This is a genomic window from Ectothiorhodospira mobilis (assembly GCF_900114895.1).
Taxonomy (GTDB): Bacteria; Pseudomonadota; Gammaproteobacteria; order Ectothiorhodospirales; family Ectothiorhodospiraceae; genus Ectothiorhodospira; species Ectothiorhodospira mobilis_A.
In genome coordinates, this window is the sequence record NZ_FOUO01000007.1 from 1 (window position 1) to 55,011 (window position 55,011).

Sequence of the window (55,011 nt, forward strand, 5' to 3'; positions counted from 1 at the left end):
TTCGGCACTTCGAGGTGACCGATGCCAGCGTCCACGACAGCCAGATGATCGACTTCCTCCTGGACGAGCACAACACCAGCGCGGACGTATGGGCCTACTCGGCCACTCCAGTGCATGGAATAGGGGGGGGCATGCGTTATACAATCAAGCGAGACCCAATATTAGGAAAGTAAATCTTCGACAAAAGCGTGGGGATCCCGCAGGTATAGGGTATTCATGGGGTGAGTCACGCTGGTGCAGCTTATTATGAACGGAATACTTGATAAAATATCCCTAGGTAATCTTTGGCTCTTTTCTCTTTTTGGATGGCTGGGCACATCTTTATCTACATTAGGTGGCATCATGCTGGTCTTGTTGACGGCTGTTCGCGCTCCGGTTTTTTGGAGGGATATGCGGCATCAACCACTTTTTTGGTATTCCATTGTGCTCATTTCTTTTTTTTTGGGGCACTATGTTATTTTACGATACCAGCAGCCGCTGGCTGTGCCTCCAGACCTTGATGTACTCGAAGGTTTTATTCTTCTTTGTTTTTTTTCAGTTATCGCTTGGGTCTTGAAAGGTAAATCCTTAAGCTTAGTCCGTTCGGTTTTGGTTTTGGCTGCGATAGGTCTTTTGGCTAGTTTTGTATTGCATATCGATTGGGCTGATATCGCAAGCTTTTTTGAAAAGCGGCAATCATTCGGGAAGGCAGCAATTGCCCAAGGTCTTTACGCTGGTTTGGTATTGTTTGGATTTTTTGTTTTTCTGGCATCATTGTTAGATCTTGTTGGAAATCGAAAATGGAAAAAAATAGTGGCGATCGCCTTTTGGTTGATTGGAGTTATCGTAGCGGCGACTGCGTTTCTAGCAACTCAGTCGAGGGGGGCTTGGGGCGCCTTTATCGTGGCCATCATCGTTGCATTCTTCGGGGCTATGGTTCATTGCCCTCACGCACTCTATACGAATGGTAAAAGGCTCGCTCTGCCACTAATATTGGGTGCTATCTTTATGGTCGGTTTGGTGGTATATTATCAGGAGGCTATTTTTGATCGTTTACTGCAAGATTCGAGTGTGTATGAGCAGCTGATTACTGTCGACCGGGAGAGCATTCCCTACAGCTCGGTTGGTCGTCGCGCGCATATGTGGATTTATGGAATTCAGTGCTGGATGGAACGGCCTATGCTGGGTTGGGGGGTTGGTAGTGCTCAACCACTCCTTAAGCAGGATCCGAATTTGGCAATACACCCGCATTTTCATAACACTTATATCCAGATCTTGGTTGAAACTGGCCTAGTTGGTCTGTTGCTTTTTTGCGGTCTTGTGCTGCTCCTGCTTTTTTCTTTGTGCAACTCTTTTAAAAAAGGAAATATCCCGTTAGATATTTTCATATTTTTGATTGGGGCTTGGGTGATGGTGTTGACTTGGAGCTTAATAGATACGCGCCTTATACATTATGACGGGCGCTTCCTTTGGTTATTGCTGATGGGTGTAACAATGGTTGTCTCGCAGGGTTGGCTGCGCCGTAAAAGCAAAAGCGCCTAGAAGCCGGTGGCATGAAAATTATAGTCATCCGTCTTTCCGCTATCGGTGACATCGTGATGGCATCACCGCTGGTGGCGGCGTTACGTCGGCGTTATCCGCGGGCGCATATCGCCTGGTTGGTGCAACCTGAGTCCCGCGATCTGCTGGTGGATCACCCACAGCTCGACGAGGTGATTGTCTGGCCTCGCAACGAGTGGCGCCAGCTCTTGGCTGAACGACGTTATCGCGAATTGGCGGGGCGCCTGCGGGCTTTTCGGCGCGAGCTGCGCGAGCACGGGTTTGATCTCGCCATCGACCTGCAGGGCCTGATGAAGAGCGGCTGGCTGGCCTGGCTTTCCGGGGCGCCCGAGCGCGTGGGACTGGGTTCGCGCGAGGGTAGTCGCTGGTTGATGACGCAAGTGGTCGAGCGTGGAGGACAGGCCGAGTGGATCGGTTCGGAGTACCGGTACCTGGCCGAGGCGCTGGCGCTGCCGGTGGCGGATTTCCGCATGGAGGTTGGCATCGGAGCGGAGGCGGAACGGTCAGCGGGGGCACTGTTGGAGGCGCATGTGGGACAGCGATCCTACGCCGTAGGCTGCCCCTTCACCACCCGGCCGCAGAAGCACTGGGTGGAGACCGCGTGGGCCGATCTGGCCCGGGCGCTCTATGCCCGTCATGGCCTGCCCCTGGTGCTGCTGGGGGGGCCGGGGGACCGGGCGGCGGCGCAGCGCATCGCCGCCCGGGCGGGGGAGGCGGTGGAGGATCTGGTGGGCCGGACCTCGCTCACCCAGGCGGCGGCGGTGATCCGCGGGGCGCGCCTGCTGGTGGGGGTGGATACGGGGTTGACCCATATGGGCCCCGCCTTCGATGTGCCCACCGTGGCCCTGTTCGGCTCCACCTGTCCCTATCTGGAGACGGGCCGGGAGAATACTACGGTGATCTATCACGATCTGCCCTGCGCCCCGTGCCGGCGCAATCCGGTCTGCCATGGGCGCTTCGATTGCATGACCGGCATCACCCCGGAGGAGGTGCTGCAGCGGGTGGCGCAGGTCATGCCCCATGGGGAGGAGAGCACCTGATGCGCGTGCTGCATGTGGAGACGGGGCGGCACCTGTACGGCGGGGCCCTGCAGGTGCGCTATCTCATGGAGGGCCTGGCCCGGCGCGGGATCGCCAACGTCCTGGTCTGCCCCCAGGGGGCCGCCATCGCCGAGGGGGCCGGGGCTTACTGCGAGCGGGTGTTGCCCCTGCCCATGGGCGGGGACCTGGATCTGAAGTTCATCCTGCGTCTGCTGCGGGTGATGCGTCAGGTACAGCCGGATGTGGTGCATCTGCACAGCCGCCGCGGCGCGGATGTCCTGGGGGGGCTGGCCGCCCGCTGGGCGGGGGTGCCGGCCGTGCTGTCGCGCCGGGTGGACAACCCCGAGCCGGCCCCCTGGGCGCGGGTGAAGTACCGGCTGTTCCATCGCGTGATCACCATCTCGGAGGCCATCCGGGCGGTGCTGATCCACGAGGGGGTGACGCCGCGGCGGGTGGTCTGTGTCCCCAGTGCCGTGGATACGGAGCGCTACCGTCCGGTGTGTGAGCGGGCCTGGTTCCAGGAGGCCTTTGGCCTGGAGGAATACGAGAAGACCGTGGGGGTGGTGGCCCAGCTCATCCCCCGCAAGGGGCACCGCCACCTGCTGGCGGCCATCCCCGGGATCATCCAGGCAGAGCCCCGGGTGCGGTTCCTGTTCTTCGGTCAGGGCCCCCTGGAGGCGGAGCTGCGGGCGCGGATCCAGGAGGAGGGGCTGGCGGGGCATGTGGCCCTGATGGGATTCCGGGACGATCTGGAGCGGGTGCTGCCCTGCCTGGACCTGCTGGTGCACCCGGCAGAGATGGAGGGACTGGGGGTGTCCCTGCTGCAGGCGGCGTCCTGCGGCGTCCCCCTGGTGGGGGCCCGGGCGGGGGGCGTGCCCGAGATCATTGGGGAGGACGCCGGTGTGCTGGTGCCCCCGGGGGACCCGCCGGCCCTGGAGCGGGCGGTGGTGGACCTGCTCAAGGACCCGGAGCGGCGCGCCCGCCTGGGGGCCGCCGGTCGGCGGCGGGTGCAGGCCCGGTTTTCCATCGATGCCATGGTGGAGGGCAATCTGCGGGTCTACCAGGAGGTCCTTGGTGCGGCCCCCGGCCGGGGCTGAATCCATTTTGGGGGCCGCGGGCGCCCACTGGCCCCGGCGCCTCCCGCCGGGTACCATCCCCGCCCTTTCCCTTAGAGCCAAGATGAGGTGAGCGGCCGTGAATCTGGATTGGCCGGCATTCGAACGGGCCCGCGTGGTGGTGGCGGGGGATCTGATGCTGGATCGCTACTGGTCCGGCCCCGCCGCGCGCATCTCCCCGGAGGCCCCGGTGCCGGTGGTGCAGGTCACTGGCGTGGAGGAGCGCGCCGGGGGGGCGGCCAATGTGGCGGTGAACCTGGCCCGATTGGGGGTGGGGGTCGCCCTGGGGGGCATCACCGGCGCCGACGAGGCGGGCGACACCCTCGCCCGGCTGCTGCAGGCGGAGGGGATCGCCTGTGCCCTGCTGCGGGATCCGCATCGCCCCACCATCACCAAGCTGCGGGTGATGAGCCGGCATCAGCAACTCCTGCGCCTGGACTTCGAGGCCCCCCTGGAGGGGGACCATCCCGCCGCCCTGGGGCGTACTCTGGAGCCGCACCTGGCCGGGGCCGGGGCCCTGGTGCTCTCCGATTACGGCAAGGGCACCCTGGCGGATGCCCCCGCGCTCATCGCCCGGGGGCGGGCCGCGGGTCTGCCGGTGCTGGTGGATCCCAAGGGGCGGGACTTCTCCCGCTACCGCGGTGCCACGGTGCTCACCCCCAACCTGGCGGAGTTGGAGGCGGTGGTGGGGGCCTGCCCCCGGGACGATCTGCTGCTGGAGCAGGGCGAGCGCCTGCGCCGGGAGCTGGGGCTGGAGGCCCTGCTGGTGACCCTGAGCGAACGCGGCATGCTGCTGATCCGGGAGGGGCAAGACCCCCTGCACCTGCCCACCCGGGCGCGGGAGGTGTTCGACGTCACCGGCGCCGGGGATACGGTCATCGCCGTGGTGGCCGCCGCCCTGGCGGCGGGGCAGGGCATGGCCGAGGCCGCCGCCCTGGCCAACCTGGCGGCCGGCCGGGTGGTGGGCAAGCTGGGCACGGGGCATGTCACCCCGGCGGAACTGCGTGCCGCCATGCGCGGGCATCAGGGGGGTTGGAGCGGCCGCATGACCCAGGCGGAACTGCTGGATGCCGTGGCGGAGGCCCGCGGGCGCGGTGAGCGCATCGTCATGACCAACGGCTGCTTTGACATCCTCCACGCCGGCCACGTGGACTACCTGGAGCGGGCCCGCCGCCTGGGGGACCGGCTCGTGGTGGCGGTGAACGACGACGCCTCCGTGGCCCGCCTCAAGGGGGATGCCCGTCCCGTGAATCCCCTGGAGCGGCGCATGGCGGTGCTCTCGGGGCTGGCCTCGGTGGACTGGGTGGTGCCCTTCGCCGAGGACACCCCCGAGCGCCTGATCTGCGCCGTGGCCCCGGATGTGCTGGTGAAGGGGGGGGACTACCGCCCCGAGGCCATCGCCGGCGGGGACTGCGTGCGCCGCGCCGGCGGGCGGGTGGAGGTGCTGCCCTTCGTGGAGGGGGCCTCCACCAGCGGGCTCATCCGGCGCATCCGCGGGGAGGACTGAATGGCCGCCGCGATCCTGCGCGGGGGCTATACCTGGCTGCTGCGGCTGCTGCTGCCCGTGCTGCTCCTGCGCCTGCTCTGGCGCGGCCGCCGGCAGCCGGCCTACCGCCGTCGTCTGGGGGAGCGGCTGGGATTCGCCCCCCGGCTGGAACCCCGGGCGCGGCGGCTCTGGGTGCACGCCGTGTCGGTGGGGGAGGTGATCGCGGCGGTGCCCCTGATCCGGGCCTGGCAGGCCCGTTTTCCCGGGGAGGCCGTGCTGGTGACCACCACCACCCCCACGGGCATGGAAGAGGTGGCGCGGCGACTGGGGGGCGAGGTGGATCACCGCTATCTCCCCCTGGACCTGCCGGGCGCCATGGCCCGGTTCATCAAGCGCTGCCCGGCGCAGCGCCTGCTGGTGATGGAGACCGAGCTCTGGCCCAATCTCTACCGGGCCTGCCGGCGCCGCGGCGTGCCGGTGATGCTGGTGAATGCGCGCCTCTCGGCCCGCTCCTTACGGGGCTATGCCCGCCTGCGGCCGCTGCTGCGGGCCACCCTGGCGGATACCGCCCTCATCGCCGCGCGGGAGGCGGAGGACGCGCGGCGGTTCCTGGCCCTGGGGGCCGCGCCCGGGCGGGTGCAGGTGGTGGGGAATCTCAAGTACGACCTCGGCCTGTCCGCGGCGGTGCGTCAGGCGGCCCGGGATCTGCGCCGGGCTCTGGGGGTGCGGCCGGTGTGGATCGCCGCCAGCACCCATGAAGGCGAGGAGGCGCGGCTGCTGCAGGCCCATGCCGGGTTGCGGCAGCGCCGCCCCGATGCCCTACTGATCCTGGTGCCCCGCCATCCCGAGCGCTTCGATGCCGTGGCCCGGCTCTGCCAGGGGGCCGGGTTGCCCATGGTACGGCGCAGCGCCGGGGGCCTGCCCGGGGCGGAGGCCGCCGTCTGGCTGGGGGACACCATGGGGGAGCTGCTCACCCTCTGCGGCGCGGCGGATGTGGCCTTCATGGGGGGCAGCCTGGTGCCCGTGGGCGGACACAATCCCCTGGAGCCCGCAGCCCATGGCGTGCCCGTGATCACCGGGCCCCATGTCTTCAACTTCGAGGCGGTGTACGCCGACCTGGAGGCGGCGGGGGGGGTGCTGCGGCTGGCGGATGCCGGGGAACTGGCCGGTGCCCTGGCGGCCCTGCTGGGGGATGCCGCGGCCCGGGAGGGCCTGGCGGCGGGGGCGGCGCGGGTGCTTAAGGCGAACCGGGGGGCCGTGGACCGCCTCGTGGACCGGGCGGCGGCGCTCTGAGGCGTCAGCGCACCAGGGGCAGCAGGTCCCGGAAGCGGGGATGGCGGCTGTCCCCCAGCCACTCGAAGAGCACGGACTCGTAGTTGCTGACGATGATCCCCGCCCGGGCCATGCGCTCCAGGGCGTTGCGCCGGTGTTCCGCATCCCGGGAGCAGACCCCGTCCTGCGCCACGAAGACCGCAAAGCCCGCCTGCAGCAGCCCCAGGGCGGTCTGCAGGATGCACACATGGGCCTCCATGCCGCAGAGGACCACCTGCGGGCGCGCCAGGCCCTGCAGCCGCTCCATGATGGGTTCCTCGCCGCAGCAGGAGAAGGCGGTCTTCTCCAGGAGGCGGGCCGTGTCGGGGAGCGCGGCCTTCACCGCCGCCTCCGTGGGGCCGATCCCCTGGGGGTACTGTTCGCTGACGGTGACGGGGATCTCCAGGGTGGCCGCCGCCCGCGCCAGCCCCGCGGCCGTGCGGCAGACCCGGGCGCGGTCCGCCTCGGCCATGGCCGAGGCCAGACGTTCCTGGATGTCCACCACCAGCAACTGGCTGTGGCGGGCATCGCATACCCCAGCGGCCTGGTCCGCGTCCATGGTCCTCAGTCCAGCCAGGCGTTGATGGCCGCAAGATCCTGCTCGGAGAGCGTACCGGCGGCCTGCTTCAGGCGCAGGGTGTCCAGGAGGTAGGCATAGCGGGCATCCGCCAGGTCCCGCTCGGCGCCGAACACCCGGCGCAGTTCCAGGAGCACGTCCACGGCGGTGCGGGTGCCCACCTCGAAGCCCGCCTGGGCCGCCTCATAGGAGGCACGGGTGGATTCCAGGGCCTGCTCCAGGGCGCGCACCCGGGAGATGTCGGAGTTCACCGAAAGGAAGGCGCCGCGGACCTGGCGGACGGTCTCCCGCCGCACCTGTTCCTGCTGCTGGCGGGCGGCGTCGAAGTTCTCCCGGGCCTCGCGGGTGAGGGAACTGGTGCGGCCCCCGGTGAAGAGGGGGATGTTCAGTTGCACGCCGATCTGGGTGTCGGCGCCATCCCGCAGCTGCCCCGTCATGGCCGCGGGGGCGTCCTTGAAATCCTGGTCCGTGTAGCTGGCGGAGAGGCCCAGGGTGGGGTAATGCCCCGCCCGCTGGCGCTTGATCTCCTCGGCGGCGGTCTCCGTGGCCAGGCGGGTGGCGGCCAGGTTCAGGTTCTGTTCCAGGGCGGTCTCCACCCAGCGGTCCCGGTTGGCGGGATCGGGCGGCGTGAGGGTCAGGCGGTCACTGAGTGCCGCCAGTTCCTCATAGAAGCGCCCGGTGATGACGGAGAGATCCTCCTCGGCCTGGTCCAGGCGGTTCTGGGCGGCGATCTCCTCGGCCACCGCCAGGTCGTACTGGGCCCGGGCCTCCTTCACGTCGGTGATGGCGATCAGGCCCACATCAAAGCGCCGCTGCACCTGTTCCAATTGGCGTTCGATGGCCTCCTTCTCCGCCTTGGCGAAGTCGAGATCCTCCCGCGCGGAGAGGACACCGAAGTAGGCCTCGGCCACCCGCAGGAGCAGTTCCTGACGGGCCGCGTCGCGGGTGGCGGTGGCCCGGGCGATGCCCAGGTCCGCCTGGCGCAGGGCCACGTAGTTGGCATGATCGTAGAGGCTCTGTTCCAGGGAGAGATCGAAGGTCCGGCTCTGGTAGTCGTATTCCTGGCCCTCGTCGGGTTCACTCTCGGTATGGGCATAGCCGGCGCCGCCCCGGATCTGGGGCAGCAGGGCGGAGCGGGCCTGGGGGCGCTGTTCCAGGGCCGCCCGGTATTCCGCCTCGGCCCGCCGCAGCTCGGGATCCTCTTCCAGGGCGGTGCGGTAGACCTCCATGAGATCGGCCGCCTGCAGGGGGGCGGCCGTGACGATCGCGAGGGACAGGCCTGCGAGCCATGTCTTCGGGGTTCGGGTCATGTATCTCTCCTGCCAGGCGGGGTAAAGGGACCAGTATATCAGGGATTGTGAATATCCTATCCGGTGCGCCAGGCGGTGAAAACCGGCCCATCAGCCGTAGACCGGGAGGGTGGGATCCACCTCCCGGGCCCAGGCGTCGATGCCCCCTTCCAGGTTGATCAGGCGGGAGAACCCCTGGTGTTCCAGCCAGAGCCCCGCCTGGCGTGAGCGGATGCCGTGATGACAGATCAGGACGATCTCGGCCTGGGGGTCCAGGGTTTCTGCATGTTCGGGCAGCCTGGCCAGGGGGCAGAGATGCGAGCCCGGGAGGTGGACGATGTCGTACTCCCAGGGCTCGCGCACATCCAGCAACAGGGGCGGCGTTGCGGCGTGGTCCAGATGTTCCCGCAGCGCGCGTGCCGACAGGCGCTGCACGGGCGGGGCTTCAGAAGACGAAGCGGGGCCGGGCCTCCTGGCCCACCAGGGGCTTGAGGCAGGTCTCGAAGAGTCGCTGGTGGGTGAATTCCCGTTCTCCCAGGCGTGTTACCAGGCGCGCCTCCATCACCGGCGGTTCCCCCACCACCACGAACAGGCGGCCGCCCACGTTGAGTTGCTGCTCAAAGAACTCCCGGTAGCGGGCCATGGAGGCGGTCAGGGCGATGACGTCGTATTTCTCGTGCCGGCCCGCTTTCCAGCCTTCGGCGGCATTGCCCGTATGCAGGGTGATGTTGAACAGGGCCTGTTCCCGCAGGCGCCGGCGCGCGGCCTGGGTGAAGTCCTGGTGGATGTCCACGGACTCCACATGGGCCGCCAGCTTCGCCAAACAGGCGGTGACATAGCCCGAACCGGTGCCCACCTCCAGGACCACGTCATGGGTCTGAATCTCCAGGGCCTGCAGCAGGCGCCCCTCCACATTGGGACGCATCATGGATTCGCCGTGGCCCAGGGGGATCTCCAGGTCGGCGTAGGCCAGCTGGGCGTGGGAGGGGGGTACGAAGGCCTCCCGGGGGGTCTCCTCCATCACCGAGAGCACGCGCGGGTCCAGCACCTCCCAGGTGCGGACCTGCTGTTCGACCATGTTGAAACGAGCCTGTTCGAGGTTCATGGTGGGGGCTTCCCGTAGGGTCTGGTGGTTGTGTTCCGGGGGCGGCGGGGCCTTGACCGGTTATGATGTTATGCGTTCGGAAGGTTACGGCCTCGGGCGGGGACGGGCAAGCCCCGGTGAAGGGCCCCGCTTGAAGGGCGAAGCAGGCAGAGGGCTAAGGGATGTTCGAGGCGGCGGAACTGGGGCGCAGGGTGGAGCGGGAGGCCTACAAGTCGGCGGTGCCGCGCCTGCGCGCGGAGCTGCTGGCGGCGCAGCGACGCCTGCGGGACTCCGACGTGGCGGTAATCGTCCTGGTGGAGGGGGTGGACGGTGTCGGCCGCGGCGAGGTGGTGAATCGCCTCAACACCTGGCTGGATACCCGCGGCGTGGCCACCCACGCCTTCTGGGAGGAGGAGATCGAGGAACAGGCCCGCCCGCCCATGTGGCGTTACTGGCACTCCATGCCCGCGCGGGGCGGCATCGGCATCTTCTTCGGCGGTTGGTACGCCCGCCCCATCCGGGAGCGGGTGCAGGAGAAGGGGGACGAGGCGGCGCTGCACGAAGCCCTCACCCGCATCCGCGACTTCGAGAGCATGTTGGTGGCCGACGGGGCCCTCATCGTCAAGTTCTGGTTCCACCTGCCCCGGGAGGTGCAGAAGGCGCGCCTGCAGGCGCGGCTGAAGGACCCGGCCAGCCGCTGGTACCGCCTGCCCCGGGGCAAGGAGCAGGCGCTGCGCTACCGGCGCCTGGTGGAGACCGGCGAACGGGTGATCCGGGAGACCGACAGCGGTCTGGCCCCCTGGTATCTCATCGAGGCCACGGACCCCCGCTACCGGGACCTCACCGTGGGGCGCACCCTGCGGGATGCCATCGAGGAGCGCCTGCAGGCGGGCGGCCCCCCGGCGGAGGGGTTCACCCCCTCCCATGCCCCGAGCCTGCCGGCGGATGCCCCGGCCCGGGTGACGGTGCTGGATCACCTGGATCTGCGCCAGTCCCTGGAGAAGGCCGAGTACAAGCGCCGCCTGAAGCGGGCCCAGGCCCGGCTGCGGGATCTCACCTGGCGGGCCTGGGACCAGGGGGTGTCCACGGTGGTGGTCTTCGAGGGCTGGGATGCCGCCGGCAAGGGGGGCACCATCCGCCGGCTCACCGCCGGCATCGATGCCCGGCTCTACCGGGTGGTGGCCATCGCTGCCCCCAGCGACGAGGAACGGGCGCATCACTACCTCTGGCGTTTCTGGCGCCATGTGCCCCGCCGCGGGCGCATGACCGTGTACGACCGTTCCTGGTACGGGCGGGTGCTGGTGGAGCGGGTGGAGGGCCTGGCCGCGGAGGACCGCTGGCGCCGGGCCTACCACGAGATCAACGATTTCGAGGAGCAGTTGGTGGAGCACGGCACCGTGGTGCTCAAGTTCTGGCTGCATGTGAGCGAGGCGGAACAGCTGGCGCGCTTTCGCGAGCGGGAGCAGGTGGCCTACAAGCAGCACAAGATCACCGACGAGGACTGGCGCAACCGCCAAAGACGCCCGGACTACGAGGCGGCGGTGAATGAGATGGTGGTGCGCACCAGCACCGAGTACGCCCCCTGGACCCTGGTCCCCGCCGAGGACAAGCGCTTCGCCCGGGTCACCGTGCTGGAGACCGTCTGCCAGCGGCTCGAAGCGGCCCTGGCCGCATGTGGAAAGTGAATCCCTCTTGGCCGGATGGCAGGAGCGGTTGCATCTCCCCGGCGACTGGGCTAGCTTGAACCCAAGAAGAAGCTAGGGGTGCCCGTACGGGCTGAGAGACACCCTTGGAACCTGATCCGGATCACACCGGCGGAGGGAAGCTTCGGATGTGCCCGTAAAGCGCTCCGTGCCTCTCCCGCCCCAGGAGGCCAACCCATGAGCGCCATACCCCACTCCCTTGTCCAGAAGACCGCCCGGGTGTCCGAGGAGGTCACGCGTCCCTTCCCCGGTTCCCGCAAGATCCACGTCACCGGCTCGCGCCCGGACCTGCGCGTGCCCATGCGCGAGGTGATCCAGGCCCCCACGCGCACCGCCGCGGGCGAGGAGGAGAACCCCCCGATCCCCGTCTACGACACCTCCGGGCCCTATACCGATCCCGAGGTGCGGGTGGACCTGATGCAGGGGCTGCCCAGCGTGCGCAGCGCCTGGATCCAGGAGCGCGGGGATACGGAGGTGCTGGACGGGCCCAGCTCCCGCTACGGGCGGGACCGGGCGGCGGACCCGCAACTGGCCCACCTGCGTTTTGAGCACATCCGCGCCCCCCGGCGGGCCCGGGCCGGCGCCAACATTACCCAGATGCACTATGCCCGCCGCGGCATCGTCACCCCCGAGATGGAGTACGTGGCCATCCGCGAGAACGGCCGCCTGCAGGAACTGCGGGAGGATCCCCGCTATGCGGCCCTGCTGCGCCAGCACCCCGGCGAGGCCTTCGGCGCGCGCATCCCCGAGGTGATCACCCCCGAGTTCGTGCGCGACGAGGTGGCCGCCGGCCGCGCCGTGATCCCCGCCAACATCAACCACCCGGAGCTGGAGCCCATGATCATCGGGCGTAACTTCCGGGTGAAGATCAACACCAACATCGGCAACTCCTCGGTCAGCTCCGGCATCGAGGAGGAGGTGGAGAAGCTGGTGTGGTCCTGCCGCTGGGGCGGGGACACCCTCATGGACCTGTCCACCGGCAAGCACATCCACGAGACCCGGGAATGGGTGATCCGCAACAGCCCGGTGCCCATCGGCACGGTGCCCATCTACCAGGCCCTGGAGAAGGTGGACGGCAAGGCGGAGGAGCTCACCTGGGAGCTGTTCCGCGACACCCTCATCGAGCAGGCGGAGCAGGGGGTGGACTACTTCACCATCCACGCCGGCGTGCTGCTGCGCTATGTGCCGCTGACGGCCCGGCGCCTCACCGGCATCGTCTCCCGCGGGGGCTCCATCCTGGCCAAGTGGTGCCTGGCCCACCACCGGGAGAACTTCCTCTACACCCACTTCGAGGAGATCTGCGAGATCATGAAGGCCTATGACGTGGCCTTCTCCCTGGGGGATGGCCTGCGCCCCGGCAGCCTGGCGGACGCCAACGATGCGGCCCAGTTCGCCGAACTGGAGACCCTGGGGGAGCTGACCAAGATCGCCTGGCGGCACGATGTGCAGGTGATGATCGAGGGCCCCGGCCACATCCCCCTGCAGCGGGTGAAGGAGAACGTGGACAAGGAACTCGAGGACTGCTTCGAGGCCCCCTTCTACACCCTGGGCCCCCTGGTGACCGACATCGCCCCGGCCTATGACCACATCACCTCGGGTATCGGCGCGGCCAACATCGGCTGGTACGGCACCGCCATGCTGTGCTACGTCACCCCCAAGGAGCACCTGGGGCTGCCGGACAAGGAGGACGTGCGCGACGGCATCATCACCTACCGCATCGCCGCCCACGCCGCGGATCTGGCCAAGGGCTTCCCCGGGGTGCAGCTGCAGGACAACGCCCTGTCCAAGGCCCGCTTCGAGTTCCGCTGGGAGGACCAGTTCAACCTCTCCCTGGACCCGGAACGGGCGCGCTCCTTCCATGATGAGACCCTGCCGCAGCAGGCCCACAAGGTGGCCCATTTCTGTTCCATGTGCGGGCCCCACTTCTGCTCCATGAAGATCACCCAGGACGTGCGCGACTACGCCGCCGCCCAGGGGATGTCGGCGCAGGAGGCCCTGGAGCAGGGGATGCAGGAGAAGGCGGCGGAGTTCGTGGAAAAGGGGGCGAAGGTGTACCGAAAGGTCTGAGCCCGGCCGCGGGCCTGCCGCCGACAGGGAGGCCCGCGGGCCCGGGTTGCGTTATTCGGGCTCGCCGAAACGGTCCTGGATCAGCCCCGTGAGGGCGTCCAGGGCCTGATCGGCATCCCCCCCCTCGGCGATCAGGCGCACCTGGCTGCCGCGGCTGGCGGCCAGCATCATCACCCCCATGATGCTCTTGCCGTTGACCCGGCGGCTGCCCTTCTCCACCTCCAGCTCGGCCTCGTACTGGTTGGCCAGGTTGACGAACTTGGCGGCGGCGCGGGCGTGCATGCCCAGCTTGTTGACGATGGTGATCTCGCGGGTGGGCATCAGCTGTGGGTCTCGCAGAGCAGGATGCCGTCGTGGCCCCCGCTGATGGCCTTGTTCACCAGTTCGTGCAGGCGCAGGGTGGGGTAGTTGAGCACACGCACCAGCATGGGCAGGTTGATGCCCGCGATCACCTGCACCCGGGGCTGCTGCATCAGGCGGTTGGCGATGTTGCTGGGGGTGGAGCCGTACATGTCCGTGAGCACCAGCACGCCGTCCCCCGCATTGAGGTGATGGTAGTCCTCCAGGGCCCGGGTCAGCACCTCGTCCGGGTCCTCCGCCTGGGACACGGCCAGGCACCGGGTCTCCAGGGGGATGGTGCCCATCATGGAGCGGGCGGTGCTCAGCAGGTCCTCGCCGATGCGGTTGTGGGTGATGATCAGGAGTCCAACGGACATGATGCCCTACCGGTGTTCAAAGGTCAGGTCAGTTCCCGGTGGCGGGTGCTGATGGCTTCGCCCCGCAGGGCCCGGAGATCCGCCGCCAGGCGTTCGGCCAGGTAGACGGAGCGGTGCTGCCCGCCGGTACAGCCGATGGAGACCGTCAGGTAGCTGCGGTTGTCGCGCTCGAACCGGGGGATCCAGGTGGCCAGGAAATCCCGCAGCGATACATGCATCTCCTCCACCAGCGGGTGGCTGCCGAGAAAATTCGCCACCTCCGGATCCAGGCCCGTGAGGGCGCGCAGGCGCGGCTCCCAGTGGGGATTGGGCAGACAGCGTACATCGAAGACGAAATCCGAGTCCACCGGCGTGCCGTGCTTGAAGCCGAAGGAGCGGATCAGCACCGAAAGCCCCGAGGCCTCCGCCTGTTCCACCCGCTGGCGCACGGTGTCGCTGAGCTGGTGCACGTTGGTGCGGGTGGTGTCGATGGCCAGGTCCGCCTGCTCCACCACCGGCGCCAGCAGCTGCCGTTCCAGCTGGATGGCCTCCACCAGGGGGAGGTCCTCCCGGGTCAGGGGGTGGCGGCGCCGGGTCTCACTGAAGCGGCGCAGCAGGGTGGGTTCCTCGGCCTGGAGAAAGAGGATCTGCAGGTCCACACCCAGGTCGCGGATCTCTCTTGCGATCTCGCTGAAGTGTTGCAGGGCCTCGGTGCCGCTGCGGGCGTCGATGCCCACCGCCGTCTGGTCGTAGAGGCCGTGTCCGGCGGCCATGAACTGGCGCACCACGGCCGTGAGCAGGCCGATGTGCAGGTTGTCCATGCAGTAGTAGCCCGCGTCCTCCAGGGCGTGCAGGGCCACGGTCTTGCCGGAGCCCGAGAGTCCGCTGACGATGACCAGTTTCATGCCGGCGGGTCCTGCATCTGGCGGTGCATGCGTTCGGCCAGGTCGTCCCCGGCGTAGTAGCCGCGCAGGCGCAGCAGGTGATTGCGTACCGCCGCCTCCACCATCACCGCCAGGTTGCGCCCCGGGGCCACGGGCAGGGTGATGACGGGCACCTCCAGCCCCAGGACCTCGCGGGTGTAGCGCCCGCCGTGGAGACGGTCGATGTCCCCGGGGCGCACCGTCTTCTGGTCCTTGAGTTCGATGATCAGGCGCAGGTACTTGCTGTTCTTGATGGCGCTGTCGCCGTACATGGCACGGATGTTGAGCACCCCCAGGCCCCGCACCTCGAGGAAGTTCTCCAGCACCGCGGGGCAGGTGCCCCGCAGGATGTCCGGGGCGATGCGGGCGAATTCCGGGGCGTCGTCGGCCACCAGGCGGTGGCCGCGGCTGATGAGCTCCAGGGCCAGTTCGCTCTTGCCCACGGCGCTCTTGCCCGTCACCAGCACACCGATGCCCAGCACCTCCATGAACACCCCGTGCAGGGTGACGGTCTCGGCCAGCTTGTCGCTGAAGAAGTAGCGCAGGATGTTGATCAGCTCGTGGCTGGGCAGGGCCGTGCGCAACAGCGGCACCGCCTGGGTCTCCGCCAGGGTCTCCAGTTCGGGCAGGGGGGCGAGACCGTCGGTGACGATGAGCAGGGCGGCCTCGCCACTGCAGAGTTGGTCCAGGATGTCGCGCCGGGAGTTCTTGCGCAGGGACCAGAGATAGCGCATCTCGTCGTGGCCCAGCACCTGGATGCGGTTGGGGTGGATGATGTTCAGGTGTCCCACCAGGGCCGGTCCGCCCTTGGGGCCGGCGGCGTGCTGCGGCACCTCCCGGTGGATCCCCTGGCGGCCGGCCACCCAGGTGAGCCCCAGGCGCTCCTCCATGGCCTCGAGGATGTCGGCGACGGTGAGGGATCCACTCATAGGGGTCAATCGCCGTCGCCGGTGCTCCACCGTCCCAACAGATCCAGGATCTCGCGGGTGCTGCCCGCGTCCCGCAGCCGCGCCAGGGTCTCCGGGTCGGAGAACATGCGCGCCAGCACGGCCAGGATCTGCAGGTGCTCCTCGCTGGACTCTGTGGGGACCACCAGGGCGAAGAGGATGTCCACCGGCTCGCTGTCGGGGGCGTCGTAGTCCACCCCCCGGTCCAGCCGCAGCAGGGCGGCGCAGGCCTCGTCCGCGCCCTCCAGCCGCCCGTGGGGGATGGCCACCCCATGCCCCAGGCCGGTGCTGCCCAGGCGTTCCCTCGCCAGCAGGCTGTCGAAGATCTCCCCCGTGGTCAGCTTGGGGAGCCGGGTGGAGAGCATCTCACCCAGCATCTCCAGGGCCCGCTTCTTGCTGCTGACCTCGGCGGTGCAGTGCACGCGGTCCGAGCCGAGGAGCTCACCGATGTTCATGCAGGGTCACTCGACGTGATTGCGGTGGGAGCCTTCGGCGCGGTGATGGTCCTTGAGCTTCTCCTTGTGCTTGACCACCTGGCGGTCCAGCTTGTCCACGAGGGCGTCGATGGCGGCGTACATGTCGCCGTCGGTGGCATCGGCGTGGATCTGGTTGCCGCTGAGCAGCAGGTTGGCCTCCGCCTTCTGTTGCAGCTTCTCCACGGTCAGGATCACGTGTACGTCGATCACGTTGTCGAAATGCCGCTCCAGGCGCTGGAATTTCTCGTTCACGTAGTTGCGCAGCGCGTCGGTCAGGTCGACATGATGACCGGTGAGGTTGATCTGCATGGGGATACTCCTTGGATTGGGGATGTGGGTTGCGGCGCAGTTCAGGTGAGCCGCTTGCGTTCGCTGGATGGCGGGATGGCCATGGCTTCCCGGTACTTGGCGACGGTGCGCCTGGCCACGTGGATGCCCCGGTCCACCAGGATCTGGGCGATCTTGCTGTCGCTCATGGGTTTGTTGCCCGGCTCCTCGGCGATGAGCTTACGGATCATGGCGCGGATGGCGGTGGCGGAACATTCCCCGCCGTCGGCGGTGCCCACGTGGCTCGAGAAGAAGTACTTGAACTCGAAGATGCCGCGGGGCGTGTGCATGTATTTTTGTGTGGTCACCCGGGAGATGGTGGATTCGTGCATCTCCAGTTGTTCGGCGATGTCGCGCAATACCAGGGGCTTCATGGCCTCCTCGCCGTATTCCAGGAAGGCCCGCTGGTGCTCGACGATGGCGGTGCCCACCCGCAGCAGGGTCTCGTTGCGGCTCTGCAGGCTCTTGATGAACCAGCGGGCCTCCTGCAGGTTGTTGCGCAGATAGGTGTTGTCCTCGCTGGAATCGGCGCGGCGCACGTAACTGGCGTACAGGGGGTTGACCCGCAGGCGCGGCGCGATCTCGGGGTTCAGCTCCACCTGCCAGCGGCCCTCGCGCTTGCGCACGAAGACATCGGGGACGATGTATTCGGGGGCGCCGGCGCTGATGAGGGCGCCGGGGCGGGGGTTGAGGGTCTGGATGAGGGCGATGACCTGCTGCAGCTGCTCTGCATCGAGCCGCAGGCGGCGCTGCAGACCCTTGTGGTCGCGGGCGCCCAGGGCGTCCAGGTGTTCCGTCACCAGTTGCAGGGCCTCCTGCAGCCATGGGGTGTCCGGTGGCAGTTGCGCCAGTTGCAGGGCCAGGCATTCCGAGAGGTCGCGGGCGCCGACGCCCACCGGGTCCAGGTGCTGCACCATGTGCAGCACCGCCTCCACCTCGTCCAGCCCCACCGCCTCGTCGCCGCCCAGGCTGGCATGGATCTGGTCCAGGGGTTCGGCCAGGTAGCCGTCCTCGTTGAGGGCGTCGACGAGGGTGAGGGCGATGGCCCGGTCCTGCTCGCTCATCGACGACAGATGAATCTGCCACATGAGATGCTCGTGGAGGCTTTCGGCGGGCCCGCTCTGGTTTTCGAACAGGTCCCGCCCTTCGGGTTCCGCCGGGCCGGGGCCGGAGGGGGGGATATCGTAGATGTCGTCCCAGTTGCTGTCCACCGGCAATTCTTCGGGGATGTCCCCGGTGCCGGCGTCGCCACCGGAGTCCTGCTCCGTCGGGGCCTCCGTCGCCTCCCGCGCTTCCTGGTCCCGCGCCTCCGTGGCCTCGGCTTCCTGTTCCGCTTCGCCCTCTTCCAGGGCCTCCAGCATGGGGTTGGTCTCCAGGGTCTCCTGGATCTGGGCCTGCAACTCCAGCGTGGAGAGCTGCAGCAGGCGGATGGCCTGTTGCAGCTGGGGGGTCATGGTGAGGTTCTGACCCAGACGGAGCTGGACGGAGGGCTTTAGCATGGCATGTGGCGCGTCATCGGATCCGGCAGGGGTGGGGCGGACGGCCCTGTGGGCCGGCCGCCGTCACCGCTTGGCTTGTCATGGGGATTATACGGCGACACGGCCGAATTGGGACATGGGGGGTGAAATCGTTTTTGTTCAAAGACTTGGTGTCATAGTCGGAAATGTTCCCCCAGATACACCCGGCGCACCTGGGGATCGGAGAGCACCTCTTCCGGCGAACCCCGGCTGATCACCCGGCCGTCGCTGAGGATATAGGCGCGGGTGCAGATCCCCAGGGTCTCGCGCACGTTGTGGTCGGTGATGAGGACGCCGATGCCGCGGGCGGTGAGGTGGGCGATGATGCGCTGGATCTCGATCACGGAGATGGGGTCCACCCCGGCGAAGGGTTCATCCAGGAGGATGAAGGCGGGTTCCGTGGCCAGGGCCCGGGCGATCTCCACCCGCCGGCGTTCGCCCCCGGAGAGGCTGATCCCCGGGTTGTCCCGGATGTGGGCGATCTGGAATTCCTCCAGCAGGTTCTCCAGGTGGTCCTGGCGCTGGGCCCGATCCAGGTCGCCGCGCACCTCCAGCACCGCCAGGATGTTCTCCGCCACGCTGAGCTTGCGGAAGACGGAGGGCTCCTGGGGGAGGTAGCCCAGCCCCAGCCGGGCCCGGGCGTGCATGGGCAGGCGGGTGATATCGCGGCCGTCCAGGAGGATGCGCCCCTCATCGCAGGGCACCAGGCCCACGATCATGTAGAAACAGGTGGTCTTGCCGGCGCCGTTGGGACCCAGCAGGCCCACCACCTCGCCGCTCTCCACGGCGAGGGCGGTGCCGTCCACGGGGCGCCGGGAGCGGTAGCGTTTCACCAGGTCCAGGGCCTCGAGGCGGCTCATGCCCGGTTCACTCCGTCTCCGCGGGCCGCTCGCCCGGGGTGAAGATGGCCTCCACGCGGCCGGTCTCGCCGGTGCTGGCCTCGAGGACGGCCTTCTCCAGGTCGTAGACGATACGGTCGCCGCGGAATTCGTCCTCCGACTGCAGGATGCGGGCATTGCCGCTGAGGATCACCTCCTGGGACGGTGGCAGGAAGGTCATGCGCTGCGCCTCGGCATGGACCGGGCGGCCGTCCTTGTCCAGGGTGTCCAGCCTGGCCGGCTCGCCTTCCGCCTCCATGCGCTCCAGCTCCCGTTCGGGGGAATGCACCGTGACCACGTCGCCGCGGATGACCGTGTCCCCCTGGGTGATGGTGACATTGCCGCGATAGATACTGATGCCGCGGCGGTCGTCCAGGTGGGCGCGGTCCGCCTCCACGTGCACGGGCAGTTCCGTGTCCTGCTGGGCCGTGGCCCCGGATGCCCATAGCAACAGGGGGAGCAGCAGCAGGGCCCAGGGGCGCAGGCCAAGATCATGGACCGGGTGCATATTCCCCCCGTACCTGTCGGTGCAAATCAAGGGTTTCACGTGCCAGGTTCAGTGTCATGCCGATGCCTTCGGCGTGGTAGCGGGGGGCCTCCAGCCGGGCCGGGGTCCGGGAGGTGGCCTCCTGTTGCGGCACCCGCACCAGCACGTCGCTGGTGCGGATGTCCAGGGGCGGCCGCCCGGGGGCGGCGATGCGGTTCAGGTCCACCTGCCCCTGCAATCTTACCCGATCCCCATCGGGGGCGATCCAGCCGGTCTCCGACTGCAGCACCCAGTGGGGTGTGCCCTGTTCCTGCAGCAGCAGCACCGGCGCGGTGAGCAGCCGGGCGCCGTCCCGCTGGCGCTGTTCCATGCGCCGCCCCGAGAGGCGGTAGCGCAGTGTCCCGGTCTCGTCCATGGACCAGACGGTGAAGTCCTCGGCGAAGAATTCCGGGGCGTCGGGGGAGACGGTCCCCGGGGTCGCCAGGCGGCGTTGCTCCGGGCCGCTGGCCAGCCAGTAGCCGAGGCTGGCCGCCAGCACGAGAGTCAGGATGCCCAGGCGCCGGCCGCGGTTCATCCCAGGTAGGGGGCCAGGGTCGCCTGCAGGGTGTCCTGGGCGTCCATGATCAGTTCGCAGGCCTCGCGTACGGCGCCGCGGCCGCCCCCCAGGGTGGTGACGTGGTGGGCCTGTTCCCGCACCAGGGGGTGGGCGTCGGCCACCGCCAGGCCCAGGATCACGCGGCGCATCACCGGCAGATCCACGATGTCGTCCCCCATATAGGCCGTTTCCTCCGGGCGCACCCCGGCGGTGTCCAGCAGGCCCTGCAGGGCGTCCAGCTTGTCGCGCCGGCCCTGGACGATATGGCGGATGCCCAGTTCACGGCAGCGGTGCTCCACCACCCGGGATTGGCGTCCGGTGAGGATGCCCACGGCCACACCGCTGTCCTGCAGCAGACGGATGCCATGGCCGTCGCGGCTGTGGAAGGCCTTGTACTGCTGGCCGTCGTCCCCGAGGAAGAGGCTGCCGTCGGTGAGGACCCCGTCCACGTCCAAAAGGAGGAGGCGCACCGCCCGGGCGCGTTCAAGGAGTGTCGCTGTCATGGCGCGAGGATAGCACGGGCCCCGCGTGCGGGGCAGCGGGGCTCAGACCACCCCGGACCGCAGCAGGTCGTGCATGTTCAGGGCCCCCACCAGGCGCCCGTGCTCCACCACGGGCAGGGCGTTGATCTTGTGGTCCTCCATGAGCTTGAGGGCCTCGGCGGCCAGCATCCCGGGCTGGGCGTGGCGGCACTGCCGGGTCATCACCTCGCCGATGCGGGTGGCGTGGATGTCCAGCCCCCGGTCCAGGGTGCGGCGCAGGTCGCCGTCGGTGTAGACCCCCACGAGGTGGCGCTGCTCGTCCACCACCGCGGTCATGCCCAGTCCCTGGCGGGTGATCTCCAGCAGGGCGTCGGTGAGCGCGGCGTCGGCGCGCACCATGGGGATGCGCTCGCCGGTGTGCATGATGTCCGCCACGTGCAGCAGCAGGCGCCGGCCCAGGCGTCCGCCGGGGTGGGAGCGGGCGAAATCCTCGGCGGTGAACCCCCGGGCCTCCAGCAGGGCCACCGCCAGGGCATCCCCCATGGCCAGGGTGGCGGTGGTGCTGGTGGTGGGGGCCAACCCCAGGGGGCAGGCCTCCCGGGCCACGCTCACGTCCAGGTGCACCGTGGCCTCCCGCGCCAGGGTGGAGCGGGGGTTGCCGGTGAGGGCCACCAGGGGCACCCCCTGGCGGCGGATCAGGGGCAGGATGGTGAGCAGTTCGTCGGTCTCCCCGGAGTTGGACAGGGCCAGCACCGTGTCCCCCGGGGTGATCATGCCCAGGTCCCCGTGGCTGGCCTCGCCGGGGTGGACGAAGAAGGCGGGGGTGCCGGTGCTGGCCAGGGTGGCGGCGATCTTGCCGCCGATATGACCGGACTTGCCCATGCCGGTGACCACGACGCGGCCGGTACAGCCCAGCAGGTGCTCGCAGGCCCGGACGAAGGCCTCGTCCAGGCGTTCGCACAGGTCCAGGATGCCCCGGGCCTCGGTCTCCAGGACCGCCCGGGCCAGTTCGAGTGTTTTTTCGGGATGTTCTTTCATGGGGCTATCATAAACGGTACTGTGGATCCTCGGCAGGTCCCGGCGGCTGCGATCTTGGCACGGTGAGACCTCCCATCAGCCCTCGCGGCCACCCCAACCCCTCAACGGGGGCGGGGCAAGCCGGGATCCCCGCGGATCTGTACGGGGATGACTTGACACCCCGGGCGTCCTCACCGGAACATTTTCATAACGACCCCGCAAGGGGCATTCCCATAGACCCCCCGGCCCATCCAAGGATCCGTACATTCCCCCCGTGCCTGACAAGACCCCCTGGATCGAGATCCGCGACCTGCGTTTCGCCCGGGGCGGGCGCACCATCTTCGATGGCCTGAACATCCGCATCCCCCGCGGCCAGGTGGCGGCCATCATGGGGCCCAGCGGGTCGGGCAAGACCACCCTGCTGCGCCTTATCGGCGGGCAACTGCGCCCCGACCGCGGCCAGGTGCTGGTGGACGGGCAGGACGTGCACCGTCTCTCGCGCCGGGCCCTGTACCGCCTGCGCCGGCGCATGGGCATGCTCTTCCAGAGCGGCGCCCTGCTCACCGACCTGGATGTCTTCGACAATGTGGCCTTCCCCATCCGCGAGAACACCCGCCTGCCGGAGCCGGTGGTGCGGGCCCTGGTGCTCATGAAGCTGGAGGCGGTGGGGCTGCGCGGGGCGCGGGACCTGCATCCGGCGGAACTCTCCGGCGGCATGGCCCGGCGGGTGGCCCTGGCCCGGGCCATCGCCCTGGACCCGGAGCTGATGATGTACGATGAACCCTTCACCGGTCTGGACCCCATCACCATGGGGGTCATCGTCACCCTCATCCGCCGTCTCCACGATGCCCTGGGCATGACCAGCATCGTGGTCTCCCATGACGTGGCCGAGACCAGTTCCATCGCCGACTGGGTGTATCTCATCTCCGACGGCCGGGTGGTGGACCAGGGGCCGCCCGCGCGCCTGCAGGAGGCGGCCACCGATTGGTCGCGGCAGTTCCTGCAGGGGCTGCCGGATGGCCCGGTACCCTTCCACTATCCGGCACCGGACTACCTGGGGGATCTCATGAATGCGGAGGGGAGGCGATGACGGCGCTGCAGGCCCTGGGACGCTGGTGGCTGGGGGTGCTGGGGCGTCTGGGGCGGGGGCATCTCTTCCTGCTGCGCACCCTGGTGGCCCTGGGGCCCCTGATGCTGCGTCCGCGGCTGTGGATTCGGGAGCTCTACTCCGTGGGGGTGCGTTCGCTTTTGATCATCCTGGTCTCGGGGCTGTTCGTGGGCATGGTGCTGGGCTATCAGGGTTACATCACCCTGGTGGACTTTGGCAGCGCCGAGGCCCTGGGGACGGTGGTGGCCCTGTCCCTGGTGCGCGAGCTGGGGCCGGTGGTGACGGCGCTGCTGTTCGCCGGGCGGGCCGGTTCGGCCCTGACCGCCGAGATCGGGCTCATGAAGGCCACCGAGCAGCTCTCCAGCATGGAGATGATGGCGGTGGATCCCTACCGCCGGGTGCTGGCGCCGCGGTTTTTTGCCGGGATCCTCTCCATGCCCCTGTTGGCGGCCCTTTTCAGCGCCGTGGGCGTGGCAGGGGGGTACCTGGTGGGGGTGGGCGTGCTGGGGGTGGACGCCGGGGCCTACTGGGCGCAGATGCAGGCCAACGTGGATGTCTTTGACGATGTCCTCAACGGCGTGATCAAGAGCCTGGTATTCGGCCTGGTGGCCACCTGGATCGCCGTCTTCGAGGGCTACGACACCGAGCCCACGGCCGAGGGGGTGAGCCGCGCCACCACCCGCACCGTGGTGCACACCGCCCTGGCCGTGCTGGCCCTGGATTTCATCCTCACCGGCCTGATGTTCGGTGCGCTTTAACGGAACGGCAAGATGACGACACGCTGGATCGAGATCACCGTCGGTTTGTTCGTGGCCCTGGGGATCGGGGCCCTGTTCGTCCTGGCCCTGAAGGTGAGCAACCTGAGCGAGTACGGCGGCGAGGAGGGCTACCAGGTGCATGCCTACTTCAGCAACATCGGCGGTCTGAAGGAACGGGCCCCCGTCACCCTGGCCGGGGTGCGGGTGGGGCGGGTGAGCGACATCCGCTACGACCCCGAGCGCTTCCAGGCGCGGGTGACCCTGACCCTGTCGGCACAGCACGACTACCTGCCCAAGGACACCCAGGCCAGCATCTACACCGCCGGTCTTTTGGGTGAGCAGTACGTCGCCCTGGAGCCGGGGGCCGAGGAGGCGGTGCTGGAGGATGGGGACACCCTGCTGTTCACCCAGTCGGCGGTGGTGCTGGAGGAGCTCATCGGGCGCCTCATGGTGAACCTCACCCAGGACTGAGGCCGTGAAGCCGCGTGGCACCATCCCTGCCATGTGTTACGGAGGATCGAGATGCGATCACTGAAAGCCCTTCTTGCGGCCCTGCTCCTGGGGATGTGCATCCCGGCCCTGGCCGCCGCCATGCCGGAGCGGGATCCGGTGGACCTGGTGGAGACCACGGCAGACCGGGTGCTGAGTGAGCTGCGGGAGAACCCCGAGCGCACCCGCGAGAATCCGGAATTCCTCTTCGATCTGGTGGACGAGATCATCCTGCCGCTGATCGACTTCGAGGGCATGTCCCGGCTCATCCTCGCCCGCCACTGGCGCACCGCCACCCCGGAGCAGCGGGAGCGCTTCACCGAGGCCTTCCGCGACATGTTGGTGCGCACCTACACCCGGCAGATGGCCGAGCATATGGACAAGGACATCCGTGTCCTGCCCCATCGCAGCTTCAGGGACGAGCGCATGGCCTTGGTGGCCACCGAGATCGTCATGGGGCAGGGGGAGTCCAATATCCCGGTCAACTATCGTCTGCGGCCCGTGGACGGGCACTGGAAGGTCTTCGACCTGGAGGTGGATGGGTTGAGCTTCGTCACCAACTTCCGCACGGCCTTCGGCGCCGAGGTGGAAAAGGAAGGGCTGGACGCCCTCATCCGCCGTCTGGAGGAGGGGGATAAGGCCCTCGTGGAGGAGGCCGTGGAGACCGGCGGGGCCTCATGACGCAGGCGCACCTGGAGGAGATCCCCGGGGGGCTGCGTCTGATGGGCCCGCTGACCCGGGAGACGGTACCCCGCCTGTGGTCCGAGGCACCGGCGTGGCTGCGCTCGGGGGATGTCCCCTGCCGCGTGGACCTGTCCGGCGTCACCCGCAGTGACTCCGCCGGGGTGGCCCTGTTGCTGGCCTGGCTGCGCCTGCGGGGCGGGCAGGGCCTGGTCTGTGCCGGTGTGCCGGAGCACATGCGCCCCCTGATCCGTCTCAGCGACCTGGAGGGGGTGCTGCCTGAGGCGGGGCCGCAGGAGGGGTGAACCGGCGGGACGGTGGTTTTCCCCGTTGGGGGGTGCCTGCCCCGCGCGGGCTTTTCCGCTATCATGCCCACCCCATGGACAAGCTCATCATCAGAGGGGGTCGCCCGCTTGAGGGCGACGTACGCATCTCCGGCGCCAAGAACGCCGTGCTGCCCATCCTGGCGGCCACCCTGCTGGCGGACGGCCCCATGGTCATCGGCAACGTCCCCCACCTGCAGGACGTGACCACCACCATGGGGTTGCTGGGGCGGATGGGGGTGTCGCTGACCCTGGACGAGCGCATGCGCATCGAGGTGGACCCCAACACCCTGCGCGAGTGCGTCGCCCCCTATGACCTGGTGCGCACCATGCGCGCCTCCATCCTGGTGCTGGGGCCGCTGCTGGCCCGCTACGGCAAGGCGGAGGTGTCCCTGCCCGGGGGCTGCGCCATCGGCTCGCGGCCGGTGAACCTGCACCTCAAGGGTCTGGAGGCCATGGGGGCGGAGATCCGCGTGGAGGACGGCTACATCCGCGCCCGCGCCCCGCGTCTGCGGGGGGCCAGGCTGGTGCTGGACACCGTCACCGTCACCGGCACGGAGAACCTGCTCATGGCCGCCACCCTGGCCGAGGGCACCACCGTCATCGAGAACGCCGCCCGGGAACCGGAGGTCATCGATCTGGCCCACTGTCTCATCGCCATGGGGGCGCGCATCGGGGGGGTGGGCACCGACACCCTCACGGTGGAGGGGGTGCCCATGCTGCGGGGCTGCGCCTATGATGTGTTGCCGGACCGCATCGAGACCGGCACCTTCCTGGTGGCTGCGGCCCTCACCGGCGGCCGGGTGCGGCTGCGGGACACCGAGCCCAAGACCCTGGACGCGGTACTGGCGAAGCTGGAGGAGGCCGGGGCCCGGCTGGAGGTGGGGCCCGACTGGATCGAGCTGGATATGCGCGGGCGCCGTCCCCGGGCCGTGAGCCTGCGCACCGCCCCGTATCCGGCCTTCCCCACGGACATGCAGGCCCAGTTCGTGGCCCTCAACGCGCTTGCCGAGGGCACCGGGGCGGTGACGGAGACGGTATTCGAGAACCGCTTCATGCACGCCCTGGAGATGCAGCGCATGGGGGCGGACATCCGTATCGAGGGCAACACCGCCATCATCCGCGGCGTGGACCACCTGGACGGGGCGCCGGTGATGGCCACGGACCTGCGGGCCTCCGCCAGCCTGATCCTGGCGGGCCTGGCGGCCCGCGGCGAGACCGTCGTGGACCGCATCTATCACATCGATCGCGGCTACGAGTGCATCGAGGAGAAGCTGTCCCAGCTCGGCGCCGACATTCGCCGCATACCCGGATGAATCCATGCCAGAGAAGACCCTGACCATCGCCCTGTCCAAGGGCCGCATCTACCAGGACACCCTGCCGCTGCTGGCGGAGGCCGGCATCGAACCCGCCGACGACCCGGAGACCAGTCGCAAGCTGATCCTGGAGACCAACCGGGACGATGTGAAGCTGGTGGTGATCCGGGCCGCGGACGTGCCCACCTATGTGCAGTACGGGGCGGCGGACCTGGGGGTATCGGGCAAGGACGTGCTCATGGAGCACGGCGGCGAGGGCATCTACGAGCCTCTGGATCTGAACATCGCCCGCTGCCGGCTCATGGTGGCGGGCCGGCCCGGGGCCCATCTGCGCCCCGGCCGGCTGCGGGTGGCCACCAAGTTCGTCCAGGCCACCCGGCGCCACTTCGCCGCCCGGGGCCGCCAGGTGGAGATCATCAAGCTCTATGGCTCCATGGAGCTGGCCCCCCTGGTGGGGCTGGCGGACTGCATCGTGGACCTGGTGGACACCGGTAACACCCTGCGGGCTAACGGCCTGGAACCCCTGGAGCCCATCGCCGACATCAGTTCCCGGCTGGTGGTGAACAAGGCGGCCATGAAGATGAAGTCCGCCCGTATCAAGGACCTGGTCGCCCAGCTGTCGGCGGCGGTGGAACGGCGCCGCTGAACCGCCGCGCCCCCCGTCCCGGTCCCGGGACGCTACACACGAACACCCGGAACGATCCATGCCATACCCCACCGATGATCTGAGAATCGTCAACATCCGCGAGGCCCTGCCGCCGCGCCGGCTGCTGGAGGACCTGCCCATCACCGAGGCCGCCGCCCGCACCGTGTTCGAGACGCGCCGCGCCCTGCAGGCCATCCTTCGGGGGGAGGACGACCGCCTGGTGGTGATCGCCGGTCCCTGTTCCATCCACGACGTGGAGGCGGCCCGGGATTATGCCCGGCATCTGGCCGCGGCCCGGGATGCGTTGGCCGGGGACCTGCTGGTGATCATGCGGGTCTATTTCGAGAAACCCCGTACCATCGTCGGCTGGAAGGGCTTGATCAACGACCCCGGCCTGGACGGCAGCTTCGAGATCAACAAGGGCCTGCACCTGGCCCGGGGCCTGCTGCTGCACCTGGCGGACTCGGGCATGCCCGGGGCCACGGAATACCTGGATCCCATCAGCCCGCAGTACATCTCCGACCTGGTGGCCTGGGGGGCTATCGGCGCGCGCACCACCGAGAGCCAGGTGCACCGGGAACTGGCCTCCGGCCTGTCCTGCCCGGTGGGCTTCAAGAACAGCACCGACGGCAGCCTGCAGATCGCCATCGACGCCATCCGCTCCGCCGGCAAGCCGCACCATTTCCTGTCGGTGACCAAGGCCGGTCACTCCGCCATCTTCTCCACCGCGGGCAATCCCGACGGGCATATCATCCTGCGCGGCGGGCGCCGGCCCAACTACGACGCCGCCAGCATCCAGGAGGCCGCCTCGGCCCTGGAGGACGCCGGTCTGCCGGCCCGCCTCATGGTGGACTGCAGCCACGCCAACAGCCGCAAGGACCCGGCGCGGCAGGCGCAGGTGGCCCGTGACGTGGCCGCCCAGGTGGGGGCGGGGGACCGGCGTATCATGGGGATGATGCTGGAGAGCCACCTGGTGGCCGGACGCCAGGACGTGACCCCGGGGCGGCCCCTGACCTACGGCCAGAGCATCACCGACGCCTGCATGGGCTGGGACGATACCCTGCCCGTGCTGCAGGAACTGGCGGCCGGGGTGCGGTCGCGCCGCGCCGCCGCCGGCCGGGACTGAGCCCCGGTCCTTAGATCCAACGCCGAATCCGCGGGAGAATCTTCATGCCGATCATCAACCGACTCGACAGCAGCGAGGCCGACTTCCGGGAGCGGCTCGACCGCCTCCTGGCCTGGGAGGGGGTCTCCGACGAGGCCGTGACCCGCACCGTGAGCGAGATCCTGGCCGACGTGCGCCGGCGCGGGGATGCCGCCCTGCTGGAGTACACCGCCCGTTTCGACCGCCTGCAGCGCCCCCGGGTGGCCGACCTGGAGATCCCCCCGGAGCGCCTGCGCCAGGCCCTGGAGGGGCTGGACGCGGAGCAGCGCCAGGCCCTGGAGACGGCCGCCGGGCGGGTGCGGCGCTACGCCGAACACCAGCGCCTGGCCGACTGGCAGTACACCGAGCCCGACGGCACGGTGCTGGGGCAGCAGATCACCCCCCTGGACCGGGTGGGGCTGTACGTCCCCGGGGGCAAGGCGGCCTATCCCTCCTCGGTGATCATGAACGCCGTGCCCGCCAAGGTGGCCGGGGTGCCCGAGGTGGTGATGGTGGTGCCCACCCCGGATGGCACCCTGAACGAACTGGTGCTGGCCGCCGCCGCCGTGGCGGGGGTGGACCGCGTCTTTGCCCTGGGCGGGGCCCAGGCGGTGGCGGCCCTGGCCTATGGCACCGAGACCGTGCCGGCGGTGGACAAGATCGTGGGCCCGGGCAATATCTACGTGGCCACGGCCAAGCGCATGGTCTTTGGCCAGGTGGGCATCGATATGGTGGCCGGGCCCTCGGAGATCCTGGTGATCTGCGACGGGCAGACCGATCCCACCTGGATCGCCGCCGATCTCTTCTCCCAGGCGGAGCACGATGAGGATGCCCAGGCCCTGCTGGTCTGTCCGGATGGTCCCTACCTGGAGATGGTGGTGGCCGCCATGGACGAGCTGCTCACGGAGATGCCCCGGGCGGAGATCATCCGCACCTCCCTGGCGGCCCGTGGCGCCCTGATCCGGGTGCGGGACCTGGACGAGGCGGTGGCGGTGGCCAACCACGTGGCCCCCGAGCACCTGGAGCTGTCGGTGGCCGATCCCGCCGCCCTGGCCAGCCGCATCCGCCATGCCGGGGCCATCTTCATGGGCCGGCACACGGCCGAGGCGGTGGGGGACTACTGCGCCGGGCCCAATCACGTGCTGCCCACCTCACGCACGGCGCGCTTCTCCTCGCCGCTGGGGGTGTACGATTTCCAGAAGCGTTCCAGTCTCATCCAGTGTTCCCCGGCGGGGGCCGCCGCACTGGGCCGCACCGCCGCGGTGCTGGCCCGGGGCGAGGGGCTGGTGGCCCATGCCCGTTCCGCGCAGTACCGGACGCAAGACGAAGAAGCGAAGTGATGACCTGGACCCCCGAGACCCTGATCCGGCCCGAGATCCTGGGCCAGTCCGCCTATCCGGTGCCTGCCTCCGGGGGGCTGGTCAAGCTGGACGCCATGGAAAACCCCTACGAATGGCCCGAGTCCCTGCGCCGCCCCTGGTCGGAGCGCCTGGCCGGGGTGGCGGTGAACCGTTACCCGGACCCCCGGGCCGAGGATCTGGTGGCCGCCCTGCGGCGGGTGATGGGGATCCCCGAGGGGGCGCAGGTGATGCTGGGCAACGGTTCCGACGAACTCATCCAGATCCTGCTCATGGCCCTGGCCGGTCCCGGGCGGGTGGTGATGGCGCCGGAGCCGGCCTTTGTCATGTACCGCACCGTGGCCCGCTGGCTGGGCATGGAGTACGTGGGGGTGCCGCTGCGGGAGGACTTCGCCCTGGACCTTCCGGCCCTGCAGCGGGCCCTGGAGACCCACCGGCCCGCCGTGCTGTTTCTGGCCTATCCCAACAATCCCTCCGGGAATCTCTGGCCCCGGGATGCCATGGAGGCCCTGATCGAGACGGCGCCGGGGCTGGTGGTGGTGGATGAGGCCTACAGCCCCTTCGCCGCCGACAGCTTCCTGCCGGCGGCGGGATCCCATCCCCGTCTGCTGGTGATGCGCACCGTCTCCAAGCTGGGGCTGGCCGGCCTGCGCCTGGGCTATCTCTGCGGACCGGCCCCCTGGCTGGGGCAGCTGGACAAGCTGCGCCTGCCCTACAACGTCAACACCCTCACCCAGGCGGCGGCCCGCTTCGCCCTGGAGCACCACGACGTGCTCGAGGCCCAGGCGGCGGCCATCCGTCGGGATCGGGAGACCCTGTACCGTGCGCTGCAGGGCCTGGAGGGGATCGAGCCCTTCCCCAGCGAGGCCAACTTCATCCTCTTTCGCACGCCCCCGGGCCGGGCCCGGGCCGTGTTCGAGGGCATCCGCGCCCGCGGGGTCCTCATCAAGGACCTCTCGGGGCAGGGGGGAAGCCTGACGGACTGCCTGCGGGTGACCGTGGGCACCCCCGAGGAGAACGCCCGCTTTCTGGATGCCCTCATCGGGGCCCTGGCCGGGGGCGGTTGAGGCCGCCCCCGGGGGTCAGGAGGCCTGCATACGTGGCCGTTGACCCACCCGGGCCTTGAGTTCCAGGGGACGGTCGTCGCGGATCCCGCGGATCTCCAGGGTCTCCCCGGGACGGCGCCTGGCGATGAGATTCAGGGCCTTCTGGGCGCTGCTGATGCGGGTGCCGTCCAGGTGGGTGATGACATCCCCGGGACGGATCCCCGCCTGCGCCGCCGGGCCCCGGGCCAGCACCCCCGCCACCAGGATGCCGCGGGTGTCCTCCAGGCCGAAGGAGGCCGCCAGCTGCGGTGTGATCTCCTGGATCTCGATGCCCAGCCAGCCGCGCACCACCGCCCCCTGTTCGATGATCTGGGTCATGACGTCCCGGGCCAGGTCCACGGGGATGGCAAAGCCGATGCCCTGGGAGCCGCCGGAGCGGGTGAAGATGGCGGTGTTGATCCCCACCAATTCGCCGTGGGCGTTCACCAGGGCGCCGCCGGAGTTGCCCGGGTTGATGGCGGCATCGGTCTGGATGAAGTTCTCGTAGGTGTTCAGCCCCAGGCGGGAACGGCCCTTGGCGCTGACGATCCCCTGGGTGACCGTCTGTCCCACCCCGAAGGGGTTGCCGATGGCCAGCACCACGTCCCCCACCCGCAGCCCGCGGGCATCACCGGTGACGACGCTGGGCAGCCGGTCGCCGGTGTCCAGCTTGAGCACCGCCAGGTCGGTCTCCGGATCGGTGCCCACCACCCGGGCCGGATGGCTGCGGCCGTCGGCCCGCATCACCTCGATGGCGTCGGCCCCTTCGATCACATGGTTGTTGGTGAGGATGTGACCCTGGGGGCTCATGATCACCCCGGAGCCCAGGTTGGTCTGGGTGCGGCGCTGGGGGGCGCCAAAGCCCTCGCCGAAGAATTCCCGGAACACCGGGTCATCCAGGAAGGGATGGGCGCGCTGGATCACCGTCTTGCGGGTGTAGATGTTCACCACTGCCGGCGCGGCCCGTTCCACCGCAGTGGCATAGGATATCGCTCCGCCAGCTGCCTGTAGGGAGGTCGGTCGGCTGCTCTGCACCACCTCCACCACCGGGGCGGGGTCGCGCACGACACCGGGAAAGAGCACCAGGATCAGGACCGCGGCCCCCAGGCCGACGGCCACCCCCCGGGTGAGGAAAGGACGAATGCGAGTCATGGCGTTAAAATACCACAAGCACCCCAAGGGGGGCGGATGCCCCGCCGTTCCAAGCCATGCCGCGAAGGCTGCGGCCGGAGTCCTTGCCATGGTCGAACTCGATGCCCTCGTCCGCCATCTGGATGCCCTGCTGGACGCGGGGGCCTTCCAGGACTATTGCCCCAATGGTCTGCAGGTCCAGGGGCGCCCCCGGGTGGGCCGCCTGGTGAGCGGCGTCACCGCCAGCCAGGCCCTCATCGAGGCCGCCGTGGAACGGGGGGCGGATGCCCTGCTGGTGCATCATGGCTACTTCTGGAAAGGGGAGTCCCCCTGCATCACGGGGATGAAGCGCCGCCGTCTGGGAATGCTGCTGGCCCACGACATCAGCCTGATCGCCTATCATCTGCCCCTGGATGCCCATGCGGAACTGGGCAATAACGCCCAATTGGGACGTCTGCTGGGGTTTGTTACGGAGGCCCCGCTGCGCCCGGACGGCATCGGTTGCCTCGGGCGGCTGGATGCGCCCCAGGACGGGGCGGCTCTGAAGACGCGCATCGCCGCGCGGTTGGGGCGGGAGCCCCTGTGGATCCCCGGCGGGGACACCCCGGTGCGGCGGGTGGCCTGGTGCACCGGCGGGGCCCAGGGGATGATCGAACAGGCCGCGGCGGCGGGGATGGATGCCTTCATCAGCGGGGAGATCTCCGAACAGACCGTGCATGTGGCGCGAGAGGCGGGTATTCATTATTACGCCGCCGGCCATCATGCCACCGAGCGTTATGGTCCACGGGCCCTGGGGGAGGCCGTGGCAGAGACCTTCGGCATCGAGCATGCGTTCATCGATATCGATAATCCTGCATAGATCAATGCATCTTGCTGCAGTTGTTTGTCATCCTTGACGGAATGGGCTTATTCGGGAATCCTACTGCGCTTTGAGTGCCCCGGTGCGTCGAAGGGTTTTGGGGGCGTGCGTTCACCCTGAAAGGCCCGGTGTGCGATCGGGCGCCCAGCGACCAGCGGTACTTCATGGACCTCAACGGGAGAATCTTTGAATGTCTTACGAAGACGTGAACCAGAATCGACGGCGATTCCTGGTCGCGGCCACGAGCGTGGTCGGCGGAGCAGGGGTCGCCGCGGTGGCCTATCCCTATCTGGCTTCATTGTCCCCCAGCGCCCGGGCTCAGGCGGCAGGTGCTCCGGTGGAGGTGGATGTCAGCGGGATCGAGCCGGGGCAGCTCGTCCAGGTGGAATGGCGCGGTAAGCCCGTGTGGGTGACGTACCGCACTGAGGAGATGCTGGAGCTGCTGCCCAAGAACCGCGAGCGGCTGGTGGATCCGGACTCCGAGGTGGCGAGCCAGCAGCCCGATTATTGTGCGAACCCCACCCGTTCGCGCCGGCCTGAACTCTCCGTGCTCATCGGCATCTGCACCCACCTGGGCTGCACCCCCAGCTACCGTCCCGAGGTGGCCCCGGAGGACTTGGGGGAGAACTGGTATGGTGGCTACTTCTGTGCCTGCCACGGTTCCAAGTTCGATCTGGCGGGGCGGGTCTGGCGTAACATGCCGGCACCGACGAACCTGGTGATTCCGCGCCATATGTACAAGTCGGATAACCTGCTGGTGATAGGCGAAGACGAAGAAGGAGTCGCGGCATGAGAGCTATCCTCGACTGGATTGACGCCAGGTATCCGCTCACCAAGGTCTGGAATGAGCACCTGGCGGAATACTACACGCCGAAGAACATGAATTTCTGGTACTACTTCGGTTCCCTGTCCTTCCTGGTGCTGGCGATCCAGATCGTCTCCGGCATCTTCCTGACCATGTTCTACAAGCCGGATGCCCAACTGGCCTTCGCCTCCGTGGAGTACATCATGCGCGATGTGCAGTGGGGCTGGCTCATCCGCTACATGCATGCGGTGGGGGCCTCCGCGTTCTTCATCGTGGTGTATCTGCACATGTACCGCGGCCTGCTCTACGGGTCCTACAAGCGCCCGCGGGAGCTCATCTGGATCACCGGTGTGCTCATCTACCTGGTGCTGATGACCGAAGCCTTTTCCGGGTACATGCTGCCCTGGGGACAGATGTCATACTGGGGGGCGCAGGTGATCGTGAACCTGTTCAGCACCTTCCCGGTGATCGGACCGGACCTGGTGACCTGGATCCGCGGTGACTTCCTCGTCTCCGACGCCACCCTGACCCGCTTCTACGCCCTGCACGTGGTGGCCCTGCCGCTGGTGCTGGTGGGTCTGTCCTTCGTGCACGTGGTGGCCCTGCATGCGGTGGGTTCCAACAATCCCGACGGTGTGGAGACCAAGTACTTTACCGACGAGAACGGCCGTCCCCTGGACAGCATCCCGTTCCATCCCTACTACACCGTGAAGGACATGGTGGGTTTCGGGGTCTTCGCCATCATCTTCTTCGGCATCGTCTTCTTCGCCCCCGAGGCAGGCGGCTACTTCCTGGAGAAGAACAACTTCGAGATTGCCGATCCCCTGACCACCCCTGAACTGATCCACCCGGTGTGGTACTTCGGCGCCTTCTACTCCATGCTGCGCGTCATTCCCGATCCGCTGCTGGGGGTGCTGGTGATGTTCGCCGCCCCGCTGGTGCTGTTGTTCCTGCCCTGGATCGATCGCAACCCCATCCTGTCGGTGCGCTACCGCAGCCCCATCCACAAGTTCAATCTGGTGACCTTTGGCGTGGTCTTCCTGGTGCTCACCTACCTGGGGTTGCAGCACATCACCACCTTGAACCAAGAAATCGCCCTGCGCCTGACCCTGGTCTACTACCTGTTCTTCTTCGTGCTCTGGTTCCATAGCAAGCCGCGTTCCGATGCGTTCAGTTGGGGGTGGTTCCTGGCGATCGTCGCCGCCTACAGCTACTACGACTTCACGCGTATCGCGGCCGATGGGGACCGGGTGACGATCATGACCTGGTGGCTGGTGCCGACCCTGTATCTGGGGATCTGCCTGCTGCTGCCCCTGTTCTCCCAGCTCAACGAAGAAAAGCCGGTTCCGGCGAGGGTGACTTCGTGATGAAAAAGATTCTGACACTCAGTCTTGTGATGTTCCTGGGGGCCCCGGGCCTGGCCCAATCGTCCGGTGGAGGGGTCCATCTGGAGGAAGCCAATGTCGACCTGACCGACCAGGCCTCCCTGCAGCGGGGTGCGGAGTACTTCTTCGATTACTGCATCGGGTGCCATTCCCTGCAGTACGAGCGCTATACCACCATCGCCAAGGGGCTGGGCCTCTCCGAGGAGCAGGTTACCGAGAAGTTTATCCATACCCGTACCGAGAAGGGTGACCCCTCTGCTGTGGGCAGCCTGATCGAGATCGCCATGCGTCCCGAGGATGCGGAGCAGTGGTTTGCCCAGCCGGCCCCGGATCTGACCCTCACCGCCCGTCAACGGGGTGCGGACTGGATCTACAGCATGTTGCAGGGCTTCTATCTGGACGAGGGGACCACCTTCGGTGTCAACAACCGGGTCTTCCCGGACATGGGGATGCCCCACGTCCTTTGGGAACTCCAGGGCTGGCAGGAGAATGTCGGTGAGGAGGGCCATGTGGAGCTGGAGTTGAAGAAAGAAGGCAGCATGTCCCCCGAGGAGTTCGACGATGTTGTGCGCGACATCACGGCCTTCCTGGTCTACATGGGCGAGCCGATCCAGTTGGAGCGTGAGCGCATCGGCGTGTGGGCACTGGGCTTTTTGGTGATCTTCACCTTCCTGGCCTACCTGCTGAAGAAGGAGTACTGGCGCGACGTGCATTGACGCCGTGTCACGCCCCGGGGCAGGGAAGCCCCCCGATTGTCTGGCGGGCGCGCATGGCGCGCCCGCTTGCCCAGGGAGAGCCCCCATGGCGTCCGTCGCCAATCGCAGATCTGTCATGACCCTGTTTTCGTCCCCGGCCTGCCCCCGCTGTCACGCGGTGCGGATCGTCCTGGCCGAGAAGGACATCGCCTTCGAGATCGCCCAGGTGGATCCCGAGGCCATCCCCGAGGACCTATCCCATCTCAACCCCTACGGTTCGGTCCCCACCCTTGTGGACCGGGAACTGGTCCTGTACGGTACCCAGGTCATCCAGGAGTACCTGGATGAGCGGTTTCCCCATCCGCCGCTGATGCCGGTGGATCCCGTCTCCCGTGCCAGCACCCGCCTCGCCCTCTATCGCGTGGAACGGGACTGGTATCACGGGATCGATGAACTGCAGGCCGCCTCCGGGCGGTCCGCCACGGCGGCACGCCGCGTCCTGCTGGAGAGCCTGACCGCCTCCGCGGAGGTCTTCGCCGCCAGGCCTTTCTTCCTCGGCGACGATTTCAGCATCCTGGATGCCGCCGTGGCCCCGGTGCTGTGGCAACTGCCGCAGCGGGGCATCCCCATGGAGCGGCTGCCGCAGCCGGTCCAGGCCTACGCCCGGCGCATCTTTGCGCGGGAGGCCTTTCAAAAGAGCCTGAGCGAGGCCGAAAGGGAGGGGATCTGATCCGGATGCCGGCGAGACCCGAGCCTGTGCAAGCCCACGCCCGTGAGCGAGTGTGATCATGACCTCCAGCCGTCCCTATCTCATCCGCGCCATCTATGAGTGGATCGTGGACAACGGCCTGACGCCGCATCTGCTGGTGGACGCGGCCCAGGACGTGGTGGTGCCCCGGGAGTATGTGGAGGCCGGGCGCATCGTCCTGAACGTGGCCCCCATGGCGGTCAATGGCCTGAACATCGGCAACGAGGAGGTGACCTTCAGCGCCCGTTTCGGCGGGCGGCCCATGAGTGTGCAGGTGCCCGTGGAGCGGGTGCTGGCCATCTACACCCGGGAGAACGGCCAGGGCATGATGTTCGCCGAGCCCGAGGAGGGGGATGGCGGGGACGAGCCCCCGCCGGAAGGGGGCGATGGTCCCGATGGCGGTGACGGCGGGGGCCGCAAGGGGCCGAGCCTGCGGGTGGTGAAGTAGTTCCCACCCGCCAGGGTCGGGGCTTCAGGCCCCGCCGGGGCGGGATGCCAAGGGGGAGGGCTGCACGGGCATCCCCTTGCCCGGGTTGAGGATGTCCGCCGGATCGAAGCAGGCCTTGATGCCGCGCATCAGGTCCAGCGCCTCCGGGCTCAGTTCCCGGTCCACATAGTCCCGCTTGGCGATGCCCACGCCGTGCTCCCCCGAGAGGGTGCCCTGTTGGGACAGGACCCGATCGAACAGCCGCTCCAGGCAGGGGGTGGCCGCCGCCATCTGGCGGGGGTCATCCGGGTCCACCAGCAGATTCACGTGGATGTTGCCGTTGCCGGCATGGCCGAAGCAGACGATGGGGATGGCGTATTCCCGGGACAGGGCCTCCACGTCCCGAATCAGGTCCGGCATGCGGGAGACGGGTACGGCCACGTCCTCGTTGATCTTCTTGGGGGCGACGTGCCGCAGGGCGGGGGAGAGGGCCTTGCGCGTGGCCCACAGGGCCCGCACCTCCTCTTGGGTTCGGGCCTGGGTGAGGGACAGGCAGCCCTGGCCCCGGGCGGCCTCGGCCACCCGCTCGGTCGCCTCCGCCAGGCCCGCCTCGGGGGCGTCCACCTCGATCATGAGCAGTCCCCCCGCCCCCTCGGGCAGCGGGGCGGTGGAGTATTGGCGGATCATGGCGATGGCCTGGCCGTCCATGAACTCCAGGGCGCAGGGGATCACCGGCTGGGCCATGATGCGGGAGACGGCCCGGGCGGCCGCCTCCATGGAGTCATAGATCCCCTGGAGGGTGCGTTTGCCCTCCGCCAGGGGGGTGAGGCGCAAGACCGCCTCGGTGAGGATGCCCAGGGTCCCCTCGGAGCCGATGAGCAGCCGGGTCAGGTCATAACCCACCACCCCCTTGGTGGTGCGCACACCCGTGCGCAGGACTCGACCGCTGCCGGTGACCGCGGTCAGGCCCAGGGTGTTCTCCCGCGGGGTGCCGTATTTCACCGCCCGGGGCCCGGCGGCGTTGTAGGCCAGGTTACCCCCGACGGTGCAATAGGCGGCGCTGGTGGGGTCCGGGGGCCAGAAGAATCCGTGGGCGGCGGCGGCATCCTGGACGGCCTGGTTGGTGACGCCCGGTTGCACCACCATAAGCCGGTTGTCCGGGTCCAGTTCCAGGATGCGGTCCATGCGCTCGAAGCTGAGCACCACGCCGCCCCGGTCCGGCACCGTGGCGCCGGTGGTGCCGGTGCCCCGGCCCCGGGCGATGAGGGGGATCCAACGGTCACGGCAGGCCTCCACCACCGCCTGTACCTGAGCCGTGTCGGTGGCGAAGATCACCGCCTGGGGCGGGGCGTGGAGACGGGAGTTGTCCCCCCCGTAGGCCCAGCAGTCCCCCGGCGCCGTGCGCAGGTTCCCGGGGCCGGCGGCATTGGCCAGGGCCTGGAGGGCGCTCTCGCTGAGGGGGGCTGGAGGGGTCATTCACGGATCCCCAGGAGCTGGCGGTCGATGAGATCGCACAGGGCGTGGATGGCCACCAAGTGGGTCTCCTGGATGCGCGCCGTGCGCTCGGAAGGGGCGCGGATCTCCACGTCCCGGGAGGTGAGTTGCCCCGCCAGCGGTCCCCCGTCCCGGCCGGTGAGGGCGATCACCCGCAGGTCCCGTTCCCGGGCGGCTTCGATGGCCCGCAGGATGTTGAGGGAACGGCCGGAGGTGGAGATGGCCACGAGCACGTCCCCGTGTTGCCCCAGGACACGCACCTGACGGGCGAAGATCTGCTCGAAGGCATCGTCGTTGGCGATGGAGGTGAGGGTGGAGGTGTCGGTGGTCAGGGCGATGGCCGGCAACCCGGGGCGGTCGTGTTCGAAGCGGTTCACCATCTCGGAGGCGAAGTGCTGGGCGTCGGCCGCCGAGCCCCCGTTGCCGCAGATCAGGATCTTGTGTCCCCCAAGCAGGGCCTCCAGCAGGCAACCGGCGGCGGCGGCGACGGTGTCCGGGAGGCGTTCGGCCGCCAGGCGCTGGGTCTCGGCGGTCTCGGTGAAGGTTTGGCGGATGAGCTCTTGCAGGTTCATGGGGTTGGCGGGCCTTAGCTGTGGGCCTCGAAGGCGTTGGGGATCCACTGGAGGCGGTCGTCCGCCTCGATGACGACCACATCCAGACGGGCGCTGCCACCTTGGCCATGGGCCTGCAGGTAGTGGGCGGCGGCGGCCAGGATGCGGCGCTGCTTGCGTGTGTCGATGCTGGCCAGGGCGCCGCCGAAGCGGGCCGAGCGGCGTTGGCGCACCTCCACGAAGACCAGGGTGCCCTGGTCCTCCATGACCAGGTCGATCTCGCCCGCCTTGCAGCGATATTGGGCGGATCGAAAGCGCAGGCCCCGGGATTCCAGGTGGGCCCGGGCGCGGGCCTCGGCGCGGTCCCCCTGGGCACGGCGGTTCATGGGGCGTCCAGGGGCAGGGGTGCCACGGTGCCGCCCCGAAGCAACTGCGGCCGCCCATCCATGAACCGGGCCCAGTTCAGGGTCCGCAGGACGCGGCCCCGGCCGTCCAGGTGCAGGCGGCCGGTGAGTCCCTCGTAGCCCGCGCCGTCACCCCGTGCAAGTTCCCCCAGGCGGGGGAGGAGGTGCAGGGCATCGAAGCCCAGGGCCACCAGCCGCGGCAGCCGGTGGGCCGCTTCGGATCCCCTTTCATCCAGGCGGCGTCTCAGTTCCGGGCGGGGGTTGGCCTCCTCCAGTACCCAGGGGATGTCGGCGAACAGGATGCCTCCCAGGTCTTCGTCCATGGAGGGATCGGGTTGGGCGGTGTAGATATGGGAGGTGGCCATCACCGGTAGCGACCCTGCGTGATGATAGCGCAATTGGGGCCGGATCAGGCGCGCCTGCTGGGGTGAGGCGGCGAGAAAGATCAGATCCACATCCTCCCGATAGCGAGGTGCTTCCTCCTCCTCCCCTGTCTCGTCATCCTCCGAAGTGGGATCTTCCGGCGGTGGGCGGATGTGCAACGTGTCCTTGATCAGGGCCTCGAAGTCCGTGGCGGTGGCAGGATAGTATCCCACCTCGCGCACCACCCCGGCCAGGGCGGAGAAACGGGCCTCAAAGGCCCGCTGCAGGCGCACCCCGAGCGCCGTGTCCGGTGCCAGGATCACCGCCTGTTGCAGGCCGTCCAGGATGGCCCGCTCGGCCACCTGCCGGGCCTCGTCCTCCGGGTTCAGGCCGAACTGATAGAGGTCCTCGGGGAAGGGGCCGTCGCCGGGGATTTGGTTCAGTGCCAGGGTGGGTACGGACAGCTCCTCCTCTGCCGCCAGTTCCTCCACCGCGGCCCGGGTGAGGGGGCCGATCACCCATTGGGCGCCCCCCTGCACGGCGGCCCGGTAGTGTTCCTGTGCCCGGGCGGCATCCCCGGTGGTGTCATGGAACTCCAGTCGAGGACGGCGATCCGGGGGCAGGTCGAAATAGGCGGCGGTGATGCCTTCCTGGATGGCCCGGCCGGCGGTGGCCAGGGGGCCGCTCAGGGGGAGCAGCACCGCCACCCGGCCGGGGGAGCGCCGGGCCTGCTCCCAACGTTCGGTGAGCCGTTGTGTGATCCGGGGATGGGCGGGGTGTCCGGGGTGGCTGCGGCGCCATTCCTCCAGGTCCCTGGGGCGCGGTGCGGGATCCCGGGCGAGGCGGGCAAGGCGCACCCAGCCCTTCGCGTCGGGGGGCAGGTCCTCCCGGGCCAGCCCTTCCAGGACCTGGTCGGGGGCCTCGCTGAGGCGTGTCCACAGGGCCTCCACCCGACTGCGGCGCTGCGCATCGTCCCCGGCGGCCGCTGCGGCGGCCAGGTCCGCCACCGCTCCGGTCCACTGATCCAGGGCCCAGCGGGCTCGGCCCCGGATCTCCATGACCTGCTGCAGAAGCGCAGCGTCCAGTTCCCCGGGTTCCGGGGGGAGCCGCTCCAGGGCCGTCTCCGGATCGCCCTGGTGGAGGGCGAGCCGCGCCTGCATCAGGGCAAGGCGCCCACGGTCCCTGCCCCGCAGCTCCTGCCCGGCCAGTTCCGCGGCGAGGGCCTGGGCCTGCTGCCAGGCCTCTTTGCCGGCGGCCTCGCGGCTGAGCAGGTCCAGGGCCTCCAGTTGCAGCTGCGCACGGGGAGCTCCCCGGGTTTCCCCTGCGGCTTGCAGGTAACGCCGCGCCGCGGCTTCGTATTCACCGGCCGACGCCAGTTCGCGGGCCTCCTCCAGGAGGGGGGCATCTGCCGGTGGGGCGGGGGCCATGCCGGCGCACCCGCTCAGTAACAGCAGCAGGAAGATGGTTGCCCCCGCCACCAGGGGGCGCCATGGCCTTGGGCGGGAGGGGGCTCGGCGGTGGGGATGGGGTATCGTGCAGTGCGTCATGGGTCCTCGGTGGGGCCGGTCGGGGGTTGCTTTCACGGCACCCCCGGGCGGGTTAGACTCGGCCCCTTTCCATAAAGGGCTCAGTATCTTGGGCGGGGTGCGACGTGTCAATTGAAGCCGGTGTGCTGTATGTGGTGGCCACACCCATCGGGAACCTGGGGGATCTCTCCCCGCGGGCGGTGGAGGTGCTGCGCGACGTGGACGGCATCGCCGCCGAGGATACGCGCCATACCGCGGGTCTTTTGACCCATGCCGGTATCCGCACACCCCTGGTCAGCCTCCATGAGCACAACGAGGAACGTCAGGTGCCGGGGATCCTGAGCCGGCTGCAGAAGGGGGAGGCCCTGGCCCTGGTGAGTGATGCCGGCACCCCCCTGGTGAGTGACCCCGGGTATCGCCTGGTGCGGGCGGCCCGGGAGGCCGGGGTTCGGGTCTCGCCGGTGCCGGGGCCCTGCGCCTTCGTGGCGGCCCTGTCAGCCAGCGGGCTGCCGTCGGACCGGTTCCTGTTCGAAGGATTCCTTCCGGCCCGTGCCCCGGCGCGGCGCAGGCGCCTTCAGGCCCTGGCGGAGGAGACCTGCACCCTGATCTTCTACGAGTCCAGCCACCGCATCGCGGCGGGGCTGGAGGATATGGCGCAGGTCCTGGGGGGCGCGCGCCCGGCGGTGGTGGCCCGGGAGCTCACCAAGACCTTCGAGCAGATCCAGGGCGGCACCCTGGCATCGCTGAACACCTGGCTGGCCGAGGCGGCCGATCACCGGCGGGGGGAGTTCGTGGTGCTGGTGGCCGGCGCCCCGGATGCCCCGGCGCAGACACTGGATCCCGAGGCGGAACGGATCCTTGCCCTGTGTCTGCGGGAGATGCCCCTGAAACGGGCCGCCCGCCTGACGGCGGAGATCACCGGTCTGCCGCGCAACCGGCTCTATGCCCGGGGGCTGGAATGGCCGGGCCGTGGGTCGGGCGGTGAGGACCGCTGATCCGCTATGGGGGGGCACCGGGCCGTTGGGCTCGATCTTTGCTTCTATGCGGATCTACAGTACACTGTCCCATGGAGTCGGCCAGACAGCCGCTGCGGCCGCGTGCCGTGGAGGAAAGTCCGGGCTCCACAGGGCAGGGCGCCAGGTAATGCCTGGGCGGCGCGAGCCGACGGAAAGTGCCACAGAGAGCAGACCGCCGATGGCCCGCAAGGGCACAGGTAAGGGTGAAAGGGTGCGGTAAGAGCGCACCGCGCGGGTGGTAACACGCCGCGGCACGGTAAACCCCGCCCGGAGCAAGGCCAAATAGGGGTGCACAGGTGTGGCCCGCACTGCACCCGGGTAGGCCGCTTGAGGCGCGCGGTGACGCGCGTCCCAGAGGAATGGCTGTCCACGACAGAACCCGGCTTATCGGCCGGCTCCAACCCCTCATCCGATCGCCTCCCCGGCGATTCCCCCCCATCCCGACACCCCCTACCCGCCGTGTCCGCGGCGGCGTGGAATCCGACCTTTTTCTGAGCATTTTCCCGCAACCAATTGATCCATATGGAAACTCCATCCAGGGTTGAGGGCTGGATGTGAAGGTTCGGGTAACTATTTGTGACGCAAGCATAAATCTCGGTCATCGCCGCCGGTTTTTACCTTGACACCCCCGTGAAGGCCTACCTATAGTGGGGACGCATGGGGATATGTGGTGGTTGGTGGGGCGAATGTCCTAAGCCGACCCCTTTCGTGGGTGAACTGTCATGGGCGTTCAGGGGAAGGTCCTGCCGGAACCCCCCGGTGGAGGACCGAGGCGGTCGTGTTTCGCGGGGTAACCAATCTGAACCTGGATGCCAAAGGGCGCATGGCGATGCCCCATCGCTATCGCGACCGCCTGACGCAGACCTGCGAGGGGCATCTCATCGTCACCGTGGATCGAGACGGCTGTCTCCTGGTCTATCCCCTTCCCGAGTGGGAGCGCATCGAACAGGCCCTCATGAGCCGCCCCAATGTGGATCGGCGGGTGCGGCGGTTACAGCGCCTGCTGGTGGGGCATGCCACCGAATGTGATCTGGATGGCCAGGGACGGATCCTGCTGCCCACGCCCCTGCGCGAGTACGCCGGGCTGGAGAAGCGGGTGGTGCTCGTGGGCCAAGGCAACAAATTCGAACTGTGGGACGAAGAGACCTGGGTGCGCCGCCGCGACCAGTGGTTCCGGGAGGAGGAAGACGAAGGTGAACCAGGCGAAGGACTGGACACCCTCACCCTGTGAGGGAGAGGGGGACGACCATCGCCCGGTGATGCTGCGGGAGTCCGTGGAGGCCCTGGCCATCCGCCAGGAGGGTCTCTACGTGGACGCCACCTTCGGGCGCGGGGGGCACAGTGCCGCCATCCTGGAACGGCTCGGCCCCGGGGGCCGTCTCATCGCCCTGGATCAGGATCCGCAGGCGGAGGCGGTGGCCCGGCGCATGGCCCTGGACCCGCGGCTGGAGTTTGTGCGCACCTCCTTCGTGGAGCTGGGGGCGGTGCTGGCCGCGCGGGAACTGGCAGGCCGCGTGGATGGGATCCTGTTGGATCTGGGGGTCTCCTCGCCGCAGTTGGATGACCCGCAGCGGGGATTCAGTTTCATGAGGGACGGCCCGCTGGATATGCGCATGGATCCCACCCGCGGGGAGTCGGCGGCCGACTGGCTGGCCCGGGCCGAAGAGGCGGAGATCGCCGCGGTGCTGCGCGACTTGGGTGAAGAGCGCTTCGCCCGGCGCATCGCCCGGCGGCTGGTGGAGGCGCGCCGTGAGGCGCCCATTCGCAGCACCGGGGCGCTGGCGGCGCTGATCGCCGAGGCCGTGCCCCGCCGCGAGCGGCACAAGCATCCGGCGACGCGCAGCTTTCAGGCCATCCGCATGCGGGTCAACGGTGAACTGGAGGCCCTGGATGCCTGCCTGGGGCAGGTGCCCGCCGCCTTGGCCCCCGGGGGGCGGGTGGCGGTGATCAGTTTCCATTCCCTGGAGGACCGTCGGGTGAAGCGGTTCATGCGGCGACAGGTACAGGGCGAGCCCTTGCCCCGCGAGCTCCCGGTGCGGGATCCGCCGCCGGGCCGGACCCTGCGCCTCGTGGGCCGTGCCCACCGGCCGCAGGAGGATGAGGTGATGACCAACCCCCGGGCCCGGAGCGCGGTCCTGCGGGTGGCGGAGCGGTTGCCATGAGCCTGCGCCCCTGGTTGCTGGGCCTGCTCTTTGCCCTGGTGATGTCCAGTGCGCTGGGGGTGGTGTACAGCCGCCACCAGAGCCGCGTCCTCTTCATGGGGCTGCAGCAGGCCCTGGAACGGCGCGATGCATTGAACGTGGAATGGGGGCGGTTGCAATTGGAACAGAGCACCTGGGCCACCCACGGGCGTATCGAGCGGGAGGCCCGCGAGCGTCTGGGCATGCGCATGCCCGATGCCCGCAGCACCGTGATCCTGCTGGAATGAAGATGAACGAGCGAGGCACAACCGTAAAGCCCTGGCGCCGCACCTTCGTGCTGGCGGCGTTTGCGTTCGCCTTCGCCACGGTGGTGGTGCGCGGGGTGGACCTGCAGGTGCTGCAGCAGGACTTCCTGCGCAGCGAGGGGGAGGCGCGCCAGCTGCGGGTGGTCTCGCTGCCGGCCCATCGCGGCATGATCACCGACCGCAACGGCGAACCCCTGGCCATGAGCACCCCGGTGGATACGGTCTGGGCCCATCCCGGCAAGGCCCTGACCGATCCCCAGGGGCTGGCGGCCCTGGCACGGGTCCTGGAAATGGATGCCCAGGCCCTGCGGCGCAGGCTGGAGCGCCGCGCCGGACGTGAGTTTGTCTACCTGCGCCGTCACGTCACGCCGGAGACGGGGCGGCAGGTGGCCGCCCTGGAGATCCCCGGCGTGGGGCTGCAGCGGGAGTACCACCGGTACTACCCCTTTGGGGAGGTGACGGCTCATGTGCTGGGATTCACCGACATCGACGATCGCGGGCTCGCAGGGCTGGAGTTGGCCTTCGACGATCACCTCTCCGGGCAGGTGGGGGCCAAACGGGTGCTCCAGGATCGTCATGGGCGGATCATCCGGGACGTGGAATCCATCCGTCCCGCCCGGCCCGGAAAGGATCTGCGCCTGACCATCGATCAGCGCATCCAGTACCTGGCCTACCGGGAACTGAAGGCTGCGGTGGTGGCCCATGGCGCCCGCGGCGGATCCCTGGTGCTTCTGGATGCCCGTACCGGCGGCATCCTGGCCATGGCCAATCAGCCCTCCTTCAATCCCAACAACCGGGACACCCTCCAGCCCGGACGGACCCGCAACCGGGCGGTGACCGACAGCATCGAGCCCGGTTCCACCATGAAGCCCTTCACCGTGGTGGCTGCCCTGGAGTCCGGCCGGTTTGGCCCCGGCAGCCAGCTGGAGACCGGCCCCGGGTATTTCCGTGTGGGCGAGGCCTTGGTTCGGGATCACCGCAACTACGGCACCATCGACCTGCGCACCCTGCTGGTGAAGTCCTCCAATGTGGGCGCGGCCCGCCTGGCCCTGAAGCTGGAACCCCGCCGCCTCTGGGAGACCTTCTATGCCGTGGGGTTCGGCCGGCGCACCGGCAGCGGTTTCCCCGGTGAGGCCCATGGCCGCCTGCGGGACTTCCTCTATTGGCGGGAGGTGGAACAGGCCACCATGGCCTTCGGCTATGGCCTTTCGGTGTCCGTCCTGCAACTGGCCCAGGCCTACGCGGCCCTGGCCAATGATGGCGTGCTCGTGCCGGTCCATTTTACGCCCGATGAGGTCTCCTACAGGGAGCCCCGCCGGGTGATGAGCCAGGCCACCGCCCGCAGCGTGGTGCGCATGCTGGAGGGGGTGGTGTCCCCGGAGGGCACGGCCAGCCGTGCGGCGGTGGAGGGGTATCGCGTCGCCGGCAAGACCGGAACCGCACGCAAGCTGGGTAGTGACGGCTATGCCGAGGGCCGTCACCGGGCCCTGTTTGCCGGGATGGCCCCCGCCAGCGATCCACGCCTGGTGATGGTGGTGATGATCGACGAGCCTGCCGGAGAGGAATACTACGGCGGCCAGGTGGCCGCCCCCGTCTTTTCCCGGGTGATGCAGGGGGCCCTGCGTCTCATGGACATCCCGCCGGACGATCTGCCTGAGTTGCGGACCGTATCCGGCCCCGAGCGGCGGGCACCCGCATGAGCCGCTCCCCGCATCCATGGCGATTGGACCGGCTGCTGGGTCCGGGGGTGGAGGTGCCCTCCGGCGGCGACATGCCTGTCCAGGGGCTGGCCCTGGACAGCCGGGGCGCGCGCCCCGGAGAGGCCTTCTTCGCCCTCTGCGGGGGCCATCAACACGGCCTGCTCCATGCCCCTCAGGCGGTGGAGCGGGGGGCCGTGGCCGTGATCTGGGAGCCGGTGGAGGGCATCATGCCCCCGGATCCCACGGTCCTGGGGGTGCCCTGCGTCGCCGTTCCCGGACTGCGCCAGCACCTGGGGGCCATTGCCGCCCGTTTCCATGGCCATCCCAGCCATGAGCTACAGGTGGTGGGTGTCACCGGCACCGACGGCAAGACCTCCGTCAGTCATTTCCTGGCCACGGCCCTGGATACCATGGCCCCCCCCTGTGGCCTGATGGGGACCCTGGGTAACGGCCGCCCCGGGGCCCTGGTGCCCACGCAATGGACCACCCCCGACGCCCTCGCAGTGCAGGCCGGCCTGGCCGCGCTGCGGGATCAGGGGGTGCGCCGTGTGGTCATGGAGGTCTCCTCCCATGCCCTGGACCAGCGACGGGTGGACGGGGTCGAGTTCGACGTGGCCATCCTCACCCACCTGGGGCGGGATCACCTGGACTATCACGTCACCCCCCATGCCTATGGCGAGGCCAAGGCCCGGCTGTTCCGTTGGCCCCACCTGAAGACGGCCATCCTCAATCTGGACGATCCCTTCGGCGTCCAGCTGGCGGGGCGCCTGGACGGACAGGTGCCCGTTCTGGGCTATGGCCTGTCCCCGGACCCCGGCAAACGGGATCAATTGCTGGCCCGGGAGGTGGAATGCCTGCCCCGGGGGCTGCGCTTTGCCGTGGAGACGCCCTGGGGCGAGGGCGTCCTGGAGGCGGGTGTCCTGGGACGATTCAATGTCTACAACCTGCTGGCGGCCCTGGGGGGGCTGTTGAGCCTGGACGTGGGCCTGGCCGAAGCCCTGGAGCACCTGGGTCACGCCGCCACCGTGCCCGGACGCATGGAATGCTTCCACAGCGCCAACGGACCGACGCTGGTGGTGGACTACGCCCACACCCCCGGGGCCCTCGTCCAGGCCCTGCAGGCGGCCCGGGAGCACTGCGATGGGCGTCTGTGGTGTGTCTTCGGCTGTGGCGGCGACCGGGACCGGGGCAAGCGGCCGCTGATGGCCGCCGCCGCCGAGCGCCATGCCGACCGGGTCCTCCTCACCAGCGACAACCCCCGCCACGAGGACCCCATGGCCATCCTGCGGGAGGTGTGCACCGGTTTCGCCGATCCCGGTGGGGTGATCGTAGAGCCGGAGCGGGAGACGGCCATACGCCGGGCCTACGAGGAGGCGGCCCCGGGGGACCTGGTGCTGGTGGCCGGCAAGGGGCACGAGACCGGGCAGACCATCGGCGACCAGTGCCGCCCCTACAGCGACCGCCAACTGGCCGCCGCCCTCACCGGGCGGGAGGGGGCGCCATGATGCAACTGCCCCTTTCGGAAGTGGCCCGCATCACCGGTGGACGCCTGCACGGGGCCGACGGCACCGTCCGCGGCGTGTTCAGCGACAGCCGGCAACCGCTGCCGGGGGGGCTGTTCGTCGCCCTGCGCGGGCCCCGCTTCGATGGCCATGCCTTTGCCGGAGCGGACCTGCCCGCCGCCGGTCTCTTGGTGGAGCGCCCCGTGGCCAGCCCTCTGCCGTGGGTGGAGGTGGCCGATACCCGCCGCGCCCTGGCGGATCTGGCCGCCGCCTGGCGCCGGCGCTGCGGGGCGGCGGTGGTGGCCCTCACCGGCAGCAACGGCAAGACCACGGTCAAGGAGATGCTGGCGGCCATCCTGCACACCATGGGGCCGGTATGGGCCACCCGGGGCAATCTGAACAACGAACTCGGGGTACCCCTCACCCTGCTGGGACTCTCCCCCGGGGACCGTTTCGCGGTCATCGAGATGGGGGCGAACCATGCCGGTGAGATCGCCGGCCTCACGGCCCTGGCGGCCCCCGACGTGGCCCTGATCACCAATGCCGGCCCCGCCCATCTGGAGGGCTTTGGCAGCATCGAGGCGGTGGCCCGGGCCAAGGGGGAGATCTTCTCGGGACTGGCGGCGGATGGCGTGGCCGTGATCAACGGCGACGATCCCCATGCCGATTATTGGGCCGGGTTCAACACCCACCGCCGGGTGCTGCGCTTCGGTCTGCGGCCGGACGTGGATGTGGCCGGCGAGTTGGATGCCCAAGGGCGTCTGCGCATCACCGCCGCAGGGGAGACGGTGACGGTGGCCCTGCCCCTGGCGGGGGAGCACAACCGCAGCAATGCCCTGGCGGCCGCGGCTGCCGCCCTGGCCCTGGGGGTGGATCTCCAGGGGGTGCGCTCCGGTCTGGAGGCCATGCCCCCGGTGCCGGGACGCCTGGCCTTGCGCCCCGGCAGTGGCGGTGTGCGCCTCATCGACGACAGCTACAACGCCAACCCGGCGTCGGTGCGGGCCGCCATCCAGGTCCTGGCCAAGGAGCCGGGACGGCGCTTCCTGGTGCTGGGGGACATGGGGGAACTGGGCACGGCGGCCCCGGAACTGCACGCGGCGGTGGGGCGCCATGCCGCCGAACACGGTATCGATGGATTCTGGGCCACCGGCCCCCTGTGCCGCCATGCGGTGGAGGCCTTCGGGCCGGGGGGGCGTCACTTCCCGGACCGGCAGGCACTGATCACGGCCCTGCGGGGGACACTGCGATCGGGGGATGTGGTGTTGGTGAAGGGTTCACGGTCCCAGCGCATGGATGCGGTGGCCGATGCCTTGGCGGTCTGCGCCGGGGCGGATCATGACAAGCATCCAGGGGGAGGGTGAGCATGCTGCTCATTCTGTTTGACTATCTGGCCCAGTTTTATTCGGGGTTTCACGTGTTTCAGTATCTGACCCTGCGGGCCATCCTGGGGGTGATCACGGCCCTGCTCATCGCCTTCGCCATCGGCCCGGGGATGATCAAGCGCCTCACCCTGTACAAGATCGGCCAGCAGGTGCGCGACGACGGTCCCGAGACCCACCTGGGCAAGGCGGGCACCCCCACCATGGGCGGGGCACTGATCCTGGTGGCGGTGGCGCTGAGCACCCTGCTGTGGAGCGATCTGGGCAATCGTTTCGTCTGGATCGTGCTCATCACCACCCTCCTGTTCGGGGTCATCGGCGGCATCGACGATTACTTGAAGCTGCGCTACGGCAACAGCCGCGGCCTGTCGGCACGGCGCAAGTTCCTGTGGCAGTCCCTGGTGGCCCTGGGCTGCGCCGGCCTGCTCTATACCACCGCCCAGGCCCCCATCGAGACCACCCTGATCGTGCCCGTCTTCAAGGACGTGGCCATCGATCTGGGACTCTGGTTCATCCCCCTGGTGTGGCTGGTGGTGGTGGGCTCCAGCAATGCCGTGAATCTCACCGACGGTCTGGACGGGCTGGCCATCATGCCCAGCGTGCTGGTGGCCGGGGCCCTGGGGATCTTCGCCTACGTCTCGGGACACGCCATCTTTGCCGATTACCTGGGCATCCCCTTCGTGCATGGGGCGGGGGAGTTGGCCATCTTCGCCGCGGCCCTGGTGGGGGCCGGCATGGGTTTTCTCTGGTTCAACGCCTATCCGGCGCAGGTGTTCATGGGGGACGTGGGGGCCCTGGCCCTGGGGGCGGCCCTGGGCCTGCTGGCGGTGGTCACCCGCCAGGAGATCGTGCTGGTGATCATGGGCGGGGTCTTCGTGGTGGAGACCCTGTCGGTGATCGTACAGGTGTTGTCCTACCGGCTCACGGGGCGGCGGGTCTTTCGCATGGCGCCGCTGCATCATCATTTCGAACTCAAGGGCTGGCCCGAACCTCGGGTCATCGTGCGTTTCTGGATCATCACCGTGGTCCTGGTCCTGGTGGGCCTGGCCACCCTGAAGGTCCGCTGAGGGCGGGGACGGCGTGCAGGGGATGAACACACTCATCGTGGGACTGGGGGAGACGGGGCTCTCCGTGGCGCGGCATCTGGCCGCCCGCGGCGAGGCCTTCTGCGTCGCCGACTCCCGCCTGTCCCCGCCGGGAGTGGCCGCCCTCGGCGCCCTGGATCCGGCCATCCCGGTGCACCTCGGGCCCTTCGATCCCGGTCTGTTCACCCGCTTCTCGCGTCTGCTGCTGAGCCCCGGGGTGAGCCCGCAGGAACCCGCCGTGGCCGCGGCCCGGGCGGCGGGGGCCCATATCCTGGGGGACATCGCCCTGTTCGCCGATGTGGCCCGGGCCCCGGTGGTGGGGATCACCGGTTCCAACGGCAAGAGCACCGTCACCACCCTGGTGGCGGAGATGGCCCGGGCCGCCGGCCGCCGTGTGGGTGTGGGGGGTAACCTGGGACCGCCCGCCCTGGATCTGCTGACGGACCCGGAACCGGATCTCTACGTGTTGGAGCTCTCCAGCTTCCAGTTGGAGACTGCCCGGGGGCTGCGCTGTGCCGCGGCGGCGGTGCTCAACGTGGCCGCCGATCACATGGATCGTCATGCCCACCTGGATGCGTACGCCGCTGCCAAGGCGCGGATCTACGCCGGGGCCGGTGTGGCTGTGCGCAACCGGGAGGATCCCCGGGTGCGGGACATGCCGGGTCCCGCGGGGATCACCTTCGGCCTGGGGGAACCGGCGGAAGGGGACTACGGCCTGGTGCGCTGCGGGGAGGAAGAATGGCTCGGCCGGGGCAGGGAACCGCTGCTGCCGGTGTCGGCACTGCGTCTGTTCGGGCGTCACAACCTGGCCAACGCCCTGGCGGCCCTGGCCCTGGGGGAGGCGGTGGACCTGCCCATGGCCGCCCGCCTGCAGGCGCTGCAACGCTTCTCCGGGCTGCCCCACCGTTGCCAGTGGGTGGCCCGGGTGCGGGGCGTGGACTGGTACAACGATTCCAAGGGCACGAACCTGGGGTCCACCCTGGCGGCCCTGGAGGGGCTGCAGGGCCCGGTGGTGCTCATCGCCGGCGGCCAGGGCAAGGGGCAGGACTTCACGCCCCTGCGGGAGGCGGTGCGCGGCAAGGCCCGGGGGGTGATCCTGCTGGGTCAGGATGCCGCCCGTATCGAGTCCGCCCTGGACGGTGTCGTGCCGGTGGTGCGGGTCTCGCACATGGAGCAGGCGGTGGCCGAAGCCGGACGCCTGGCCCGGCGGGGGGATTGCGTATTGCTGTCCCCCGCCTGCGCCAGCTTCGATCTGTTCCGGGGCTATGCCCATCGGGGCGAGGTGTTTGAATCCGCGGTACGGAGGGGACTGGCATGATCGGGGCCTCCCTACAGGCGAGCCGGGGTGCGCACAAGCGCGCCGTGCGCGGTCTGCATCAGTGGCTGGATCCAGGGCTGACCCTGACGGTCCTGGCCCTGGTTTCCCTGGGGCTGGTGATGGTGGCCTCCGCCTCCATCGGGGTGGCCGATGCGCAACTGGGCCAGCCCTTCCATTATCTGTTGCGGCAGGGGATCTACGTGCTCATGGGGGGCATCGTCGCCTGGGGGATGTACTGCACGCCGCTGGAGCTTTGGGAGCGGTCCGGGGCGGCGGCCCTGCTGGGGATCTTCCTGCTGCTGGTGCTGGTGCTGGTGCCGGGGGTGGGGCATACCGTCAACGGTGCCACGCGCTGGATCTCCTTGGGCCTGTTCAACCTGCAGGTCTCGGAGGTGGTCAAGCTCCTGGTCCCCATCTATCTGGCCGGTTACCTGGTGCGCCACGGGGAACAGGTGCGCCGCAGCCTGGCGGGTTTCGCCAAACCCCTGATCCTGATGGGGCTGACCACGCTCCTGCTGCTGGCCCAGCCGGACTTCGGCGCGGGGGTGGTGCTCCTGGCGGTGACCCTGGGGATGCTCTTCCTTGCCGGGGCCCGGCTCTGGCAGTTCGCCCTGCTGCTGTCCGGGGTGTGTGCGCTTATGGGCTTCGCCATCGTCCAGACCCCCTATCGCATGGCCCGGCTCACCGGCTTTTTGAACCCGTGGACCGATCCCTTCGACAGCGGCTTCCAGCTCACCCAGTCCCTCATCGCCATCGGCAGCGGCTCCTGGTTCGGGGTGGGGCTCGGCGGCAGTGTGCAGAAGCTGTTCTACTTGCCCGAGGCCCATAACGACTTCCTGTTCGCCGTGCTGGCGGAGGAGCTGGGCCTGGCGGGGGTCACCGTGGTGGCGCTCCTGTTCGCCGTGCTGGTGTGGCGCAGCTTCGCCATCGCCCGGGCCGCGGAGCTGGCCGGGCGGGCCTTCGGGGCCTATCTGGCCTGGGGCATCGGCATCTGGATCGGGCTGCAGGCCTTCATCAACATGGGGGTGAATATGGGCATCCTGCCCACCAAGGGGCTCACCCTGCCCCTGATGAGCTATGGCGGCAGTTCCATGCTGGTGACCCTGGCCGCCATGGGGCTTCTCGCCCGGGTCCACCGGGAGACCCGCGCCAGCGGCGCGGCATTGCATCGGGGGGAGACATGAGCGGCGGTCCCATCCTCATCATGGCCGGGGGCACCGGGGGGCATGTCTTCCCGGGACTGGCGGTGGCCGATGCCCTGCGCGCCCAAGGCGAGGCGGTGTGCTGGCTGGGCAGCGCCCGTGGGCTGGAGGCGCGGCTGGTGCCCGCCGCCGGCATCCCCTTTTACACGCTTCCGGTGAGCGGCCTGCGGGGCAAAGGCATGGGCACCTGGCTCATGGCCCCCTGGCGCCTGGGGGCGGCCCTGTGGGCCGCCCTGGGGTTGATGCTGCGTCTGCGTCCCCGGGTCGTGCTCGGGTTGGGGGGATTCGCCTCCGGTCCCGGCGGGCTCATGGCCGCCGCCCTGGGTCGGCCCCTGGTGATCCATGAACAGAACGCGGTGGCCGGTCTCACCAACCGCGCCTTGGCCCGGCTCGCCGACCGGGTCCTGCAGGCCTTCCCGGACACCTTCCCCGCGCCGCGCCGGCCGGTGACGGTGGGGAATCCGGTGCGCGAGGACATCCTGCGCCTGGCGCCGCCCCAGGAGCGCCTGGCCGGTCGGGAGGGGCCGTTGCGGCTGCTGGTGCTGGGGGGCAGCCTGGGGGCCCTGGCCCTGAACACCCGGGTGCCCGAGGCGGTGGCCCGGCTGCCGGCGGCGCAGCTGCCGCAGATCCGCCATCAGGCCGGGGAGCGCACCCTGGAGGCGGCCCGCGAGGCCTATCGCCAGGCCGGTGTCGAGGCGGATGTGGGGCCCTTCATCGAGGACATGGCCGAGGCCTATGCCTGGGCGGACCTGGTGATCTGCCGCGCCGGTGCCCTCACCGTATGCGAACTGGCCGCCGCCGGCGTGGCCTCGCTGCTGGTGCCCTATCCCCACGCCGTGGACGATCACCAGCGGGCCAACGCCCGCCACCTGGCCGATGCCGGGGCCGCCTGGCTCGTGCCCCAGGATGCACTGGACGCCGCCGACCTGGCGGCCCGTCTGCAATCCCTGGACCGTGCGACCCTGGGGCGGATGGCACAGCGGGCCCGGTCCCTGGCCTGCCCCGATGCCGCCCGGCAGGTGGCCGGGGCCTGCCTCGCCCTCGCCGGGGAAGGAGAACGCCCATGACCCCTCCCGCCACCATGATGGGCATGCGCCGCATCCGCCGCATCCACTTCGTGGGCATCGGCGGTTCCGGCATGGGCGGGATCGCCGAGGTGCTGGCCAACCTGGGCTACCGGGTCACCGGCTCGGACCTGGCGGAGAATGCCGTCACCCGGCGCCTGGCGGAACGGGGGGTGGTGATCCACCGGGGCCACGCGGCGGCCCATGCCGAGGGGGCCGATGTGCTGGTGGTCTCCAGCGCCGTGGGCAACGATAACCCCGAGGTGCAGGCGGCCCATGCCCGGCGCATCCCGGTGGTGCCCCGGGCGCAGATGCTGGCGGAGCTCATGCGCTTTCGCTATGGCATCGCCGTGGCCGGCACCCATGGCAAGACCACCACCACCAGCCTGGTGGCCAGCCTGCTGGCGGAGGGGGGGCTCGACCCCACCTTCGTCATCGGCGGCCGGCTCAACAGCACCGCCAGCCATTCCCGCCTGGGCCAGGGGCATTACCTGGTGGCGGAGGCGGACGAGAGCGATGCCTCCTTCCTCTGCCTGCAGCCCATGATCTCGGTGGTCACCAACATCGATGCCGATCATCTGGCCGCCTATGAGGGGGAATTCGAGCGCCTGCAGGAGGCCTTTCTCGAGTTCCTGCACCATCTGCCCTTCTACGGGTTGGCGGTGCTGTGCGTGGACGACGCGCAGATCCGAGCCCTTCTGACCCGGGTGGGTCGCCCCGTGCTCACCTACGGTGTGGACTCGGAGGCGGACGTGCGTGCCGTGGATCTGCAGCCCCTGGGCACGCAGACCCGTTTCGGCCTGTGCCTGCCGGGCCGGCCGCAGCCCTTGCCGGTGACGCTGAACCTGCCCGGGCGGCACAACGTGCTCAATGCCCTGGCGGCGGCGGCCGTGGCCCACGAGCTGGGGGTGGAGGATGCCGCCATCCAGCGGGCCCTGGCGGGTTTTCAGGGCATCGGCCGCCGCTTCCAGGTGTATGGCGAGATCCCGGTGCCGGCGGGCCGGGTCCTGCTGGTGGACGACTATGGTCACCATCCCACGGAGGTGGCGGCCACCCTGGCGGCGGCCCGCGCCGCCTGGCCGCAGCGGCGGCTGGTGCTGGCCTTCCAGCCCCACCGCTATACCCGTACCCGGGACCTGTTCGAGGACTTCACCCAGGTGCTTTCCGGGGCCGATGCCCTGTTGCTGCTGGAGGTCTACCCCGCCGGCGAGGCCCCCATCCAGGGGGCCGACGGCCGTACCCTGGCCCGGGCCGTGCGCATGCGCGGGCGGGTGGATCCGGTCTTCGTGGAGACGCCGGAACGCCTGGCCCCGGTGTTGGCGGACCTGCTGCAGGACGGGGATGTGCTGCTCACCCAGGGGGCGGGCAATGTGGGGGCCCTGGCCGCCGCCCTGCCCGCGGCCCTGGCCCCCCGGGGAGGTGCGGCATGATGCGCGTGCCCGACATGC

Annotated in this window: 57 protein-coding genes, 1 other RNA gene and 1 riboswitch (1 of these 59 only partly in view); of the genes, 37 read left to right on the plus strand and 21 right to left on the minus strand. The window is 69.1% G+C overall.

The genetic code is table 11. The features are described 5' to 3' along the window. Positions 1-234 precede the first annotated feature (234 nt). From BM214_RS06815 to waaA, 5 genes are all read left to right on the plus strand, one after another. Positions 235-1,521 carry an O-antigen ligase family protein gene (locus BM214_RS06815; protein WP_090484861.1) on the plus strand — a complete coding sequence of 429 codons (1,287 nt, stop codon included), beginning with the start codon at positions 235-237 and terminating at the stop codon, positions 1,519-1,521. Positions 1,522-1,577: 56 nt separating this feature from the next. Further along, positions 1,578-2,579 (plus strand): glycosyltransferase family 9 protein, encoded by a 1,002-nt coding sequence (locus BM214_RS06820; protein ID WP_244887884.1) that lies wholly within the window; start codon positions 1,578-1,580, stop codon positions 2,577-2,579. Beyond that, the gene (locus tag BM214_RS06825; protein ID WP_090484866.1) at positions 2,579-3,676 is read left to right on the plus strand and encodes a glycosyltransferase; all 1,098 of its coding nucleotides are present in this window, start codon (positions 2,579-2,581) and stop codon (positions 3,674-3,676) included. The genes BM214_RS06820 and BM214_RS06825 overlap by 1 nt, the downstream gene beginning before the upstream one ends. Before the next feature lie 97 nt (positions 3,677-3,773). After that, the gene (hldE, locus tag BM214_RS06830; protein WP_090484868.1) at positions 3,774-5,201 is read left to right on the plus strand and encodes a bifunctional D-glycero-beta-D-manno-heptose-7-phosphate kinase/D-glycero-beta-D-manno-heptose 1-phosphate adenylyltransferase HldE; all 1,428 of its coding nucleotides are present in this window, start codon (positions 3,774-3,776) and stop codon (positions 5,199-5,201) included. Next, complete coding sequence (gene waaA, locus BM214_RS06835) at positions 5,202-6,473, plus strand: lipid IV(A) 3-deoxy-D-manno-octulosonic acid transferase (RefSeq protein WP_244887885.1); 1,272 nt, start codon at positions 5,202-5,204, stop codon at positions 6,471-6,473. A gap of 4 nt (positions 6,474-6,477) precedes the next feature. Here the strand turns inward: waaA and BM214_RS06840 are convergent, their stop codons facing one another. The 4 genes from BM214_RS06840 to BM214_RS06855 all read right to left on the minus strand — a co-directional run bounded on the left by BM214_RS06840 (position 6,478) and on the right by BM214_RS06855 (position 9,462). Continuing rightward, a complete protein-coding gene (locus tag BM214_RS06840) occupies positions 6,478-7,050 on the minus strand; it encodes an isochorismatase family protein (protein WP_090484870.1) in 573 nt (190 codons plus the stop codon). A 5-nt stretch (positions 7,051-7,055) separates the two neighbouring features. Beyond that, the gene (locus tag BM214_RS06845) at positions 7,056-8,378 is read right to left on the minus strand and encodes a TolC family outer membrane protein (RefSeq protein WP_090484872.1); all 1,323 of its coding nucleotides are present in this window, start codon (positions 8,376-8,378) and stop codon (positions 7,056-7,058) included. A 90-nt stretch (positions 8,379-8,468) separates the two neighbouring features. Beyond that, positions 8,469-8,792, minus strand: a complete 324-nt coding sequence (locus tag BM214_RS06850; RefSeq protein WP_090484874.1) for a rhodanese-like domain-containing protein — start codon at positions 8,790-8,792, stop codon at positions 8,469-8,471. Positions 8,793-8,802: 10 nt separating this feature from the next. Then, the gene (locus BM214_RS06855) at positions 8,803-9,462 is read right to left on the minus strand and encodes a protein-L-isoaspartate O-methyltransferase family protein (RefSeq protein WP_090484877.1); all 660 of its coding nucleotides are present in this window, start codon (positions 9,460-9,462) and stop codon (positions 8,803-8,805) included. A gap of 161 nt (positions 9,463-9,623) precedes the next feature. On the opposite strand from BM214_RS06855, the gene pap reads away from it, so the two are divergent. After that, positions 9,624-11,126, plus strand: coding sequence for a polyphosphate:AMP phosphotransferase (pap, locus tag BM214_RS06860; protein ID WP_090484879.1), 1,503 nt, complete (start codon positions 9,624-9,626; stop codon positions 11,124-11,126). Positions 11,127-11,190: 64 nt separating this feature from the next. After that, positions 11,191-11,281, plus strand: a riboswitch (TPP riboswitch). 40 nt (positions 11,282-11,321) lie between these two features. Continuing rightward, positions 11,322-13,211 carry a phosphomethylpyrimidine synthase ThiC gene (gene thiC / locus BM214_RS06865; RefSeq protein ID WP_090484881.1) on the plus strand — a complete coding sequence of 630 codons (1,890 nt, stop codon included), beginning with the start codon at positions 11,322-11,324 and terminating at the stop codon, positions 13,209-13,211. A 51-nt stretch (positions 13,212-13,262) separates the two neighbouring features. Here the strand turns inward: thiC and BM214_RS06870 are convergent, their stop codons facing one another. The 12 genes from BM214_RS06870 to BM214_RS06925 all read right to left on the minus strand — a co-directional run bounded on the left by BM214_RS06870 (position 13,263) and on the right by BM214_RS06925 (position 21,576). Beyond that, the gene (locus tag BM214_RS06870; protein ID WP_090484883.1) at positions 13,263-13,532 is read right to left on the minus strand and encodes an HPr family phosphocarrier protein; all 270 of its coding nucleotides are present in this window, start codon (positions 13,530-13,532) and stop codon (positions 13,263-13,265) included. Beyond that, a complete protein-coding gene (locus BM214_RS06875) occupies positions 13,532-13,927 on the minus strand; it encodes a PTS sugar transporter subunit IIA (RefSeq protein ID WP_090484885.1) in 396 nt (131 codons plus the stop codon). Before BM214_RS06875 ends, BM214_RS06870 begins: the two co-directional genes overlap by 1 nt. Before the next feature lie 23 nt (positions 13,928-13,950). Beyond that, complete coding sequence (gene rapZ, locus BM214_RS06880) at positions 13,951-14,811, minus strand: RNase adapter RapZ (protein ID WP_090484887.1); 861 nt, start codon at positions 14,809-14,811, stop codon at positions 13,951-13,953. Then, the gene (gene hprK / locus BM214_RS06885) at positions 14,808-15,758 is read right to left on the minus strand and encodes an HPr(Ser) kinase/phosphatase (protein ID WP_090484889.1); all 951 of its coding nucleotides are present in this window, start codon (positions 15,756-15,758) and stop codon (positions 14,808-14,810) included. The genes rapZ and hprK overlap by 4 nt, the downstream gene beginning before the upstream one ends. 5 nt (positions 15,759-15,763) lie before the next feature. Further along, positions 15,764-16,231 carry a PTS sugar transporter subunit IIA gene (locus tag BM214_RS06890; RefSeq protein WP_090484891.1) on the minus strand — a complete coding sequence of 156 codons (468 nt, stop codon included), beginning with the start codon at positions 16,229-16,231 and terminating at the stop codon, positions 15,764-15,766. Between the two features lie 6 nt (positions 16,232-16,237). Then, entirely contained in the window at positions 16,238-16,561 is a 324-nt protein-coding gene (gene hpf, locus BM214_RS06895) for a ribosome hibernation-promoting factor, HPF/YfiA family (RefSeq protein ID WP_090484893.1), read from the minus strand. A 41-nt stretch (positions 16,562-16,602) separates the two neighbouring features. Beyond that, a complete protein-coding gene (locus BM214_RS06900) occupies positions 16,603-18,078 on the minus strand; it encodes an RNA polymerase factor sigma-54 (RefSeq protein ID WP_090484895.1) in 1,476 nt (491 codons plus the stop codon). A 152-nt stretch (positions 18,079-18,230) separates the two neighbouring features. Then, positions 18,231-18,956 (minus strand): LPS export ABC transporter ATP-binding protein, encoded by a 726-nt coding sequence (gene lptB, locus BM214_RS06905; protein WP_090484897.1) that lies wholly within the window; start codon positions 18,954-18,956, stop codon positions 18,231-18,233. 7 nt (positions 18,957-18,963) lie between these two features. Then, positions 18,964-19,482: a lipopolysaccharide transport periplasmic protein LptA gene (gene lptA / locus BM214_RS06910; RefSeq protein WP_090484899.1), complete on the minus strand. Its 519-nt coding sequence runs from the start codon at positions 19,480-19,482 to the stop codon at positions 18,964-18,966. Then, positions 19,466-20,035, minus strand: coding sequence for an LPS export ABC transporter periplasmic protein LptC (gene lptC / locus BM214_RS06915; protein WP_090484901.1), 570 nt, complete (start codon positions 20,033-20,035; stop codon positions 19,466-19,468). Before lptC ends, lptA begins: the two co-directional genes overlap by 17 nt. Then, on the minus strand, positions 20,032-20,559 hold the full coding sequence (kdsC, locus tag BM214_RS06920; protein ID WP_090484903.1) for a 3-deoxy-manno-octulosonate-8-phosphatase KdsC: 528 nt from the start codon (positions 20,557-20,559) through the stop codon (positions 20,032-20,034). Before kdsC ends, lptC begins: the two co-directional genes overlap by 4 nt. Before the next feature lie 42 nt (positions 20,560-20,601). Further along, positions 20,602-21,576 carry a KpsF/GutQ family sugar-phosphate isomerase gene (locus BM214_RS06925; RefSeq protein WP_090484905.1) on the minus strand — a complete coding sequence of 325 codons (975 nt, stop codon included), beginning with the start codon at positions 21,574-21,576 and terminating at the stop codon, positions 20,602-20,604. Between the two features lie 244 nt (positions 21,577-21,820). On the opposite strand from BM214_RS06925, the gene BM214_RS06930 reads away from it, so the two are divergent. The 10 genes from BM214_RS06930 (at position 21,821) to hisC (ending at position 30,445) form a co-directional block, all read left to right on the plus strand. Continuing rightward, positions 21,821-22,645 (plus strand): ABC transporter ATP-binding protein, encoded by an 825-nt coding sequence (locus tag BM214_RS06930; protein WP_244887892.1) that lies wholly within the window; start codon positions 21,821-21,823, stop codon positions 22,643-22,645. After that, on the plus strand, positions 22,642-23,421 hold the full coding sequence (mlaE, locus tag BM214_RS06935) for a lipid asymmetry maintenance ABC transporter permease subunit MlaE (RefSeq protein ID WP_090484907.1): 780 nt from the start codon (positions 22,642-22,644) through the stop codon (positions 23,419-23,421). Before BM214_RS06930 ends, mlaE begins: the two co-directional genes overlap by 4 nt. A 12-nt stretch (positions 23,422-23,433) precedes the next feature. After that, positions 23,434-23,892 (plus strand): outer membrane lipid asymmetry maintenance protein MlaD, encoded by a 459-nt coding sequence (mlaD, locus tag BM214_RS06940; protein WP_090484909.1) that lies wholly within the window; start codon positions 23,434-23,436, stop codon positions 23,890-23,892. Between the two features lie 51 nt (positions 23,893-23,943). Then, the gene (locus BM214_RS06945; protein WP_090484911.1) at positions 23,944-24,591 is read left to right on the plus strand and encodes an MlaC/ttg2D family ABC transporter substrate-binding protein; all 648 of its coding nucleotides are present in this window, start codon (positions 23,944-23,946) and stop codon (positions 24,589-24,591) included. After that, positions 24,588-24,896: an STAS domain-containing protein gene (locus BM214_RS06950; RefSeq protein WP_090484912.1), complete on the plus strand. Its 309-nt coding sequence runs from the start codon at positions 24,588-24,590 to the stop codon at positions 24,894-24,896. Before BM214_RS06945 ends, BM214_RS06950 begins: the two co-directional genes overlap by 4 nt. Positions 24,897-24,970: 74 nt before the next feature. Next, positions 24,971-26,230, plus strand: a complete 1,260-nt coding sequence (murA, locus tag BM214_RS06955; protein ID WP_090485169.1) for a UDP-N-acetylglucosamine 1-carboxyvinyltransferase — start codon at positions 24,971-24,973, stop codon at positions 26,228-26,230. A 4-nt stretch (positions 26,231-26,234) separates the two neighbouring features. After that, positions 26,235-26,876, plus strand: a complete 642-nt coding sequence (gene hisG, locus BM214_RS06960; RefSeq protein WP_090484913.1) for an ATP phosphoribosyltransferase — start codon at positions 26,235-26,237, stop codon at positions 26,874-26,876. 58 nt (positions 26,877-26,934) lie between these two features. Further along, positions 26,935-28,002, plus strand: a complete 1,068-nt coding sequence (locus BM214_RS06965) for a 3-deoxy-7-phosphoheptulonate synthase (RefSeq protein WP_090484914.1) — start codon at positions 26,935-26,937, stop codon at positions 28,000-28,002. A 44-nt stretch (positions 28,003-28,046) separates the two neighbouring features. Next, positions 28,047-29,360, plus strand: a complete 1,314-nt coding sequence (hisD, locus tag BM214_RS06970) for a histidinol dehydrogenase (protein ID WP_090484915.1) — start codon at positions 28,047-28,049, stop codon at positions 29,358-29,360. Beyond that, complete coding sequence (gene hisC, locus BM214_RS06975) at positions 29,360-30,445, plus strand: histidinol-phosphate transaminase (protein ID WP_090484916.1); 1,086 nt, start codon at positions 29,360-29,362, stop codon at positions 30,443-30,445. Before hisD ends, hisC begins: the two co-directional genes overlap by 1 nt. Before the next feature lie 15 nt (positions 30,446-30,460). On the opposite strand, the gene BM214_RS06980 is transcribed toward hisC, so the two are convergent. Then, entirely contained in the window at positions 30,461-31,615 is a 1,155-nt protein-coding gene (locus tag BM214_RS06980; protein ID WP_090484917.1) for a Do family serine endopeptidase, read from the minus strand. 88 nt (positions 31,616-31,703) lie between these two features. Here BM214_RS06980 and BM214_RS06985 point away from each other — a divergent pair, with 88 nt between their 5' ends. From BM214_RS06985 to BM214_RS07010, 6 genes are all read left to right on the plus strand, one after another. Further along, positions 31,704-32,453 carry a Nif3-like dinuclear metal center hexameric protein gene (locus BM214_RS06985; protein ID WP_090484918.1) on the plus strand — a complete coding sequence of 250 codons (750 nt, stop codon included), beginning with the start codon at positions 31,704-31,706 and terminating at the stop codon, positions 32,451-32,453. A 190-nt stretch (positions 32,454-32,643) separates the two neighbouring features. Beyond that, positions 32,644-33,246, plus strand: coding sequence for a ubiquinol-cytochrome c reductase iron-sulfur subunit (gene petA / locus BM214_RS06990; protein ID WP_090484919.1), 603 nt, complete (start codon positions 32,644-32,646; stop codon positions 33,244-33,246). Next, complete coding sequence (locus tag BM214_RS06995; RefSeq protein ID WP_090484920.1) at positions 33,243-34,625, plus strand: cytochrome b; 1,383 nt, start codon at positions 33,243-33,245, stop codon at positions 34,623-34,625. The genes petA and BM214_RS06995 overlap by 4 nt, the downstream gene beginning before the upstream one ends. Next, on the plus strand, positions 34,625-35,359 hold the full coding sequence (locus tag BM214_RS07000; protein ID WP_090484921.1) for a cytochrome c1: 735 nt from the start codon (positions 34,625-34,627) through the stop codon (positions 35,357-35,359). The genes BM214_RS06995 and BM214_RS07000 overlap by 1 nt, the downstream gene beginning before the upstream one ends. A gap of 85 nt (positions 35,360-35,444) precedes the next feature. Next, positions 35,445-36,068, plus strand: coding sequence for a glutathione S-transferase N-terminal domain-containing protein (locus BM214_RS07005; RefSeq protein WP_090484922.1), 624 nt, complete (start codon positions 35,445-35,447; stop codon positions 36,066-36,068). Between the two features lie 58 nt (positions 36,069-36,126). Next, positions 36,127-36,534: a ClpXP protease specificity-enhancing factor gene (locus BM214_RS07010; RefSeq protein ID WP_090485171.1), complete on the plus strand. Its 408-nt coding sequence runs from the start codon at positions 36,127-36,129 to the stop codon at positions 36,532-36,534. A gap of 24 nt (positions 36,535-36,558) precedes the next feature. On the opposite strand, the gene BM214_RS07015 is transcribed toward BM214_RS07010, so the two are convergent. The 4 genes from BM214_RS07015 to BM214_RS07030 are packed head-to-tail and all read right to left on the minus strand — an operon-like array spanning position 36,559 to position 40,752. Beyond that, positions 36,559-37,989, minus strand: a complete 1,431-nt coding sequence (locus BM214_RS07015) for an FAD-binding oxidoreductase (protein WP_090484924.1) — start codon at positions 37,987-37,989, stop codon at positions 36,559-36,561. Beyond that, a complete protein-coding gene (locus tag BM214_RS07020; RefSeq protein WP_090484926.1) occupies positions 37,986-38,579 on the minus strand; it encodes a phosphoheptose isomerase in 594 nt (197 codons plus the stop codon). The genes BM214_RS07015 and BM214_RS07020 overlap by 4 nt, the downstream gene beginning before the upstream one ends. A 14-nt stretch (positions 38,580-38,593) precedes the next feature. After that, positions 38,594-38,944 (minus strand): YraN family protein, encoded by a 351-nt coding sequence (locus BM214_RS07025; RefSeq protein ID WP_090484928.1) that lies wholly within the window; start codon positions 38,942-38,944, stop codon positions 38,594-38,596. After that, positions 38,941-40,752, minus strand: coding sequence for a penicillin-binding protein activator (locus tag BM214_RS07030; protein ID WP_177217610.1), 1,812 nt, complete (start codon positions 40,750-40,752; stop codon positions 38,941-38,943). Before BM214_RS07030 ends, BM214_RS07025 begins: the two co-directional genes overlap by 4 nt. A gap of 224 nt (positions 40,753-40,976) precedes the next feature. Between BM214_RS07030 and rsmI the strand changes: the two genes are divergently transcribed. From rsmI to murB, 14 genes are all read left to right on the plus strand, one after another. After that, entirely contained in the window at positions 40,977-41,846 is an 870-nt protein-coding gene (gene rsmI, locus BM214_RS07035; protein ID WP_244887886.1) for a 16S rRNA (cytidine(1402)-2'-O)-methyltransferase, read from the plus strand. 73 nt (positions 41,847-41,919) lie between these two features. Next, positions 41,920-42,270: RNase P RNA component class A (rnpB, locus tag BM214_RS07040), an RNA gene on the plus strand. A gap of 375 nt (positions 42,271-42,645) precedes the next feature. Then, positions 42,646-43,098: a division/cell wall cluster transcriptional repressor MraZ gene (gene mraZ / locus BM214_RS07045; protein ID WP_090484931.1), complete on the plus strand. Its 453-nt coding sequence runs from the start codon at positions 42,646-42,648 to the stop codon at positions 43,096-43,098. Next, a complete protein-coding gene (gene rsmH, locus BM214_RS07050) occupies positions 43,061-44,029 on the plus strand; it encodes a 16S rRNA (cytosine(1402)-N(4))-methyltransferase RsmH (RefSeq protein ID WP_280521887.1) in 969 nt (322 codons plus the stop codon). The genes mraZ and rsmH overlap by 38 nt, the downstream gene beginning before the upstream one ends. Further along, positions 44,026-44,295: a cell division protein FtsL gene (gene ftsL, locus BM214_RS07055; protein WP_090484935.1), complete on the plus strand. Its 270-nt coding sequence runs from the start codon at positions 44,026-44,028 to the stop codon at positions 44,293-44,295. The genes rsmH and ftsL overlap by 4 nt, the downstream gene beginning before the upstream one ends. Before the next feature lie 2 nt (positions 44,296-44,297). Then, positions 44,298-46,013, plus strand: coding sequence for a peptidoglycan D,D-transpeptidase FtsI family protein (locus tag BM214_RS07060; RefSeq protein ID WP_090484937.1), 1,716 nt, complete (start codon positions 44,298-44,300; stop codon positions 46,011-46,013). Next, entirely contained in the window at positions 46,010-47,518 is a 1,509-nt protein-coding gene (locus BM214_RS07065; protein ID WP_090484939.1) for a UDP-N-acetylmuramoyl-L-alanyl-D-glutamate--2,6-diaminopimelate ligase, read from the plus strand. Before BM214_RS07060 ends, BM214_RS07065 begins: the two co-directional genes overlap by 4 nt. After that, positions 47,515-48,876 (plus strand): UDP-N-acetylmuramoyl-tripeptide--D-alanyl-D-alanine ligase, encoded by a 1,362-nt coding sequence (locus tag BM214_RS07070; protein WP_090484941.1) that lies wholly within the window; start codon positions 47,515-47,517, stop codon positions 48,874-48,876. The genes BM214_RS07065 and BM214_RS07070 overlap by 4 nt, the downstream gene beginning before the upstream one ends. Before the next feature lie 2 nt (positions 48,877-48,878). Beyond that, positions 48,879-49,961: a phospho-N-acetylmuramoyl-pentapeptide-transferase gene (gene mraY, locus BM214_RS07075; RefSeq protein WP_090484943.1), complete on the plus strand. Its 1,083-nt coding sequence runs from the start codon at positions 48,879-48,881 to the stop codon at positions 49,959-49,961. Positions 49,962-49,983: 22 nt separating this feature from the next. Beyond that, positions 49,984-51,297: a UDP-N-acetylmuramoyl-L-alanine--D-glutamate ligase gene (gene murD, locus BM214_RS07080; RefSeq protein WP_090484945.1), complete on the plus strand. Its 1,314-nt coding sequence runs from the start codon at positions 49,984-49,986 to the stop codon at positions 51,295-51,297. Next, complete coding sequence (gene ftsW, locus BM214_RS07085; protein WP_090484947.1) at positions 51,294-52,481, plus strand: putative lipid II flippase FtsW; 1,188 nt, start codon at positions 51,294-51,296, stop codon at positions 52,479-52,481. Before murD ends, ftsW begins: the two co-directional genes overlap by 4 nt. Further along, on the plus strand, positions 52,478-53,566 hold the full coding sequence (gene murG / locus BM214_RS07090; RefSeq protein WP_090484950.1) for an undecaprenyldiphospho-muramoylpentapeptide beta-N-acetylglucosaminyltransferase: 1,089 nt from the start codon (positions 52,478-52,480) through the stop codon (positions 53,564-53,566). The genes ftsW and murG overlap by 4 nt, the downstream gene beginning before the upstream one ends. After that, complete coding sequence (gene murC / locus BM214_RS07095; RefSeq protein ID WP_177217611.1) at positions 53,563-54,993, plus strand: UDP-N-acetylmuramate--L-alanine ligase; 1,431 nt, start codon at positions 53,563-53,565, stop codon at positions 54,991-54,993. The genes murG and murC overlap by 4 nt, the downstream gene beginning before the upstream one ends. A 14-nt stretch (positions 54,994-55,007) precedes the next feature. After that, a protein-coding gene (murB, locus tag BM214_RS07100) for a UDP-N-acetylmuramate dehydrogenase (protein WP_090485177.1) crosses the window boundary here: on the plus strand, positions 55,008-55,011 show its 5' end (the start). The gene runs 902 nt beyond the window's last position; 4 of the gene's 906 nt are visible here — the first part of the coding sequence; it begins with the start codon at positions 55,008-55,010; its stop codon lies beyond the right edge, outside the window.

Bases quoted from the DNA above. Each gene is read 5' to 3' on its own strand.
- murA (WP_090485169.1), top strand. From the start codon at position 24,971: ATGGACAAGCTCATCATCAGAGGGGGTCGCCCGCTTGAGGGCGACGTA.
- murD (WP_090484945.1), top strand. From the start codon at position 49,984: ATGAACACACTCATCGTGGGACTGGGGGAGACGGGGCTCTCCGTGGCG.
- hisD (WP_090484915.1), top strand. From the start codon at position 28,047: ATGCCGATCATCAACCGACTCGACAGCAGCGAGGCCGACTTCCGGGAG.
- BM214_RS07025 (WP_090484928.1), bottom strand. From the start codon at position 38,944: ATGAACCGCCGTGCCCAGGGGGACCGCGCCGAGGCCCGCGCCCGGGCC.
- ftsL (WP_090484935.1), top strand. From the start codon at position 44,026: ATGAGCCTGCGCCCCTGGTTGCTGGGCCTGCTCTTTGCCCTGGTGATG.
- BM214_RS06995 (WP_090484920.1), top strand. From the start codon at position 33,243: ATGAGAGCTATCCTCGACTGGATTGACGCCAGGTATCCGCTCACCAAG.
- thiC (WP_090484881.1), top strand. From the start codon at position 11,322: ATGAGCGCCATACCCCACTCCCTTGTCCAGAAGACCGCCCGGGTGTCC.
- BM214_RS06845 (WP_090484872.1), bottom strand. From the start codon at position 8,378: ATGACCCGAACCCCGAAGACATGGCTCGCAGGCCTGTCCCTCGCGATC.
- BM214_RS06870 (WP_090484883.1), bottom strand. From the start codon at position 13,532: ATGCCCACCCGCGAGATCACCATCGTCAACAAGCTGGGCATGCACGCC.
- mlaD (WP_090484909.1), top strand. From the start codon at position 23,434: ATGACGACACGCTGGATCGAGATCACCGTCGGTTTGTTCGTGGCCCTG.
- murC (WP_177217611.1), top strand. From the start codon at position 53,563: ATGACCCCTCCCGCCACCATGATGGGCATGCGCCGCATCCGCCGCATC.
- BM214_RS07015 (WP_090484924.1), bottom strand. From the start codon at position 37,989: ATGACCCCTCCAGCCCCCCTCAGCGAGAGCGCCCTCCAGGCCCTGGCC.
- BM214_RS06825 (WP_090484866.1), top strand. From the start codon at position 2,579: ATGCGCGTGCTGCATGTGGAGACGGGGCGGCACCTGTACGGCGGGGCC.
- lptA (WP_090484899.1), bottom strand. From the start codon at position 19,482: ATGCACCCGGTCCATGATCTTGGCCTGCGCCCCTGGGCCCTGCTGCTG.
- BM214_RS06925 (WP_090484905.1), bottom strand. From the start codon at position 21,576: ATGAAAGAACATCCCGAAAAAACACTCGAACTGGCCCGGGCGGTCCTG.
- lptB (WP_090484897.1), bottom strand. From the start codon at position 18,956: ATGAGCCGCCTCGAGGCCCTGGACCTGGTGAAACGCTACCGCTCCCGG.
- hisC (WP_090484916.1), top strand. From the start codon at position 29,360: ATGACCTGGACCCCCGAGACCCTGATCCGGCCCGAGATCCTGGGCCAG.
- mlaE (WP_090484907.1), top strand. From the start codon at position 22,642: ATGACGGCGCTGCAGGCCCTGGGACGCTGGTGGCTGGGGGTGCTGGGG.
- BM214_RS06945 (WP_090484911.1), top strand. From the start codon at position 23,944: ATGCGATCACTGAAAGCCCTTCTTGCGGCCCTGCTCCTGGGGATGTGC.
- BM214_RS06985 (WP_090484918.1), top strand. From the start codon at position 31,704: ATGGTCGAACTCGATGCCCTCGTCCGCCATCTGGATGCCCTGCTGGAC.
- hisG (WP_090484913.1), top strand. From the start codon at position 26,235: ATGCCAGAGAAGACCCTGACCATCGCCCTGTCCAAGGGCCGCATCTAC.
- BM214_RS07005 (WP_090484922.1), top strand. From the start codon at position 35,445: ATGGCGTCCGTCGCCAATCGCAGATCTGTCATGACCCTGTTTTCGTCC.
- BM214_RS06820 (WP_244887884.1), top strand. From the start codon at position 1,578: ATGGCATCACCGCTGGTGGCGGCGTTACGTCGGCGTTATCCGCGGGCG.
- ftsW (WP_090484947.1), top strand. From the start codon at position 51,294: ATGATCGGGGCCTCCCTACAGGCGAGCCGGGGTGCGCACAAGCGCGCC.
- BM214_RS07020 (WP_090484926.1), bottom strand. From the start codon at position 38,579: ATGAACCTGCAAGAGCTCATCCGCCAAACCTTCACCGAGACCGCCGAG.
- BM214_RS06980 (WP_090484917.1), bottom strand. From the start codon at position 31,615: ATGACTCGCATTCGTCCTTTCCTCACCCGGGGGGTGGCCGTCGGCCTG.
- mraY (WP_090484943.1), top strand. From the start codon at position 48,879: ATGCTGCTCATTCTGTTTGACTATCTGGCCCAGTTTTATTCGGGGTTT.
- petA (WP_090484919.1), top strand. From the start codon at position 32,644: ATGTCTTACGAAGACGTGAACCAGAATCGACGGCGATTCCTGGTCGCG.
- BM214_RS07070 (WP_090484941.1), top strand. From the start codon at position 47,515: ATGATGCAACTGCCCCTTTCGGAAGTGGCCCGCATCACCGGTGGACGC.
- pap (WP_090484879.1), top strand. From the start codon at position 9,624: ATGTTCGAGGCGGCGGAACTGGGGCGCAGGGTGGAGCGGGAGGCCTAC.
- lptC (WP_090484901.1), bottom strand. From the start codon at position 20,035: ATGAACCGCGGCCGGCGCCTGGGCATCCTGACTCTCGTGCTGGCGGCC.
- BM214_RS06965 (WP_090484914.1), top strand. From the start codon at position 26,935: ATGCCATACCCCACCGATGATCTGAGAATCGTCAACATCCGCGAGGCC.
- BM214_RS06840 (WP_090484870.1), bottom strand. From the start codon at position 7,050: ATGGACGCGGACCAGGCCGCTGGGGTATGCGATGCCCGCCACAGCCAG.
- waaA (WP_244887885.1), top strand. From the start codon at position 5,202: ATGGCCGCCGCGATCCTGCGCGGGGGCTATACCTGGCTGCTGCGGCTG.
- BM214_RS07065 (WP_090484939.1), top strand. From the start codon at position 46,010: ATGAGCCGCTCCCCGCATCCATGGCGATTGGACCGGCTGCTGGGTCCG.
- rapZ (WP_090484887.1), bottom strand. From the start codon at position 14,811: ATGAAACTGGTCATCGTCAGCGGACTCTCGGGCTCCGGCAAGACCGTG.
- BM214_RS06900 (WP_090484895.1), bottom strand. From the start codon at position 18,078: ATGCTAAAGCCCTCCGTCCAGCTCCGTCTGGGTCAGAACCTCACCATG.
- BM214_RS07010 (WP_090485171.1), top strand. From the start codon at position 36,127: ATGACCTCCAGCCGTCCCTATCTCATCCGCGCCATCTATGAGTGGATC.
- BM214_RS06890 (WP_090484891.1), bottom strand. From the start codon at position 16,231: ATGAACATCGGTGAGCTCCTCGGCTCGGACCGCGTGCACTGCACCGCC.
- kdsC (WP_090484903.1), bottom strand. From the start codon at position 20,559: ATGACAGCGACACTCCTTGAACGCGCCCGGGCGGTGCGCCTCCTCCTT.
- BM214_RS07030 (WP_177217610.1), bottom strand. From the start codon at position 40,752: ATGGCCCCCGCCCCACCGGCAGATGCCCCCCTCCTGGAGGAGGCCCGC.
- hprK (WP_090484889.1), bottom strand. From the start codon at position 15,758: ATGAGTGGATCCCTCACCGTCGCCGACATCCTCGAGGCCATGGAGGAG.
- BM214_RS06855 (WP_090484877.1), bottom strand. From the start codon at position 9,462: ATGAACCTCGAACAGGCTCGTTTCAACATGGTCGAACAGCAGGTCCGC.
- BM214_RS07060 (WP_090484937.1), top strand. From the start codon at position 44,298: ATGAACGAGCGAGGCACAACCGTAAAGCCCTGGCGCCGCACCTTCGTG.
- BM214_RS06950 (WP_090484912.1), top strand. From the start codon at position 24,588: ATGACGCAGGCGCACCTGGAGGAGATCCCCGGGGGGCTGCGTCTGATG.
- hpf (WP_090484893.1), bottom strand. From the start codon at position 16,561: ATGCAGATCAACCTCACCGGTCATCATGTCGACCTGACCGACGCGCTG.
- murG (WP_090484950.1), top strand. From the start codon at position 52,478: ATGAGCGGCGGTCCCATCCTCATCATGGCCGGGGGCACCGGGGGGCAT.
- BM214_RS07000 (WP_090484921.1), top strand. From the start codon at position 34,625: ATGAAAAAGATTCTGACACTCAGTCTTGTGATGTTCCTGGGGGCCCCG.
- BM214_RS06875 (WP_090484885.1), bottom strand. From the start codon at position 13,927: ATGTCCGTTGGACTCCTGATCATCACCCACAACCGCATCGGCGAGGAC.